The organism is Modestobacter sp. VKM Ac-2985, assembly GCF_026967925.1.
GTDB lineage: Bacteria > Actinomycetota > Actinomycetes > Mycobacteriales > Geodermatophilaceae > Modestobacter.
This window is the reverse complement of record NZ_JAPVBI010000002.1, coordinates 513,928-568,721: the sequence shown is the minus strand read 5'-3', so window position 1 is coordinate 568,721 and position 54,794 is coordinate 513,928. Positions and strand designations below refer to the sequence as shown.

Genomic DNA, 54,794 nt, shown 5'->3' with positions numbered 1-54,794 from the left:
CGACGCCGAGGCCACCGTCAAGCGCGCGATGGCCCGCGCCGGGCAGCGGGTCGTGGTGCTCGGCGACAGCAGCAAGCTCGGCCGCGAGCACCTGGTGCGCTTCGCGGCCATCGAGGACGTCGACGTCCTGGTCACCGATGACGAGGCCGACCCGGCCGTCGTCGCCGAGCTCGAGTCACAGGGGATCGAGGTGCTCGTCGCATGAGGACGGACTCCGCACCGGCTGGGCGGGTGGTCACGCTGACCGCCAACCCGAGCCTGGACCGGACGCTGGACCTGCCCGGCCCGCTCGACCGCGGGGCGGTGACCCGGCTGGGCGCCAGCCACACCGAACCGGGCGGCAAGGGGGTCAACGTCTCCCGGGCGGTGGCGGCAGCGGGGGTCGAGGTCGTCTCGGTGCTCCCGGCCGCGGACGACGACCTGATCGTGCGGTCTCTGCGGGAGCTCGGCCTGTCGCTGGCGAGCGTGCCCATCGACAGCCCGGTGCGGACGAACTACACCCTCACCGAGCCCGACGGGACGACCACCAAGCTCAACGAGCCCGGCGCCCGGCTGGACGAGCCGACGCTCGAGGCGCTGCAGCGCGCCCTGCTCGACCACGCCGGCACCGCCAGCTGGGTCGTGCTCTCGGGCTCGCTGCCCCCGGGGGCACCCCGCGACTGGTACGCCACCCTGGTCCGCGCGCTCCGCAGCACGGGCGCCCGCATCGCCGTCGACACCTCCGAGGAACCGCTCCTGGCGCTGCTGGCCGCCGGGCCGGATTCGGTCCCCGACCTGCTCAAGCCCAACACCGAGGAGCTGGCCCAGCTGGCCGGCCTGCCCGAGGAGGCGGTGACCAGCGACCCCGAGGCCGCGCTGGCCGCGGTCACCGCCCTGCACCGGCGGGGCGTGGCCGAGGTGTTGCTGACCCTCGGCGCCGACGGGGCACTGCTCTCCACCGCCGACGGGGAGCTCTGGTCGGCCCGACCGCCGCGGGTCACCGTCCGCAGCACGGTCGGCGCCGGCGACTGCAGTCTCGCCGGGTACGTCCTGGCCCATCTCGCCGGTGCCGGACCGGCCGACCGGCTGCGGTCGGCCGTGGCCTACGGCGCCGCCAGCGCCGCACTGCCCGGCTCCGCCGTGCCGACGCCCGCACAGGTGGACCCCGCCGGGGTCACCGTCACCGCCGGACTGCCCGGCACCCCGACTCCCGCCGAGGCCGCCCCGGCCGCCGGCGCCCGCTGAGAACACCCGGGAGACGCACCATGTCCGCACTCATCACGACCGAGCTGGTGGCGCTCGACGCCGACCTCGGTCACGACAAGGGATCGGTCGTCCGGCAGCTGGCCGGCCTGGTCGCGGCCAGTGGCCGGGCCACCGGCGCCGACGACCTGCACGCCGATGCGATGGCCCGGGAGGCGAAGGCCGCCACCGGGCTGCCCGGTGGCATCGCGATCCCGCACTGCCGCTCCGCCGCAGTGACCCAGGCGTCGCTGGCCTTCGCCCGGCTGGACCCGAAGGTCGACTTCGGCGCGCCCGACGGCCCGGCCGACCTCGCCTTCCTCATCGCGGCACCCGAGCACGGCGACGCCGACCACCTGACGCTGCTCACCGCGCTGGCCCGGGCTCTCGTCCGCCCGGAGTTCGTGGCCTCGCTGCGCGCGGCCGGCAGCGCCGAGGAGGTCGTCGGCCTGGTGCAGGACGTCGTCTCCCCGCCGGAGGCGCCGGCCCCGCAGACCACCGGTGGCGCCACCACGGCCGCCGCGTCAGCACCCGCCCCGGCTGCAGGGCCCGCGCCGGCCGCGGAAGCCGCCCCGGCGGGCACCCGCAGCATCGTCGCGGTCAGCGCCTGCCCCACCGGCATCGCGCACACCTACATGGCCGCCGACAAGCTCACCGCCGCGGCGAAGGAGATGGGCGTCGAGCTGCACGTGGAGACCCAGGGCTCCTCGGGCTCGACCCCGCTGGACCCGTCGGTGATCAGCCAGGCCGCCGCCGTCATCTTCGCCGTCGACGTCGGGGTCAAGGACCGGGAGCGCTTCGCCGGCAAGCCGCTGGTGCAGTCCGGGACGAAGCGGGCGATGAACGAGCCCGAGGTGATGATCCGCGAGGCGCTGGCCGCCGCCGACGACCCGAACGGCCGCCGCGTGCCCGGCACCGCCGGGTCCGGAGCGGCGCCCGCGGCGAGCGGTGACCGGCCCAGCACCGGGTCGGAGATCCGCCGCTGGCTGCTCACCGGTGTGAGCTACATGATCCCGTTCGTCGCCGCAGGTGGCCTGCTGATCGCGCTGGGCTTCCTCTTCGGCGGCTACCAGATCGTCAACGTCGACCCGGCCGGCGACGGCGTGCAGAGCTACGCGCTGAACTGGGCGCTGAACAACAACTTCCTCAACCTGCCGACCGCAGAACCACTCGAGGGCCTCAACGACGGGTTCTGGGGCTACCTCGGTGCGCTGTGCACCGTGCTCGGCCAGGCCGCCTTCGGGTTCCTGGTCCCCGCCCTGGCCGGGTACATCGCCTACGCGATCGCCGACCGGCCCGGCATCGTGCCCGGCTTCGTCGTGGGCGCGGTCTCGCTCACCGTCGGCGCCGGCTTCCTCGGCGGCCTGGTGGGCGGCATCATCGCCGGCTTCGCCGCACTGTGGATCAGCCGCTGGAAGCTGCCGGCCTTCGCCCGCGGCCTGCAGCCGGTCGTGATCATCCCGCTGCTGGCCACGTTCATCTCCAGCGGGCTGATGGTGGTCGTGCTGGGGCAGCCGCTGGCCGCCGCCCTCGAGGGGCTCGGGAACTTCCTCAACGGGCTGACCGGCGCCGCGAGCATCGTGCTCGGGATCATCCTCGGCCTGATGATGTGCTTCGACCTGGGTGGACCGGTCAACAAGGCCGCCTACGTCTTCGCCACCACCGGGCTGACCGCGGCCATCGCCGGTGAGGGCGGCCAGCAGCAGCTGGTCATCATGGCCACCGTCATGGCGGCCGGCATGGTGCCCCCGCTGGCGATGGCGCTGTCCAGCACCGTCCTCCGGCCGAAGCTGTACACCCCGGCCGAGCGGGACAACGGCAAGGCGGCCTGGCTGCTCGGCGCCTCGTTCATCTCCGAGGGCGCCATCCCGTTCGCCGCGGTCGACCCGCTGCGGGTCATCCCGTCGATGATGCTCGGTGGCGCGACCACCGGTGCGATCGTCGCCGGCCTCGGCCTGGAGCTGCAGGCTCCGCACGGCGGGTTCTTCGTCTGGTTCGCGATGAGCAACTGGGCGTTGTTCTTCCTCGCCGTGCTCGTCGGCGCGGTCGTCGGCGGCCTCGCCGTCACCCTCGCCAAGAGCGTCGGCGGGACCAAGCGGGGCGAGCCGCTGGCCAGCGACCTCACCAACGACCTGGACGGGGACTCCGGCGCGGGCACCTCCCCGGCGCGCCCGGCCGTCTCCCGACCGGCACACTGACCACCAGCACGCCGACCTCAGAAAGCAGGCACCGATGCCCTCCAAGACCGTGACCGTCGGCTCCGCCGTCGGACTGCACGCCCGTCCGGCGGCCCTGATCGCCGAGGCCGTCTCCAAGTCGGGGGTGCCGGTCACGCTGGCGACCCCCGGTGGGAACCCGGTCGATGCCGGCTCGCCGCTGATGATCATGACGCTCGGCGCCAAGCAGGGCACCGAGGTCGTCGTCGACAGCGACGACGAGGCGGTGCTCGGCCGCATCGCCGACATGGTGGCCAGCGACCTCGACGCGGAGTAGCCGCCGGCCCCGCACGGGGTCCAGCACGACGACAGCGCCCGTCCCCGGCTGGGGACGGGCGCTGTCGTCGTCTCTGGTGCAGCCGGCTCAGGAGGCAGGCGGGAAGGGCGAGTCCTTCAGCAGCCGGGCCAGGTGCGCGGCGTTGCGGGCCACGGTGGCCGTCGTCGTCCCGGTCGCCTCCGGGGTCTCGTCCAGGTCCTGGTAGTCGGTGCCGTGCATCGCCTCGCCGTTCCAGTACGTGGCGCCCTGCGCCGGGACGGTGAAGCCGACGTCGTCCAGCGCCTGGAACAGGTCCGCGCTGATCTTGTGCGCGCCGTCCTCGTTGCCCACGACGGCGACGATGCCGACCTTCCCGAACACCAGCGGACGCCCCTGGTCGTCGGTCTCGGAGATCTCGGCGTCCAGCCGCTCGACCACGCGCTGGGCCACGCTGCTCATGTGCCCGACCCAGGTCGGGGTGGCCAGCAGCAGGACGTCGGCGGCCAGGATCTTCTCCCGGATCGCCGGCCAGGCGTCCCCGTCGCCCATGTCGACCTCGACGCCGGGCTTGACGTCGTGGTCGACCACACGGAGCAGCTCCCCCTCGACGCCGTGCCCGGCCAGGGCGTCGAGCACCTGGCGGGCCATCAGGTCGGTGCTGGAGGGGGCGGGCGAGGGCTTGAGGCTGCAGGTCAGCGCAAGTGCGCGCAGCGGGGTCGTCGTGGTCATGACCCGACCCATGCCCCATCCGGTCGTGCACTGCACATCGGATCCGGCCGCACACGCGACGACGCCCGCCTCCTCGAGGTGAGGAGGCGGGCGCCGTCGGCGGCCCCGTTCAGAGGCTCGGCCCGAGCCTGCGAGGGATGCGGGGAACGGGGTGTTCCGTCAGCCCTCGCGGGGGACGTCACCGCGCCAGGCACCGGTCTCGGTGCCACGGCTCTCGATGAACTCCTTGAACTTCTTCACGTCGGCGCTGATCTGCCGGTCGTCGACGCCGACGGCGGCGCCCACCTTCTCCACCACGCCCTGCGGCTCCCAGTCCAGCTGGACCATGACCCGCGTCGTGTTGTCACTGATCTTGTGGAAGGTGACGACGCCGGCGTGCTTGGTCTCGCCGTCGGTGCTCTTCCAGGCCACCCGCTCGTCGGGGTGCTGCTCGGTGATCTCGGCGTCGAACTCGCGCTCGACCCCACCGATCTTGGTGACCCAGTGGGTGTGCCGGTCGTCGAGCTGGGTGATGCGCTCGACGCCGTTCATGAACTTCGGGAACGACTCGAACTGCGTCCACTGGTCATAGACCTGCCGGATCGGCACGTCCACGTCGATCGACTTCTCCACGTTCGCCATGGGGAGCCTCCTCTGCTCAGGGATCTCGTCCGTCCAGCAGCCCCTACCCGGTTGCGCGCAGCAGATACACCCGGAGTGACCCGACACTCCCTGACGCCGGTGATCAGCACGGGCTGAGGGCTGCCTCCCGCCCGTCCAGGCAGCCCTCCGCCCGATCTCGACGCCGGGCGACGGGTCAGCGCGAGGCCAGGACGGCGGCGGCCACGCTGCCGCGCACCGGCCGCCCGGGCAGCAGCAGCATCTGCGCCAGGTGGTACGCATCCGGTTTGCCCGCCCAGGTGCCGCTGGCCACCGCGCCCTCGGGGGTCAGCTCGTGGTGCCAGCTGCCCACCGCCGGGTCCAGGAACAGCCGGTCGCCCAGCTCCTCCCACCGGTGCCGCAGCGACGACGTGCGCGGATCGCCGTGCACGGCGTGGCGCACGGCCGCGGCGGCGACCGCCTCGCTGAGCACCCAGTGCATCCGGGCGCCGACCACCGGCCGGTCGTCCCAGTCGAGCGTGTACGGGAAGCCCTCGTGGCCGTCGGCCGCCCAGCCCCGCTCGGCGGCGGCCAGGAACAGCCCATCGGCGTCGGCGTGCAGCCAGCCGGGGGCCTGCTCGCCCAGCGCCGCGGCCAGGTGCAGGCTCAGCCGGGCCCACTCGAACTGGTGCCCGACGGTGACCCCGTACGGGCGGAAGGGATCGGCCGGGCGGTCCCGGTTGAACTCCGGCAGCGGCTCCCAGGACGCGGTGAAGTGCTCGGGCAGCCGCCAGTCCCGCGCCCGGGCCCACCCGTGCACGATCCGCTCGGTCGCCCGCAGGGCGTGGGTGCGCAGCCGGGCCGCCGTGCCGGGGTCGGTGGGCGCCAGGGCGTCGGCCGCCGCGAGGGTGGCCTCGACCCCGTGCATGTTGGCGTTCGCGCCGCGGTAGGGCTCGCTGGTGGCCCAGGTGCGGTCGAACGACTCGGCGGCCAGGCCCTCGTCCTCGTCCCAGAAGCGCTGCTCCCAGACCCCCAGCGCCTCCTCCAGCAGGTCCCGGCCGCCGGCGATGCCGGCCACGGTGGCGGTCGACCCGGCCAGCATCACGAAGGCGTGCACGTAGGCGGCCTTCCCGTCGTCGTCGGCGCCGGCGCCCACCGCGGAGCGCCAGCCGCCGTGCTCGGCGTCGCGCAACGGGCCCTCTTGTAGTGCGGCCACGCCATGGGCGGCGAGCCCCTCGGCGCCCGGCTCACCGAGGAGCGCGCCGAGGCCGAAGACGTGCGTCATCCGGGCGCTGATCCAGGTCTCCACCGGCTTGTCGGCGCGCACCTCCCCGTCGTCCCCCAGGTAGCCGAAGCCCGCGGGGACCCGGGAGCCGGCCGCGAAGGACAGCAGGGGCCCGAGCTGGGTGCGCACGGTCAGAACGCGAGCGCGGTGCCGGGATCGTGCAGCAGCGCCCCCACGTCGGCCAGGAAGCGGGAGCCCAGCTCGCCGTCGACGATGCGGTGGTCGAACGACAGCGCCAGCGTGGTGACCTGCCGCGGCACCACCTTGCCCTTGTGCACCCAGGGCATCGCCCGGACGGCGCCGAAGGCCAGGATCGCCGACTCGCCGGGGTTGAGGATCGGCGTGCCGGTGTCGACGCCGAAGACGCCGACGTTGGTGATCGTGATCGTGCCGCCGGTCATGTCCTGCGGCTGGGTCTTCCCCGCCCGCGCGGTCTCGGTGAGCTCGGTGAGCGCGCCGGCCAGCTCCGCCAGCGACAGCCGGCCGGCGTCCTTGACGTTCGGCACGATCAGGCCCCGCGGGGTGGCGGCCGCGATCCCCAGGTTCACCGCGCCGTGGACGACGATCTCCTGGGCGGCCTCGTCCCAGGAGCTGTTGACCATCGGGTGCCGCTCCGCCGCCAGCAGCAGCGCCTTGGCCACGAACAGCAGCGGGCTGACCTTCACCCCGGCCAGCTCCGGCCGGGTGGCCAGTCGTTCGCGCAGCTTCATCGTGCGGGTGACGTCGACGGTGAGGAACTCGGTGACGTGCGGCGCGGTGAACGCGCTGGCCACCATCGCCGCGGCGGTGTGCTTGCGCACCCCCTTGATCGGGATCCGGGTGTCCCCGGCTGCGGCGCCCTGGGGCTCGGCCGGCGGGGCCAGCGCGGCGTCGACGTCGGCGCGGGTGATCACCCCGCCCTCCCCGGTGCCCCGGACCGTGGTCAGGTCGATGCCGAGCTCCTTGGCGTACTTGCGCACCGGCGGCTTGGCCAGCGGGCGCAGGGCACCGCGTCCGGCGGTCGCGGACGACGCCGACGCCGCGGGGTCGGCGGGCCGGCGAGCCGCCGCCGCCTCGGCCGCCCGGGCGGCCTCCAGCCCACCGTGCCGGACCGGCTTGACCCTCGCGTCCGGGGCGGTGGCCAGCAACGGCGTGTGCGCCGGGGAGTGGTCGGCCTCGGGGAGGACCTGTGGTGCGGTCACCTGCGCGGCCGCGACCGGCTGCCCCCGGCGGGGACGGCGCTTCGCCTCCGTGCTGCGCGGGCCGTAGCCGACCAGCACCGCCGTCCGGCCGTTGGCGTTGGTCTCCCCGATCAGGCCTGAGCCGGTCGGTGCGTCCTCCGCCGGGGCGGCGTCGGACCCGCCGCCGACGTCGATCGTGATGATCGGTGCGCCCACGTCGACCGTCGTCCCGGCGTCGAACAGCAGTTCGGTCACCGTGCCGGCGAACGGGCTGGGCAGCTCGACGGCGGCCTTCGCCGTCTCGACCTCGCACAGCGGCTGGTTGACGGTGACCGAGTCGCCCACGGCGACCAGCCAGGACAGGATCTCGCCCTCGGTCAGCCCCTCCCCGACGTCGGGGAGCTTGAACTGGCGCAGCTCGGCCATCAGAAGCCCATCGATCGGTCGACGGCGTCCAGCACGCGGTCGAGGTCGGGGAGGTAGTCCTCTTCCATCTTCGACGGCGGGTACGGGGTGTCGTACCCGCCCACGCGCAGCACCGGCGCCTCCAGCGAGTGGAAGCAGTGCTCGGTCACCCGGGCGGCGATCTCCGCGCCCAGGCCGAGGGTCACCGGCGCCTCGTGCACGACCACGCAGCGGCCGGTGCGGCGGACCGACTCGTAGACCGGGTCCAGGTCCAGCGGGGAGAGGGTGCGCAGGTCGACGACCTCCAGCGAGCGGCCCTCCTCGGCGGCGGCGTCGGCGGCCTGCAGCGCCGTCTTCACCATCGGCCCGTAGGCGAGCACCGTGACGTCGTCCCCCCCGCGGACCACCCGGGAGCCGAACAGCGGGTCCGGGGTGCCGTCGGTGTCGACCTCGCCCTTCTCCCAGTACCGCCGCTTGGGCTCGAGGAAGACGACCGGGTCGGGGGCGGCGATCGCCTGCTGGATGCCCCAGTACGCGTCGGCCGGGGTGCTCACCGCGACGACCTTCAGGCCGGCGGTGTGCGCGAAGTAGGCCTCGGGGCTCTCGCTGTGGTGCTCGACCGCGCCGATGCCGCCGCCGAAGGGGATCCGGATGACGATCGGCATCGGCAGCTTGCCCCGGGAGCGGGCGTGGATCTTGGCGACCTGGGTGACGATCTGGTTGTAGGCGGGGAAGACGAACCCGTCGAACTGGATCTCGCACACCGGCCGGTAGCCGCGCATCGCCAGGCCGACCGCGGTGCCGAGGATGCCGGCCTCGGCCAGCGGGGTGTCGACGACGCGGGCCTCGCCGAAGTCCTTCTGCAGGCCGTCGGTGATCCGGAAGACCCCGCCCAGCTTGCCGATGTCCTCGCCCATGAGCACGACCTTGCCGTCGTCCTCCATGGCCTTGCGCAGGCCGCGGTTGAGCGCCTTGCCGATGGTCAGCGTCTCGGTCACTGCTCCCCCTCGAAGGAGGCGTGGTAGGCCACGAACTCCTCGCGCTGCTGCGCCAGCTCCGGGGTCTGCTCGGCGAAGACGTGGTCGAACATCTCCGTGCCCGCCGGGTCGGGCATCTCCACGGTGCCCTTCCGGATCCGGGCGGCGAGCTCGTCGCCCTCGGCGTCGACCGCGGTGAAGAACTCGGGACCGGCGATGCCGGTGCGGGACAGGTGCGCCTTGAGCCGGGCGATCGGGTCGCGCAGCTTCCACTCCTCCAGCTCGCCGGCCAGGCGGTAGCGGGTCGGGTCGTCGGAGGTGGTGTGCGCGCCCATCCGGTAGGTGAACGCCTCGATGAAGGTGGGGCCGGAGCCCTCCCGGGCCGCGGCCAGCGCCGCCCGGGTCACGGCGAGCACGGCCAGGACGTCGTTGCCGTCGACCCGCACGCCGGGGAAGCCGAACCCGGCGGCCCGCTGGTAGAGCGGCACTCGGGACTGCCGCTCGATCGGCACGCTGATCGCGTACTGGTTGTTCTGACAGAAGAAGACGACAGGTGCGGCGAAGGTCGAGGCCCAGATCATCGCCTCGTTGACCTCGCCCTGGCTGGTCGCGCCGTCGCCGAGGAAGGCCAGCGCGGCGTTCTCCGCGCCGTCGCGCTGCAGGCCCATCGCATAGCCGGTGGCGTGCAGGGTCTGCGCGCCGATGACCACGGTGTAGAGGTTGAAGCTGCGGGCGACCGGGTCCCAGCCGCCCTGGTCGACCCCGCGGAACAGGCTCATCACGTGCAGCGGGTCGACGCCCCGGGTCCAGGCGACGCCGTGCTCCCGGTAGGTGGGGAAGGCCATGTCGCCGTCGACGAGGGCCCGACCGGCGCCCACCTGGGCCGCCTCCTGGCCGAGCAGCGAGGCCCAGATGCCGAGCTCACCCTGGCGCTGCAGGGCGGTCGCCTCGGCGTCCCACCGGCGGACGAGGGCGAGGTCGCGGTACAGGCCGCGCAGCTCGTCGTCCGAGATGTCCAGGCGGTAGTCGGGGTGCTCGACCCGCTCGCCCTCGGGGGTGAGCAGCTGGACCAGGTCCGGCTGATCGGGCAGGTGTGGCGCGCCGGCGCCCGGTACGGGGTCGACCACCTCGGTGGTCCCCTGCTGCAACGCAGTCACGCCACTCTCCTCGCCGTCTGGCGGAGCCCGGGGTCACCGGAGCGCCCGTCGCTGGACGTCCACGCGGCGCCGGGGGTGTGGCGCCACTCACACATGGTGGCACGCCGGGCCGCGTGTGGAGAAGATCACTCACCGACCGATCTGCGCAACCACCTCCGACGCCGTTGCGCAGAAAGGCCACCGCTCGCCGGTGCTCGCCTGTCAGACTGAGCAACGTGCCAGCCCTGGACGCCACCGACGCACGGCTCCTGCTCGCCCTGTCCGAGGACCCGCGGGCCACCGTCCTCGCGCTCTCCCAGCAGCTCGGGCTGGCCCGCAACACCGTGCAGGCGCGGCTGGGCCGGCTGGAGTCCAGCGGCGCCCTGGACCCCTTCGAACGGCGGGTGCGGCCCGAGGCGCTGGGCTACCGGCTCGGCGCCTACGTCACCGTGCAGGTCGTGCAGCGCAGCCTCGCCGACGTCGGCGAGGCGCTGGCCTCGATCCCGGAGGTGCTGGAGGTCATCGGGCTCTCCGGGGTCGCCGACCTGCTGGTCCAGGTGGTCGCGGTCGACGCCGACGACCTGTGGCGGATCACCGAGCAGGTCTTGGCCATCCCCGGCGTCCAGCGCACGGACACCAACCTGGCGCTGCGCCGGTTCGTCGACCACCGGATGACCCCGCTGCTGGAACGCGCCGCCGGGTCCCTGCCGGTCGCCGACCTGGACTGAGCACGCGGTGAGCCGGGAGGTCGTCGACCTGTTCGTCCGCGCGCTGGCGGGCGAGGGCACCGGCGTCTCCCGGGGACCGGGGCGGGACGAGGTGGTCGTCGAGGTCGCCGGCCGGAACCACCGGCTCTGGATCGACCCGGCGGGGGTGGTCGTCTCCACCGCGGACGCCGAGGTGCTCTGGGGCCCCGGTGTCAGCGCGGTGGAGTCCGCCGCCCGGCTGATGCTGGTGCACTGGGACGAGTCCCTGGCCACCCGGGAGCCGCACCCCACCGGCTGGTGGACCCACCGGGGCGGCGGCTTCGACCCCGAGCCGCCCTGGGAGGCCCACCGCGCCGACCACCAGGGCTGATCCGGCGCGGACCCCCTGGAGCCCGACCTGGACACGCCCGGACAGCGGTCTCAGCGGGGCCGGCGGACCCGCACCGGCCCGCGCGCGGTGCCGACGTCGACCACCTCACCGGACTGGGTGACCTCGACCGCGCCCGCTCCGGCCAGCCGTCCGGCCGCTGCGCGGGCGGCGGGCATCAGGTCCCGCCAGCCCTCCGGGTCGACGGCCCGGGCCGCCTCCGACGGGCAGATCGAGGCCTCGGGACGGCGCTGGTCCAGCAGCGCGCCGATGGTCTGCTCGAGCACCCGGTCGACGTCGTCCACCCGGTCAGGATGCCCCGGCCGCCGTCCGGGTGCTGGGATGGGCCCGTGCCCCACGACTCCCCCTCCCAGCTGGGTCTCGGCCTGGCCGCCGTCGGCCGGCCCGCGTACCTCACCCTCGGGCGGGACGCCGACCTGCCCGCCGACCGCGCCCCCGCCGTCCTCGAGGCGCGCACCCACGAGCTGCTCACCGCCGCGACCGCCCTGGGCGTGGAGTACGTGGACACCGCCCGGTCCTACGGCCGCGCCGAGGAGTTCCTCGCCTCGTGGCTGCGCACCGCCGAGGCCGTCCCGTTCGTGGCGAGCAAGTGGGGCTACCGCTACACCGCCGACTGGCGGCCGGACGCCACCGTGCACGAGGTGAAGGAGCACACGACCGCCGCCTTCGAGCGCCAGCTGGCCGAGACGACGGCGCTGCTCGGCCCGTGGCTGCGGCTCTACCAGGTGCACTCGCTGACCGCCGACAGCCCGCTGTGGACCGACCGGCCGCTGCAGCACCGGCTGGCCCGGCTGCGCGCCGACGGCGTCGAGCTCGGCTTCTCCACCTCCGGGGCCGCCCAGGCCGACGCCGTCCGGCGCGGGCTGGAGCTGACCGTCGACGGCGCGCCGCTGTTCACCACCGTGCAGTCGACCTGGAACCTGCTGGAGCCCTCGGCCGGGCCGGCGCTGGCCGAGGCGTCGGCCACCGGGGCCCGGGTCGTCGTCAAGGAGGGCGTGGCCAACGGCCGGCTGACCGACCGGGGCACCGCGCCGGACTCCCCGCTGGCCGCCGCGGCCCGCGAGCGCGGGGTCGGGGTGGACGCCCTCGCGCTGGCGGCGGCGCTTGCCCAGCCGTGGTGCGACGTCGTGCTGTCCGGCGCGGTGACCGTGGCGCAGCTGGCGAGCAACGCGGCGGCCCGTTCCCTGGACCCGGTGGCGGACCAGGCGGGCGACTGGGTGCAGCCCGAGGACCCGGCGGAGTACTGGTCGACGCGGAGCCGGCTCAGCTGGCGCTGACGGTCGTTTCGCCCGCCAGGCGACCCGGGTACGGCGGTCGGCATGGCGAAGCAGACCCCGTTCGGGACGATCGGCAAGGGCAGGCGCGGGATCAGCACGCTGGGCTGGGTGCTGCGCGGGGCGGCCGCCGGCGCGGCGGGGACGACCGCGCTCAACGCCGTCACCTACCTCGACATGGTGGCGCGCGGGCGGGGCAGCAGCTCGACGCCGGAGCAGACCGTGGAGAAGCTGGCCGACAAGGCGCACGTGCAGATCCCGGGCGACGAGGAGACCCGGCAGAACCGGGTCTCCGGGCTCGGCCCCCTGACCGGGCTCGCCGCCGGTGTGGGGACCGGCATCGTGGTCGGCCTGGCCCGTGCGGCGGGCTTCCGGTCCCAGCCGGCCGTCGGCACCGCGCTGATCAGCGCCGGGGTGCTGGTGGCCGCCAACGGGCCGATGACCGTCCTCGGCATCACCGATCCGCGCACGTGGTCGGCGAGCTCCTGGCTCAGCGACCTCGTGCCGCACGTCGCCTACGCCGTGGTCGTGAAGACGACGATGGACGCCTTCGACCGTCCCTGAGCGCGCGCTACGGCACCGTCCAGCCGCGCTCGTCGACCCCACCGGGCACCGGGGCCTCGGGGTCGTAGGGCGTCCGGGTGAGCACGAACGTCGCCACGTCCAGGTGGTCGGGGGCGATCCGCAGCGTCTCGCCGGCGTAGTAGCCGTCCAGCCCCACCCAGGTGCCGTCCTCGCGCGCGGCGAACCGGCTCGCCCGGCCGGGCCGGCCGGGCAGCGGTCCCAGGTGCAGCAGGCCACCAGCCTGCGCGCGCAGCACCAGCGGGGCCGGGCCCCAGAACCAGACGCCGAGCTGGTCCAGCGGCAGCGGTGGCGGGGACGGCGCCCAGGCGTCGACGACCCGGGGCTCGGCGGCCCGCAGGTCGGCCAGCAGCCCGGGCAGCAGCGGGTCCAGCCCGCTGGTCGTGTTGGCCAGCATCACCGCACCGGCCTGCTCCGTCCGGTCGACGAAGGCCCCGGCCAGGAAGCCGGGCATCGAGCCGCCGTGACCGACCAGGGTGTGCCCGTCGACCCGCAGCACCTGCACCCCCAGCCCGTAGGCCGACCACCCGGACGCCGACGGGTCGACCCCGGCCGGCACGGTCATCTCCTCCAGCGTCGCCGGGGACAGCACCTCGCCGGTGTCACCGAGCAGGAACGCGGCGAAGCTCCCGAGGTCGGCCAGCGTCGCCCACAGCTGCCCGGCCGCAGCCATGACCCCGGCGTCGTGCTCGGGCTCGGGAAGGACGACGTCGGCCCAGGGGTGCACCGCCGAGCCGCGCGCCGCCCGGCCGGTGGGCCGCGGGGTGGTGCGGTCCATGCCCAGGGGCAGCAGCACCTCGTCCCGCACCACCTCGGCCCAGGGCCGCTCGCGGTGCCGGGCGACCAGCTCGCCGAGCAGCCCGAAACCCAGGTTCGAGTAGTGGAAGCGCCGTGCGGTGCCCAGGACGACGTCGTCCTCGGTGAGCCGGAGCTCGGCCAGCGACCCGCCGGGGACGCGCTCCCACCAGCCGCCGGGGCTCTCCGAGCTGGCGCCGGCGAGGTGGGAGAGCAGCTGACCGACGGTGCGCTCCCCGAACGGCGTGCCGGGGACGTGCTCCTCGAGCGGGTCGTCCAGCCCCAGCCGGCCCTCGTCCCGCAGCCGCAGCACGACCAGGGCCGTCACCGTCTTGCTGATCGAGCCGAGCCGGTACTGCACGTCGGCGTGTGGCTCGGCGACGTCGCCGCGACCGGCCGACCAGGCCAGCCCGCCGTCCCGGACGACGCCCGCGACCAGGCTGGGGGCCCGGCCGTCGCGCTGGACCCGAGCGGTGCGGGCCAGCAGCGTGCGAGCGGTGGCGGGCAGGACGGGCAGGGTCATCGCGCGCTCCGCCGGGTCATCGGGCGGTCAGCCGGCCGGGACGGACGTGGCGGCGTCGACCGGCAGCCGGCCGGTGCGCCGGGCCCAGCGCTCGAACCAGATCGTCACCAGCGGCGGCACCGAGGCGGCCAACGCCAGCAGCCCGGTGACGGGGGTCCAGCGGAGCACCCGCCAGGCCACGAGGGTCACGACGACGTAGAGCACGAACACCGCACCGTGGACCGGGCCGAAGACCTGCACGCCCAGCTCGGAGGCGTCCAGCACCCGCTTGACGAACATGCCGGCCAGCAACAGCACCCAGGAGACGGCCTCGGCGATGGCGACGGCGCGGAAGACGCGGGCGACCCTCTGCGGGTCGGTCAGTGCGGCGGGCACGGCGCTCCTCGGGGTGGGACGCGGGTGGGCTGCGCCCCATCGTGCCCGGCGGGACGGGGCGCCGGTGGGCGTGTCCGCGTGATCGTCGCCACCGGGCCCCGACGCACCGGTGCCCCGGCCGCCGTCAGGCGACCGGGGCACCGGTGGGTGTCACGGGGTGGTGCAGGTGTCAGCCGGCGACCCGGCGCATGGCGGTGATGGGCCCCATGGCGTCGATGCTGGCGACCTTGACCACGTCGCCGGACGTCGGCGCGTGGACCATCTGGCCGCCGCCGATGTAGATGCCGATGTGGCTGACGGGCGAGTAGAAGGCGATCAGGTCGCCCGGCTGCAGCTCGCCGCGGGAGACCGCCCGGCCCGACGCCGCCTGCGCCCGGCTGCTGCGGGGCAGGTCGACCCCGGCCGAGGCGTAGGAGTACTTCACCAGACCCGAGCAGTCGTAGGCATTCGGACCGGTCGCGGCCCACACGTAGGGCTTGCCACGCTGGGCCATGGCGGTGTTCACCGCGGTGGCAGCAGCGCCGCTGCTGGCCACGACCGGCGCGGAGGGCGCCGGGGCAGCAGCCACCGCGCTGGGCGCGGACGAGCGGGCGGGGGCAGGAGCGGGGGCAGCGGTCCGCTCGTCGCGCGAGGCGGCCTGACTGCTGCGCTCGGCTGCGGCGGCCGCCTGGGCCTCCCGCTCGGCTGCGGCCGCAGCCGCTTCTGCGGCCGCGTGCTGCTCGGCCAGGATGCGGGCGCGCTCGCGCTCCTCGGCAGAGAGCCGGTCGTACTCGGCCTGGTACTCGGCGATCTGCTCGTTCAGGTCGGCCTGCTGGGCGGCGACCTCGGCGACCTGGGCCTCCGCGTCGGCGGCGGCCTTCGCGGCCACGGCCTTCGCCTCGTCGGCAGCGACGCTCGCCTGCTGGGCGGCACCGAGGACCTCGTTGTTGTGCCCGGCGATGCTGTCCAGCGTGCCCATCCGGTCGAGCATCTCGTCGGCGGAGGAGCTGGTGAGCATGGCCTGCAGCGAGGAGAGCTGCTCACCGGTGAAGGCGCTGCGGGCGACCTGACGCACGTGGTCGCGAGCCTCGACGACGGATGCCTCAGCGGCGACGAGCTGGGCAGCCGCGGCGTCCGACTCGGCCTTCATGCTGGTCAGCACGTCGGTCGCCTCGTGCATCTTCTCGGTGACGACCTCGAGGTCGTGACCGCGGGCGGCGATGAGCTCGGCCGCCTCCTGCGAGGTGGTGGGGGTTTCAGGAGCCGCCAGGGCGGGCACTGGGGCAAGGGCTACGCCACCCGCGATGAACAGGGTGAGCAGGGCCCGTCGGCCGTTGCGGCCATGACGGACGGAGGTGTGCGAACTCGCCATGTTCGGCGGGTGTGTCCTTTCTTCCACCTGCCGCCTACCGAGTTAGCTGACGGGTTCGGGCGGGAAGTCGCCCGGCTCCTCGGGCCCGCGAACGGGCCGTGCGGAGCTTCACCCCAGTGCTGCGGTGGGTCCCCGGTCCACGAGCCCGCGAGTGTTGCGGCGAGCCGTGTGGTTCGGCGGCGGCCCTGTCGGTCGTCACCCGGGTGGGCGACTGCGCTGCCCGTCAGGACCGCTGGTGACCGTACGTGCGTTATGAGCTCGTGACAAACGGCCGGGGCACATTTGTGCAGAAACTCCGGCCGGGTGGTTCAACACGCTCACCGAGGGTGACAGGCTCGCCGGGTGCAGGGGTTGAGCCGCCGCGAGTTCTGTCTCGTGCTGCTCCGTCGGATGGCCGACACGCGACCCGACCTGGTCGCCGAGGCGTTGCCCCGACTGGGTGCCGACCGGGCCGAGGCCCGTCTCGCGCACCGTCGGTGGCGAGCTCTTCATCACGCAGAGCGAGCGCCGCGCGGGGTCGCACTGCGGGCGGCCGTGTTGGGCCCCGCCGACCAGGTGGAGGGCCGCCGGTTCGGTGACGTGGACCTCGTCGTCCGGCGCTGGCCGCTCCCGCTGTGGCCGTTCCTGCGGTGGGAGGTGCTGTCCGGCCCCGACGGCTCGGTGCTGCACGAGCAACTCGTGCGCGCCCCCGACTCACCGGTCCCGGCCGCCGCACCGGACACGCTGCGCGTCTGGGAGCACGTGGTGGACGACGTCGTCGGCCTGCCCGGTGCGGCCGCTGTCGATCCGGGCGTCCCGAGCCGCTTCGAGGTGCACCTCCCCGGTGCGGTGCGGGCCCAGTTCGTCCGGGGGCTGCTGCAGCGGGTGGACGACGGCGCGCCAGGATGACCCGGTGCCGACCCTCTCCACCGCCTCCTGGGACGACCCGGACGTCGCCGCGCTGACCGCCGCCCAGCAGCTCGAGCTGCGGGCCCGCTACGACGGCGCGGGCGAGCCGGGGGTGCCACCGTCCGCCGCCGACGTGGCCGTCGTGCTGCTCGCCCGGGACGACGACGGCACGCCGGTCGGCTGCGGCGCGCTGCGGCCGCTCGGGGACACCGAGGCCGAGGTCAAGCGCATGTACGTCGCCCCGCCGGCACGCGGTCGCGGCATCTCCCGGCTGCTGCTCGCCGGCCTGGAGGCCGAGGCGCTGCGCCGCGGGTGGACGACGGTGCGCCTGGAGACCGGGGTCCGGCAGCCGGAGGCGGTCGCGCTGTACACGTCGGCGGGCTACCGGCCGATCGAGGCGTTCGGGCACTACATCGGCGCCGACGACCCGTACGCCGTCTTCTTCGCCCGGGAGCTGGCATGAGCACCGCTGACACGAGCACCGCCGCCCGGTACGACGCGATCGTGGTGGGCGGCGGCCACAACGGGCTGGTCGCCGCCGCCTACCTGGCCCGCGCGGGCTGGTCGGTGCTGGTGCTGGAGCGGCGGTCCGTGCTCGGCGGCGCCGCGGTCAGCGAGCAGGTCTTCCCGGGCGTCGACGTCCGGCTCTCGGCGTACTCCTACCTGGTCAGCCTGCTGCCCGACCGGATCGTCGCCGACCTGGCGCTGCCGATCACCCTGGTCGACCGCGCCGTCGCCTCGTACACCCCCGTGCGCCGCGGGGGGGCAGCGACCGGGCTGCTGGTCGAGCGGGACGAGGGGCCGGAGACGGCGGCCTCCTTCCGGGACCTCACCGGCTCGGACGCCGAGTTCGCCGGCTGGCAGCGGTTCTACGGCCGGCTGACCACCCTCGCCGAGGACCTGGCCCCCACCCTGACCGGGCCGCTGCCCAGCGAGGCCGAGCTCACCGCGCGGCTGCGCGACCCGGGCATGTGGCACGACCTGCGGGAGCGGCCGCTGGCCGACGTGGTCGCCGACCACCTCACCGACGACGACGTCCGGGGCATCGCGCTCACCGACGGGCTGATCGGCACCTTCGCCGACGTGCACGCCGCGGACGGCTTGGCCGGCCGGTGCTTCCTCTACCACCTGATCGGCAACGGCACGGGTCGCTGGCGGGTGCCGGTCGGTGGCATGGGCGCGGTCAGCGGTGCGCTCGCCGACGCGGCGCGGGCCGGGGGCGCCGCACTGCACACCCGCACCGAGGTCACCGCGGTCGAGACCCGGGGCGACGGGGTCACCGTGCACTGGACCGACGCCGACGGGACGGCGCACGCGGCCGACGCCGGGCACCTGGTCGGCGGCGCGGCCCCCGCCGTGCTCGACGAGCTGCTGGGCACCGCCCCGGCACCGCGGCCGTCGGGGTCGCAGCTGAAGGTGAACATGGTGCTGGGCCGGCTGCCCGGGCTGCGGTCGGGCGCCGACCCCCGCCGCGTCTTCAGCGGGACCGTGCACGTCGACGAGGCCGCCGGTCAGATCGACGCCGCGTACGCGCAGGCCGCGGCCGGGCGACTGCCGGAGGTGATCCCGTTCGAGGTGTACTGCCACTCCCTCACCGACCCCTCGATCGTCGGCAGCACCGGGCTGCACACCCTCACGCTGTTCGGGCTGCACACGCCGGCCGAGCTCTACGCGGCCGACCCGGCGGGCACCCGGGCCGAGGCGGTGCGCCGGGTGGTCGCCCAGCTGGACGCGCACCTGACCGAGCCGCTGGCCGACTGCCTGGCCACCGACGGCGAGGGGCGACCGTGCCTGCAGGCGTCCTCGCCGCTGGACGTCGAGGCGTCGCTGGCGATGCCGGGCGGGCACATCTTCCACGGCGACCTGTCGTGGCCGGTCGCCCCCGACCCGGCCGCCGTCGGCACCTGGGGCGTGGCGACGGCGCACCCGCGGGTGGTCGCCGCCTCCTCGGGCGGCACGGTGCGCGGCGGCGCGGTCAGCGGCCTGGGCGGCTTCGCCGCGGCGCAGCACCTGCTCGGCGGTCGCTGACCGGAGTGGGCCGCCCCGGCAGGCGTGAGCGTCGACGGAAGTGGGCAGGCACCGGGCACCGCCGCCTGCTCGTCCGAGCAGGCGATGCCCCGGGGCCGGCGGAGCCGGCCACCGCGTCCCGCGGGCCCGAGACGACGTCCGGGAGGACCGATGAGCGAGCGACCCGACGACAGCCACGACCGGACCGGGCAGGGCAAGCTGCCGAAGAACCGGGCACGCCTGCTGATCGTCGGCACCTTCGTGCTGATCCTGGTGGTGGCGTTCTCCTACATGCTGCTGGTGGCCAACACCGCCTGACGGGCTCCTCCAGCGCTGGGCGCGCCACCGAGCGCGCCCGGCCCGGACCTGATCACATGACCTGATGCAGGTGGCAACGGAGGCGCGCGGCCTGCTCCGGGCGATCCGGGAGCGGATGCGCCAGCGGGACACCGCGCTCATCGCCGCCGGGCTCACCTTCTACGCCGGGGTCGCCGTCGTCCCGGCGCTGGTGCTCTCCCTCGGGCTGACCAGCTGGCTGGCCGGTGCCGACACGGTGCGTGAGCTCACCGGCCGGCTGACCCAGGTGCTGCCCGACGCGCTGGGAGCCCCGCGCGCGGTGGAGCGACTGGCCGAGGCGGGCACCGGCCTGAGCGCCGTCGGCGCCCTGCTGACCCTGCTGCCCATCTCCCTCTACGGCGAGGGGCTGCGCCGGTCGCTGCTGCGGTTCAGCCCGGCGCACGACCGGTTCACCGCCTGGCGGGGCCGGGCGCTGGCGCTGCCGCTGCTGGTGGTGGCGCCGCTGCTGCTGTACCCGCTGCTGCTGGTCGCGGGGGTGCTGGCGCACCTGGCCGAGACCCCAGGGTTCGCCGCGGCAGTCGGCGGGTTGGCCGCCGGCTACTACTCCGTGCTGTTCGCCCTCACCCTGCCGCTGGCCTGGATCTTCCGGGTGGTCGCGGTGAGCCGGCTGGGCTGGCGGGCCGTGGTCGCCGGGGCGCTGTTCACCGCCGCCTGCCTGTCCGGGTTCCTCCAGGGGTTCGTGCTGTTCCTGGCCCTGCCGCTGGACCTGGGCGCCCCGTTCGGCGGCCTCACCGTGGTCGGCGGGGTGATCGCCATCGGGTTCTGGCTGTTCCTGCTGCAGTTCGTGCTGATCGGCGGCTGGCTGTTCACCCAGGCCCTGGACGAGCGACTGACCCGCGGGACCCCGCTCACCAGCTGATCGGGTGCTCCTCGATCAGCCGGTCGCGCTGCTCGTCGACGTCCCAGGCAGGCTCCGGCAGCCGGGGCTGCAGCTCGGTCAGCGTCTCGAGCAGGAGCCGGCCGACCGCCCAGTTCCGGTACCACTTCCGGTCGGCCGGGACGACGTACCAGGGGGTCGTGTCGGTGTCGGTGCGCTCCAGGGCGGTGGCGTACGCCTGCTGGTACTGCGGCCACAGCGCCCGCTCGTCGACGTCCGCGGGGTCGAACTTCCAGCGCTTGCTGGAGTCGTCGAGCCGGGCGAGCAGGCGCTGCTTCTGCTCCCACGGCGACAGGTGCAGGAGCACCTTGACCACGGTGACGTCGTCGGCGACGAGCTGGCGCTCGAACCGCACGATCTCCCGGTAGCGGCGCTCGATCACCTCCGGGGTCGCCAGCTCCCGCACCCGGCCGATCAGCACGTCCTCGTAGTGCGAGCGGTCGAAGACGCCGACCTTGCCCGGGCCGGGCAGGGCGCGGCGAACCCGCCACAGGAAGGAGTGCCGCAGCTCCTCCGGCGTCGGCCGTCCGAAGCTCGTCACCGCCACCCCGTGCGGCTCCATCGCGCCGATGACGTGCTTCACCACGCCGCCCTTGCCGCTGGTGTCCATGCCCTGCAGCACCAGCAGCACCCGCCGTCGGCTGCCACCGCTGGCCTCGGCGTACAGCCGCTGCTGCAGCTCGGCCAGGTGGCCGGCGTCCAGCCGCGTCGCCTCCCGGGTGCGCTCCTTGTCGCCGGGGGCCAGCGGGGTCGCCCGCGGGTCGATCCCGCTCAGCTCGATCGGGGCGGCGGGGGCGCGCAGGGCGAGGCGCAGGGATTCGGGCACCCCCGGAGCCTAGGGACGCCGCCCCACCGACCCCGGGCCTGCCACAGGCAAAGGAAGCTCTCCACCCGGTCTCGGCGGCCAGACCGGGTGGAGAGCTTCCTATGCCTCGGCCAGCAGGGCGGGGAGGGCCGCGTGGTGGAGGACGACGAGGCTGCTCACCGCCCGGGTGAGGACGACGTAGAGCCGGTGCAGCCCGCGGGGCTCCGCGGCGACGATCGCGGCCGGCTCGACCACCACGACGTGGTCGAACTCCAGCCCCTTCACCAGCCCGGCCGGGACGACGGACACCCGGGCGGGCGCGGCGCCGTCGTCGGCCAGCGCAGCCACGTCCAGCCCCGCCGCGGTGAGCATCGCGACCACCTCGTCGACCGACGCATCGGCGCAGACCACCCCGGTCGAGCCGGCGGTGGCCGCCAGCTCACCGACCACCTCGGCCAGCGGCGCGGCCAGCGTGCCGACCGGTCGCAGCTGCAGGGCGCCCGGCTCCCGGCGGACCGCGGTGGCCGCGGCCAGCCCGGGGGCGATCGCGGGCAGCAGCCGGTTGGCGAAGTCGAGGACCTCCCCCGGCACCCGGTAGCCCCGGGTGAGCGGCCGCACGGTCGTCGCCGGCCGGCCGAGCGCCGCCAGCGTCTGCGCCCAGTCCGCGGCCGACCAGGGGCTGGTGGCCTGGGCCAGGTCACCGAGCACGGTCAGCGAGCCCGCGCCCAGCCGGCGGGCGACGGCGCGGCACTCCATCGGGGAGAGGTCCTGCGCCTCGTCCACCACCACGTGCCCGTAGCCCGGGGTCCGGTCCAGCATCCCGGCCACCTCGTCGACCAGCACCGCGTCCGCGGCCGTCCACCGGGCGGCGCGCACCGACCGCGGTGCGCGGGGCCAGTGCAGCAGCGCCTGTTCCTCCTCGGTCAGCACGCCGCGGGCCGCCCGGGCCAGCCGCTCGGGGTCGGTGAACAGGTCGTGCACCAGCCCGGCGGCGTCCACCGCCGGCCAGACGGCGTCGCAGAAGGCCCGCACCTCGGCGCTGCGGGCGGTCCGGCGCGTCTCCGCGTCGGTCGGGCTCCCGCCACCGGCCTCCTTCAGCCGCCGGGCGTGCTCGGCGAGGGACATCGCCAGCCGCTCCCGGCCGGCGGCGTAGTGCACCAGCTGCTGCTCGTCGACGCCGCTCGTGCCGGCCCGGCGCAGGTCGTCGACGAAGCGCCTGAGCCGGTCCTCACCGATCCGGTACTTCCGGCCGGCCAGCGTCACCTGTACCGAGTCCACCGGTTTGCGGATGCCGCCCCACAGTGCCCGGCGCAGCACCTCGGCCATCCGCGGGTCGCCCTTGAGGACGGCGACCGCCGGCTCGTCCTTCGCGCGGGCCGTCACCCGGGCGGTGAGGCTCGCGACCGTCGCCTGGTCGACCTCCACCTCGCCGAGCGCGGGCAGCACCTGCTCGATGTACCGCAGGAAGGCCCGGTTCGGCCCGACGACCAGCACGCCCGTGCGGGCCAGCTGCTCGCCGTGCGTGTAGAGCAGGTAGGCCGCCCGGTGCAGCCCGACCGCCGTCTTGCCGGTGCCCGGGGCGCCCTGCACGCAGATCGACTCGGCCAACGGGGCCCGCACGATGTCGTCCTGGTCGGGCTGGATGGTGGCCACGATGTCGCGCATCGGGCCGCTGCGCGGGCGCTCGATCTCCTGCCGCAGGATCTCGCCCGCGCCGCCGTCGTCCTCGCCGTCGGCGAGCCGCTCGTCCTCGTAGCTGGTCAGCTCCCCGCCGGCGAACCCGAAGCGGCGGCGGCGCAGCAGCCCCTGCGGATCGGTGGCGCTGGCCTGGTAGAACGGCCGGCTCATCGGCGCACGCCAGTCGATCACGACGGGGTCGCCCAGCGCGTCACGCACGTGGCGTCGGCCGACGTGGAAGGTCTCCGGCCCGGCGTCGCCGACGCCGTCGGTGCGGCCGAAGAACGCCGGGACGCCGGGGTCAGCGGCGAGGGCGAGCAGCCGTTCGGCACGCGCGGCGCCGAGCCGCTCGGAGGCCCAGGCGTCGACGCCGGCGTCGGTGACCGAGACGGCGGCGGCACGCATGAAGGTCAGACATTCCGCCGCATGGTGGAGGTGGTCGCGCTCAGCGGCGAGGGTGGGGTCTGTCTGGTCGGCTGCGGGGGGAGGGGCCGGGGCGGACGGCACGGACACGATCGCAGGACGGTACGCGTGCTCTGTACCCGGCTCAACCGACTTCCGGCACGACCCGCCGGGCGATGTGTAGACCGGTGCCTCCTGGATCACCCACCTGACATGGCCAGTGACCCGACCCCGCCCTCCGTCATCGGGGCGATCGCCCACGACCGCGACGGGAAGCCGCTGGGCACGATCACCGCGGTGTACCTCGACGACGCGACCCAGCAGCCCACGTGGGTGGGCCTCACCCCGGGGACGCACGCAGCACCGGACACCGACGACGTGCCGACGATCGCCCCGGTCGCCGGGTCCGAGTTCGCCGACGGCCGGCTGCAGCTGGCCGTCGACTCCGCCGCCGTCGACTCCGCTCCCCGGCCCAGCCGGGGGGACCACCTGAGCCCGGACGAGGAGTCGGCGCTGCTCGAGCACTACCGCGAGCCGGCCACGCCCCGGATCCCGACTGCGGCCCCAGCCCCGGCCGCGGCCCCGACCACGGCCCCGACCCGGTCGGGTGACGGCGTCGGCGCGATGACCCGCGCCGAGGAGCAGCTGGACGTCACCACCGTGGTGGAGCCCTGGACCCGAGCCGTCCTCCGCATCGAGGAGGTCAGCGAGGAGGTGCTGGTGCCGGTGACGATCACCCGGCAGCGCGCCCGGATCGAGCACCTCCCGCTGGCCCACGGCGACCGTGAGGCCGGCCCGGCCTCCGCGCCGGGTGAGCGGCAGCCCTCTCGGAGCACCGGGTGGGTCACCCTCTACGCCGAGGAGCCCCGGGTCTCCCTGGAGCGGGTGCCGGCCGAGCGGGTGCGGCTGACCACCTCGTGGGAGACCGAGCAGTCCACGGTCACCGAGCAGCTGCGCCACGAAGAGGTCGAGCTCACCACCGACGACACGCCCCGCCGCTGAGGCAGGCGCCCCGGTCAGCCGGCCGGGGCGCCGAACCACCAGTCCAGCCCTGCGGCGACCAGCTCCGGGGTGATCACGTGCCCGCCGGCGAACTCCTCGTAGGTCACGTCGTAGCCGTCGGCGAGCAGTTCGGCGGAGACCCGCCGCCCGCACCGGTCCACCGGCAGGACCGGGTCCGCGACGCCGTGGCTGAGCCAGAACCGGGGCCGGCCGTACCGGCCGGGCGAGGAGACGAAGCCCGGGGAGAAGGCCAGCACGGCCTCGGCCAGGTCGCCGTTGGCCACGCCCAGCGACAGCGCGTACGAGCCGCCGTCGGAGAACCCGGCCACGGCCACCCGGCTCACCGGGCAGGTGGCGAAGACGTGGCCGAGCGCCGCGTCCAGCGCGGCGACGTCCCGGCCCAGCCCGCCGGCGATCAGGTCCCAGGTGGTGGCCGCCGACGTCGGGGCGAGCACGAGCGCCCCTCGGTCGGTGGCCGCTGCGCCGACCGCGGCCAGCGACTGCTCCGCCGTCCCGCCGGCGCCGTGGAAGAACACCAGCAGCGGGCGCGGCTGCGGCTCGCCGGCCGGGACGGCGAGCAACGCCTCCGCCCCTGGCCCCAGGTCGAGCCGGGAGACCCCCGGGACGGGCGCCGGGCCGCTCGGCTGCTGGCCGGGGCGGCTGTCCAGGCGGCCGTCCGCCGCGCGTGAGGAAGGAGGCACCGCGCTCCCCTACCCCGGGACGACGGACCTGCACGGCCGGGGGCAGGGTGAGGTCATGGCCGAGACGATCCCTGACTCCATGCTCGCCGGGCGGCTGAACGTCCGGACCCGCGACTTCGCCGTCACCGAGGTTCCCGTGCCGACCCCGGGCCCCGGCGAGGTGCTCGTCCGGGTGCGCGCCGCCGGCGTGTGCCTGTCCGACGTCCACCTCATCGAAGGCGAGCTGACCCCGCTGTTCCTGCCCGGGGACACGGTGACCCTGGGCCACGAGGTGGCCGGCACCGTGGCGGCACTGGGCGCGGGCGTTGCCGGCTGGGCCACCGACCAGCGCGTGCTGCTCCAGGCCGGTGAGGAGCGGCGCGGCGTCGTGCACACCCGCGGCGTCGACTACGACGGCGGCTGGGCCCAGTACGCGGTGGCGCGGGCGGACACGCTGGTCGCCGTCCCCGACGACCTGCCGCTGGAGCAGGCCTGCATCGTGCCCGACGCGGTCTCCACCCCGTGGGGTGCGATCACCGCCACCGCTGGGGTCCGGCCGGCCCAGCCGGTGGGCGTCTGGGGCATCGGCGGGCTGGGTGCGCACGGCGTTCAGCTGCTCCGGCTGGCCGGGGCCGCGCCGATCATCGCCGTCGACCCGGTGCCGGCCGCCCGGGAACGGGCGCTGCAGTTCGGCGCGGACGTGGCCCTCGACCCCGCCGCCGACGACCTGGTCGACCAGGTGCGGGCAGCGACCGGTGGCGCCGGGCTGGCGTTCGCCTTCGACTTCGCCGGGGTCGCCGCGGTGCGCGAGCAGGCGGTGCGCGCGCTCGGCGTCGGGGGCGCGCTGGTGCTGGTCGGGCTGACCAGGCAGCCGCTGACGATCGCGGACGGGACGGCGTTCAGCTACTTCGGGCAGAAGGTGCTGGGCCACTACGGGTCGATGCCCGAGCACGTGCTCGAACTGGTGCAGCTGGTGCGGCACCACCGGATCGACTTCGCCCGCTCGGTCAGCGACACGCTGCCGCTCAGCCAGGCGGCAACGGCGGTCGATCGGCTGTCCCGCAAGGAGGGCGACCCGATCCGGCTGGTCCTCCAGCCCTGACCTCCGGAGGGGCCGAGATCGCGACTTCGGCCCCTGCCTGCGTCACCGAGTGTGGCCTTGGTCACACAGACGGTGGCGGCGCTCGACGGGGACGGGGCGACTCCTCCGCAGCTCTCTCACCAGGTGGCGGCAGGGTGGTCAGCTGCTCCCGGACGCCGGTCACGGCGGCCACTCCTCCGAGGACGCAGGAGATGCGCGTGACCCAGACGCTGGACCCGACCGACACCCCGACCACCGGAACGGACGACCCGGGCAGCCGGGTGGCCGCCTGGCTGGAGGCCTTCCAGTCCGCGCTGACCGCCCGGGACGTCGACCGGGTGGTCGAGCTGTTCGCCCCCACCTGCTTCTGGCGCGACCTGGTCGCCTTCAGCTGGAACATCACCACGGTCGAGGGGCCCGACGGCGTCCGCGGCCTGCTCGAGGCCACGCTCGACCGCACCGACCCGCAGGGCTTCCAGGCGGCTGAGCCGCCCACCGGCGCGGACGGCGTCAACGAGGCGTGGATCACCTTCGAGACCGCCGTCGGCCGCGGGCGGGGGCACCTGCGCCTGCAGGACGGGCGGGCCTGGACCCTGCTGACCACGCTGTACGAGCTGACCGGCCACGAGGAGCCGACCCGGGACCGCCGGCCAAAGGGCGCCGAGCACGGCATCCACCGGGACCGAGAGACCTGGCTGGACCGGCGCGAGCGGGAGGCCCGGGAGCTGGGGTACCAGACGCAGCCGTACGTGCTCGTCGTCGGCGGCGGGCAGGGCGGGATCGCGCTCGGGGCGCGGCTGCGGCAGCTCGACGTCCCCACCATCGTGATCGACAAGCACCCCCGGCCCGGGGACCAGTGGCGCAGCCGCTACAAGTCGCTGTGCCTGCACGACCCGGTCTGGTACGACCACCTGCCCTACATCAAGTTCCCGGACAACTGGCCGGTGTTCGCCCCCAAGGACAAGATCGCCGACTGGCTGGAGTCCTACACCCGGGTGATGGAGCTGAACTACTGGTCCAACACCCGGGCGGTCAGCGCCTCCTGGGACGAGGCGACCCAGGAGTGGCGGGTCACCGTCGAGCGGGACGGCAACTCGGTGGAGCTGCGCCCGAAGCAGCTGGTGCTGGCCACCGGGATGTCGGGCAAGCCGAACGTCCCGGTGCTGCCCGGCCAGGACGTCTTCCGCGGCGACCAGCACCACTCCTCGGCCCACCCCGGCCCGGACGCCTACCGCGGCAAGAAGTGCGTGGTCGTCGGCTCCAACAACTCGGCCTTCGACATCTGCGGGGCGCTGTGGGAGAACGGCGCCGACGTCACGATGGTCCAGCGCTCCTCGACCCACATCGTCCGGTCGGAGTCGCTGATGGAGATCGGGCTGGGTGCGCTGTACTCCGAGGAGGCCGTCGCCGGCGGCATGACGACGGAGAAGGCCGATCTCACCTTCGCCTCGCTGCCCTACCGGATCATGCACGAGTTCCAGATCCCGCTGTACGACCAGATGCGGGAGCGGGACGCCGACTTCTACCAGCGGCTCGAGGCGGCCGGGTTCGACCACGACTGGGGCGAGGACGGGTCGGGCCTGTTCATGAAGTACCTGCGCCGCGGCTCGGGCTACTACATCGACGTGGGCGCCGCCGACCTCGTCGCGAACGGCGACGTCCGGCTGGTCAACGGGCAGGTCGACCACCTGACCGAGGACTCGGTCGTGCTGGCCGACGGCACCGAGCTCCCGGCCGACCTGGTGGTCTACGCGACCGGGTACGGCTCGATGAACGGCTGGGCCGCCGACCTGATCAGCCAGGAGGTCGCCGACCGGGTGGGCAAGGTCTGGGGGCTGGGTTCGGACACCACCAAGGACCCGGGGCCGTGGGAGGGCGAGCAGCGCAACATGTGGAAGCCCACCCAGCAGGAGGCGCTGTGGTTCCACGGCGGGAACCTGCACCAGTCCCGGCACTACTCGCTCTACCTGGCGCTGCAGCTCAAGGCCCGCCAGGTGGAGATCCCGACCCCGGTGTACCGGCTCCAGCAGGTCCACCACACCAGCTGACCCGGCCGTCCGACACCCCAGGACGCCCTCCGGGTGGGACAGCCGCCGGCCAGACCGTCACCCTCGAACGGAGTCCACGATGCGAGCCGCCCGTTTCCACGGTCGTGGCGACATCCGGATCGACGAGATCCCGGAACCGCAGCTCCGCCCCGGCACGGTCGCCATCGACGTCGCCTGGTGCGGCATCTGCGGCACCGATCTGCACGAGTACCTGGAAGGCCCGATCTTCATCCCCCCAACCGGCTCACCCCAGCCGGTGTCCGGCGAGGCCGCGCCGATCGTCATGGGGCACGAGTTCTCCGGCACCGTCCGCGCCCTCGGGGACGGGGTCGACGACCTGTCCGTGGGCGACGCCGTGGTGGTCGAGCCGTACATCATCCGGGACGAGGTCGACGCCAGCCCTGGCCAGCCGTACCAGCTGTCGCCGGACATGAACTTCATCGGCCTGGGTGGCCGCGGCGGCGGGCTGAGCGAGCAGATCGTGGTGCAGCGCCGCTGGGTGCACCCGGTCGGCGACGTGCCCCTGGACCAGGCCGCACTGATCGAGCCCCTGGCGGTCGGGCACCACGCCTACGTCCGCAGCGGGGCCGGCGCCGGGGACGTCGCCCTGGTGGGCGGGGCCGGCCCGATCGGTCTGCTCCTGGCCGCGCTGCTCACGGCCGAGGGGCTCACGGTGGTGGTCACCGAGGTCAGTGCGGCCCGCAAGGCGAAGGCGGTCGAGACCGGCGTCGCCGCCCACGTGCTCGACCCCACCGAGGGCGACGTGGCCACCCGGGTGCGCGAGCTGACCGGCGGCCGGGGCGCGGACGTGGCCTTCGAGTGCACCAGCGTCGACGCCGTCCTGGACACGCTGCTCGACGCGGTGCGACCGGGGGGCGTCGTCGTCAACGTCTCCATCTGGGGGCACCCCGCCTCGGTGGACATGCAGAAGCTGGTGCTCAAGGAGATCGACCTGCGCGGCACCATCGCCTACGCCGGCGACCACCCGGCCACGATCGAGCTGGTGCGCAGCGGCAAGGTCGACCTCGCGCCGTTCATCACCGCCCGGATCGCACTGGAGGACCTGGTGGCCGAGGGGCTCGACGCGCTCGTCCACCGGAAGGACACCCAGGTCAAGATCCTCGTCCACCCGTGAGCCGGCCTCACCGGTCACCCGGTTCCACGATGTGCACCCGGACGGCGCGGAACTGGGCCGGCGTCGCCAGCAGCACCACCTTGGTCGGCTCGCCGACGTCCAGCGCGGGCAGTCGCGGCAGGTCGGCCAGCGGGCGGAGCCGCGGGTCGGTGAGCACCTCCGCGGCCAGGCCCTTGTCCCCGCCCGGCGCGAGTGCCACGAGCGTGCCGGCGTGCGGCAGCAGCACCCGGGCGGCGGTGTCCGCGGCATGGCTGACGACGGCGTCGGTCTGGTGCCCGCGCCGCCGGGCGAAGCGCTGCTGAGACCAGCCGCCGGCTGCCGTGCGGCCCTGCACCTGGCGGGTGTCGACCTTGGAGACGACGAGGTCCGCGCCGTCGAACACCCCGACCGCCCAGCGCCCGCGCCGGACCAGCAGGACGGCGGTGCGTCGCGGCGCCTTGGCGGCGGCGCTGAAGGCGGTCAGCGGCGCCGGGCCCGGCGTCCAGCCGTAGGGCGCGGTCAGCCGCACCGTGGTGGTGTCCTGGCAGGTCACCGTGAGCAGGCCCGCGTCGTCGACCTGCACGTCGGCGAACGCGCCGTGCCGCTGCGCCACACCGTCCAGCCAGCGGTCCAGCCGCTCGGGGGCGACCCCGAGCAGGCGCCCGCCTCCGGCGGCGGGGCGAGGGGAGGTCATCCGCGGAGCATCGCAGCAGCAGCCTCTGCCGGCTCCCGCCCGGGTCCCACCGCATGCGCGCGAGGGGGCTCCGTCAGTGGGCCAGCGCCGGGGAGGCGGCGTGCTCGGCCGGCACGTGCAGCGTCCGCTGCCCCAGGCCGACCACCACCGCGGCCAGCCCCGCGGCGACCGTGGCGACCAGGAAACTGGCGTTGGCCCCGACCACGTCCACGATCTTCCCGGCGACCGACGCCCCGATCGCCACGCCCAGGGCGAGCGCGGTGCCGATCCAGGTGAACGCCTCGGTGACCGCCGAGCGGGGCACGAGCACCTCGGCCAGCGTGAAGGCGCTGATCAGCGAGGGAGAGACCGCGATGCCGGCGACCACGACGAGCGGCAGCATCAGCCAGTAGTCGGTCACCAGCACCAGCGGCAGGGTCAGCACGGTCAGGACGACGAGGGCGGCGACCAGCCGGTGCCGCAGCCGCACCTTCCAGTGCACGACGCCCCAGCCGATGCCGGCGAACATCGAACCGGCGGCCAGGGCCGCGATGAGCAGCCCGGACAGCGACCGCTGGCCGACCTCGTCGGCGAACGCGACCAGCCCGATCTCCAGCGCCCCGAGGATGGCGCCGACCGCGGCCCCGACGACGAACAGCACCCGCAGCCCGCGCACCCGGATCGCCGAGGCACCCCGCCGGTGCCCGTGCGCGGCCGGCGGCGGCTCGGTGTGGCCCTGGACGGCGAACAGCAGCCCGCCGACCGCGGCCAGTGTGAACGCGGTGACCAGCCCCGAGGTGGTGTGCCCGGTGGTGGACAGGAAGGTGACCAGCACCGGCCCGACGATGAAGACGAACTCGTCGACCACCGACTCCATCGCCAGCGCGGTGGGCAGCCGCGGGGTGCCGCGGAGCAGGTGGGTCCAGCGGACCCGGATCATCGAGGAGACCGGCGGGATGCTGGCCCCGGCCGCGGCGGCGGAGAGGAAGACCGTCCACAGCGGCCAGCCGCCGCGCACCGACCAGAGGAAGGTCACCCCCGAGACGATGAAGACCGCCAGCACGCTCAGCAGCACCCGGCGCTGGGCGTGGGTGTCGGCCAGCCGACCGATCACCGGCCCGGCGATCGCGGTGGCGATCGCACCCACGGCGGCGACCGCACCGCCCAGTCCGTAGGAACCCGTCTCGGACTGGACGAGCAGCACACTGCCCAGGCCGATCATCGACAGCGGGAGCCGGCCGATGAACGCGGCCAGCACCATCGGCAGCGCATGCGGGGTCCGCAGGACGTGCAGGTACGGGTTGGGCACGAGCGGACTGGCCTCCGTCACGGGGATGGGCACGCCGTCGCCACGCTAACCCGACCGCGCCACCACCGGCGGCACGACGGCGGAGCGTCGCCGAACGCGACGAGGTCCCGCCCCCGACGACGCTGTCGATGAGCGGGACCTCGTCCCGTGGGTCGGCCTCCGCGGCGGCCGACCCGGTCCGTGCGCCTGCGGCTCAGGCCAGGCGGCTCTTCAGGATCTCCAGCTCGTCCCACATGGTGCTGGGGAGCTTCTCGCCGAACTTCTCGAACCACTCGGTGATCTGCGGGACCTCGGCCTGCCACTCGTCCCGGTCCACCCGCAGCGCCTGCTCGACCTGCTCGCGGGTCATGCCCAGCCCCGAGACGTCGAGGGAGTCCGGCGTCGGCACGTGCCCGACCGGGGTCTCCTCGGCGGCCGCGGTGCCCTCGAGGCGCTCGACGACCCACTTGAGCACCCGGCTGTTCTCCCCGAAGCCCGGCCACAGGAAGCCGCCGTCGTCGTCCCGGCGGAACCAGTTCACGTAGAAGACCCGCGGCAGCTTGCTGGCGTCGTGCTGCTTGCCGGTGTCGACCCAGTGCTGGAAGTAGTCACCGGCGTTGTAGCCGATGAACGGCAGCATGGCGAACGGGTCGCGGCGGACGACGCCGACGGCACCGGTGGCCGCAGCGGTCGTCTCCGAGGAGAGCGTGGCGCCCATGAACACGCCGTGGTTCCAGTCCCGGGCCTCGCTGACCAGCGGGATCGTCGTCTTGCGGCGGCCGCCGAAGAGGATCGCCGAGATCGGCACGCCCTTCGGGTCGGTGTACTCCGGCGCGAGGATCGGGCACTGGGTGATCGGCGTGCAGAAGCGGCTGTTCGGGTGACTGGAGGGCTCGTCGCTCTCCGGCGTCCAGTCCCGGCCCTTCCAGTCGGTCAGGTGGGCGGGGGCGTCGTCGGTCATGCCCTCCCACCAGACGTCGCCGTCGTCGGTCAGCGCGACGTTGGTGAAGACCGAGTTGCCGTGGTCGATCGTGCGCATGGCGTTGGGGTTGGTGTCCCAGCCGGTGCCCGGGGCGACCCCGAACAGCCCGAACTCGGGGTTGACGGCGTAGAGCCGGCCGTCTTCGCCGAAGCGCATCCAGGCGATGTCGTCGCCGACCGTCTCGACCTTCCAGCCCGGGATGGTCGGCTCCAGCATCGCCAGGTTCGTCTTGCCGCAGGCCGACGGGAAGGCACCGGCGACGTAGTAGACCTTCTGCTGCGGGCTGGTGAGCTTGAGGATCAGCATGTGCTCGGCGAGCCAGCCCTCGTCGCGGGCCATGACCGAGGCGATGCGCAGCGAGTAGCACTTCTTGCCCAGCAGGGCGTTGCCGCCGTATCCGGAGCCGTAGGACCAGATGGCCCGCTCCTCCGGGAAGTGCACGATGTACTTGGTGTCGCTGCACGGCCACGGGACGTCGGCCTGACCGGACTCCAGCGGGGCGCCGAGGGAGTGCATCGCCGGCACGAACGGCCGGTCCTCCGCCATCGCCTCGAGCACCCGGCTGCCGATGCGGGCCATGACCCGCATCGAGACGACGACGTACTCCGAGTCGGTGAGCTCGACGCCGAACATCGGGTTCTCGGCCTCGACCGGCCCCATGCAGAACGGGATGACGTACATCGTCCGGCCGCGCATGCACCCCCGGTACAGCTCGGTCATGACGGCCTTCATCTCGGCCGGTTCCATCCAGTTGTTGGTCGGACCGGCGTCGGCCTCGTCGACCGAGCAGATGAAGGTGCGGTCCTCGACCCGGGCGACGTCACTGGGGTCGGAGGCGCACCAGAACGAGTTCGGCTTCGCGTCCAGCCGGCGGAAGGTGCCGGCCTCGACGAGCCTGCCGGTCAGCCGCTCCCACTCCTCGTCGGAGCCGTCGACCCAGACCACCTGGTCCGGCGTGGTCAGCTCGGCCATCTCCTGCACCCAGGCGAGGAGTCGGGCATGCGTGGTGGGGGCGTTCTCGAGACCTGGGGTGGCCACGGCAGTCACGGCGTCTCCTCCTTCGGGTGCCGCCGGTGTGGGTGTCGCACCGGCGTTGTGTCGACCCCCCGGCCGCAACGCTGGGGCCGGGGGATCGGGCCAGGCTACCGGTCAGAAGGCGTACGTCTAGAACGTCTACCCAGAGTGTGACGCAGCTCCCCCTGGAATGCCTCCCGGCCGCCCTGCGGTTGACGGCGGTCGTGAGCACACCTCAGCTCCTGCAGCCCCTGACCCTGCGCGGGGTCACCCTCCCCAACCGCCTCGCGGTCGCGCCGATGTGCCAGTACTGCGTCTCCGACGGGGTGGTCGGCGACTACCACCTGGCCCACCTGGGCCGGTTCGCCCTCGGCGGCTTCGGCCTGGTGATGGTCGAGGCCACCGGCGTGACCGCCGAGGGCCGGATCACCCCCGGCGACGTCGGCCTGTGGAACGACGAGCAGGTGCCCGGCCTGGCCCGCGTCGCCGCCTTCCTGCGCCAGCACGGCAGCGTGCCGGCGATCCAGCTGGCCCACGCCGGCGGCAAGGGCAGCACGCTGCGCCCCTGGGACGGCGACGGCCCGGTCACCGCGGAGAACGCCCGGCCCGGCGACGTCCCGTGGACGCCGGTCTCCCCCAGCGGCGTCCCGATGGGCGACGGCTGGCCGGCCCCCCGCGCCCTGGCGGTCGAGGAGCTCCCCGCGGTGCGCGACGCGTTCGTCGCCGCCGCCCGCCGGGCGCTGACCGCCGGGTTCCAGCTGGCCGAGGTGCACACCGCGCACGGCTACCTGCTCAACGAGTTCCTGTCGCCGCTGACCAACACCCGCACGGACGCCTACGGGGGGTCGTTGGAGAACCGGATGCGGTTCCCGCTCGAGGTGGTCGAAGCGGTGCGCGCCGTCTGGCCGGCCGACCTGCCGCTGATGGTGCGGGTCTCCGCCGTCGACGCCACCCGCGAGGGGACGACGCTGGCCGACACGATCGCCTTCTGCCGGGAGCTGAAGGCCCTCGGGGTCGATGCGATCGACGTCTCCGGCGGGGGCATCGGCAGCGGCTGGGAGCACCCGATCGGCTACGGGTACCAGGTGCCCTTCGCCGCCGCGATCAAGGAGCAGGTCGGCATCCCGACCATGGCCGTGGGCCTGCTCGTCGACCCGCAGCAGGCCGACGCCGTCGTGGCCACCGGGCAGGCCGACCTGGTCGCCGTCGCCCGGGAGGCGCAGGACGACCCGAACTTCGCCCTGCACGCCGCCCGCGCGCTGACCAGCTCCTACGACGCCTACCCGGTCCAGGCCGGCCCGCGGCTGGCCTCCCGCGACCGGCTGCTGCACCGGCTGGGCCCGTGGACCGGGCCGGACCCGGTCCACGTCGAGCAGGCCCGGGCCGCCCAGGCCTGAGCCGGGGCCGGGCCAGGTCATGGCCCCGAACTGGCCGACCCCGGGCGGAGCCGCATCGCCGCCCCGGGTTGAGCCGCCCGGCCAGACGTTGAGCCATGTCGTGGCGCGGCTGGACGTCAGGTCGGGCGGCTCAACCCCTGCTCAGGCCTGAGGCGCGCGCCCGTAGGCCGGGCCGGTGGCGGCGAGGAAGCCGTCCCAGTCACCGGGCGCCGGGCGGTCGCCCACCTCGGCGTCGAACTTGTCCAGGTACCAGTGCCAGCCCAGCACGTAGTCGGTGATCTCGGTGCCCGGCGGGAAGAGCTGGGTGAACAGCAGGACCGTCTGGCCGTCCTGGGCGGTCAGGTCGAGCTCCACCCGCCAGCCCTCCTCGGTGTCCCAGTCGACCACCAGCCGGCGCGGCGCCTCGCACTCCACGATCCGCATCGGCTCACCGATCGGCGAGTCCTCGTGGGTCATCGTGAACGTGCCCGACCCGCCGACCCGGCGCTCACCCTCGTACGTGCCGATCCAGCGGACCATCCGGTCGGGCTCGGTGAGCGCCGCCCAGACGTCGTCGATCGGGTCCGGCCAGCTGCGGCGGAACCGCAGCCGTACGCCCTCCGGCAGTTCGGTGACCTGCCCCAGTCGCTCGTCCGGTGTCGTCATCGACCGTCCTCCTGCGTCCGTGCCCGCCGTCCGCGGGCGATCTCGGTGTCCAGCGCGTCCAGCCGCTGCGCCCACAGCCGCCGGTAGGGGGCCAGCCAGGCGTCCAGCTCCGACAGCGGCGCCGGGTCCAGCGCGTAGACCCGGCGCTGCCCCTCCACCCGGACCCGCACCAGCCCGGCCTCGCGGAGCACCCGCAGGTGCCGGCTGATCGCCGGACGGCTGACCGGGAACTGCCCGGCCAGCTCGCCTGCGCCCCGCTCACCGACGGCGAGCAGGGCGACGATCTGCCGCCGGGTCGGGTCGGCCAGGGCCGCGAGAGCCTCCACGCGCAGATGTGTAACAGAGGACTTAATTAACTGTCCAGTTACGCACGTTCGGACGGCGCACCACCGGGGCACGGTCGGGTCATGACCGTCACCGATCCCGACGTCCCCGACCCCCTGAACGACCCGCGCACGCTGCAGGCCGACCCCGGCGCCCTCGGCGAGGGCGAGGACCTCGCCTCCACCGAGGACGACCAGACCTCGACCGGCGAGGACGAGCTCGCCACCTCCCGTACCGAGGCCGACGAGGCCGGCGGCGGTGACGTGACCGGCGGCTTCGCCGGCGCGGTGGGCGAGGCCCCGACCAACGACCAGACCTGAGACGGACCGGTCCGGCCCGGACGCGTGTCGCCCTCGCGGCGGGCGGGTAGCGCGGGGACGCACGTGTCGAGCAACGGCCCCGTACGCACTCCCCGAGGAGGACCCATGGCCACCGGTGAGACCGGCTTCGCCGACGTCACGTTCGACCTGATCTCCGTCCAGTACCACTCCCTCAAGGCCGGGCACGACTACGGCCAGTACGTCCGGGACGCCGAGAACGCCGGCTTGGACGACGTCGCCGCGTTCTTCCGCGAGGTGATGGAGCAGGACTCGAAGCGCGCCGCACGCGCCCACGACCTGCTCCGCACGCTCTCCGGCACCGAGCACGGCGGCCCCGCCACCAGCTGACCCCGTTCCCACCAAAATGGCCATTGTGGTGGGACCGGGCGGGTGGGAAATCCGGGTGCGTCGGGGCGGGCGCGGTACGTAGCGTCTGCGGCCGTCCCGTCCCGACGCTCCTGGAGGTCCTGCGTGCACGCCCTGACCGAGGCGGCGATCCGTCGCTCGATGGTCAACTGCTCCCGCAGCGAGGCCGCGTCCCTCACACCGCCCCGCGACCTGGCCGAGCGGGACTGGGCGTCGCTCGACGTCCTCGGCTGGCGGGACGCCAAGGCCGAGCTCCGCGGCTACCTGGTGCACGAGCAGGACGGCGACCCCATCGGCATCGCGCTGCGGGCCGCCGACACGAAGATGTCCAGCCGCCGCTCCGCGATGTGCCTGCTGTGCCACTCGGTGCAGTCGGCCGCCGACGTCTCGCTGTTCGCCGCGCGGCGGGTCGGCGAGGCCGGCCGCAACGGCAACACCGTGGGCACCTACATCTGCGCCGACCTGGGCTGCGCGAGCCGGGTGACCGCCGTGCCGCCGTCGGCGCAGCACCTGGACGAGGAGCTGCAGGCGCTCGCGATCGAGGAGCAGGCCATCGGCCTGCGCAAGCGGCTGCAGGCGTTCACCGCCGACGTCACCCGCCGCTGAACACGGCGAAGGCGCGGCGTCGTCGACGACGACGTGCAGGAGACCTGGGTGGGGTGAACGTCGGCGACGTGCAGGGCCCATGGTGACCACGTCCGTCATCGCGGAGGACCGGGTCACGCCCGTCCACGCCCTGCGCAACTCGCAGGAGCTGGGCAGGGTGGGCACCGTGGCCGAGCTGCGGCGGTGACCGAGGGTCCGCGGCGTGAGGAGCGGGAGCGGACGTGGAGCACACCGAGGTACTCATCGTGGGCGGCGGCAACGCCGGGATCTCCCTCGCGGCGCGGCTGCTCCGGGACGGGATGGAGGACGTCGCCGTCGTCGCGCCGTCCCCGGTGCACCGGTACAAACCGCTGTTGAACTACGTCGCCGCGGGCGAGGCGACGATGGCCGACCTCGAGCGCCCGATGGCCGACGTCGTGCCCGACGGGTGCACCTGGATCCGCGACGCCGTCGACGCCGTCGACCCCGCGGCCATGACGGTGCGGACCCGCGGGGGTCGGAGCCTGCACTGCTCGACCCTCGTGCTCTGCCCGGGCCTCGTGGAGGACTGGGACGAGACGCCTGGGCTCCGGTCGGCGTACGCCGAGGGCTGGGCCGCGTCCTCCTACGTGCCGGGCAGCGCCCCGCTGGTGTGGCCGAGCGTGACGTCGCTGCGGTCGGGCTCGGTCGTCTTCACCGTGCCGCCGGAGCCGGCGTCGTGCGGGCCGACCGCGCTCAAGCCGCTCCTGATGGCGTGCGACCACTGGCGGCGCGCCGGGGTGCTCGACGACCTGCAGGTCCGCCTCGTGCTGCCGACGGCCACCGGGACGGGCATCCCGGAGGCAGACCGGTACCTCGAGGAGGCGTTCGCGGGCTACGGCGTGGAGGTGCTGCGCGAGTCGCGCGTGGAGCAGGTGGACGGCGACCTGCACTCGGTCACGGTCACCTCCCCCGGCGGCCGGCGGGTGCTGGAGGACGTCGCCTTCGCGCACGCCGTCCCGCACTACCGGGCACCGCGCTGGATCGCCGACGCCGGCCTCGCCGCCGATGCGTCCCCCGGCCTGGTGGACGTCGACCCCGGGACGATGCGGCACCGCCGCCACGGGTCGATCTGGGGTCTCGGTGACGCCGCCGACCTCGCGACCCGCCCGTCCGGGGGTGCGCTGCGCAAGCAGGTGCACGTGCTGAGCACGAACCTCTCAGCCGCCGCGACGGGCAGGCCCATGCAGCAGTACAGCGGCTACACGGTCATGCCGATCACCGTGCACCGCCGGAAGCTGATGCTCAACGAGGTCGACCGCGACAACCGGTCGCAGCCGTCGGTGCCCTTCCTCGACCCGTTCGTGCCGCGCCGCTGGCAGTGGCTCTTCGACCGGTACGGGCTGCCGCAGGTCTACTGGCACCGCATCCTCCGCGGCCGGGTCTGACGCCGTCGACCACCGGCCGCTGACCGCCGCTGCGACCCGTGGAGCGAGGGACGACGATGGTCGGGTGATCAAGACCCCGCTGACCCGCTGGTTCGACCTCGACGTGCCGGTCTTCGGTGCCCCGATGGCCGGGGTGGCCGGCGGGGAGCTGGCCCGCGCCGTCTCCCTCGGCGGCGGGCTGGGCATGATCGGCGTCGGGTCCGACACCCCGGTGGAGTGGCTGGCCGAGCAGGCCCGGCTGCCCACGGAGGCGGACGTCTCCTTCGGGGTCGGCCTGATGGCCTGGGCACTGGAGCGGCGCCCGGAGCTGCTGGCCGCGGCGATCGCCACCGAGCCGGCCCTGGTGTCGGTCTCCTTCGGCGACCCGGAGCCGTTCGTGGGGCCGCTGCACGACGCCGGCATCGCGGTGGCCACCGCGGTGAACTCGCTGGCCGACCTGGACCGCGCCCTGGCGGCCGGGGCCGACGTCATCGTGGCGCAGGGCACCGAGGCCGGCGGGCACACCGGGCAGCGGGCCACCCTGCCGCTGCTGCAGGAGGTGCTGGCCGCGACCGACCGGCCGGTGCTCGCCGCGGGCGGGGTGGCCACCGGTGCCGGGCTGGCCGCCGTCCTGGTCGCCGGCGCCGCGGGGGCCTGGATCGGCACCCCGTTCCTGTCCTGCACGGAGGCGGCCAACTCCCCGGCCGCCCGGGAGCGGATCCGGGCCGCCGGCGGTGACGACACGGTGCTGACCAGCGCCTTCGACATCGCCCAGGAGCTGCCCTGGCCGGCGCGCTGGCCCGGACGGGCGCTGGTCAACGAGTTCACCCAGCTCTGGCACGGCCGGGAGACCGAGCTGCGCGGCGACACCGCCGCAGCCGACCTCGTCCGCCGCGCCCGGGCGGAGGGCGACCTCGAGAACACCCCGGTCTACGCCGGGGAGTCGGTCGGGCTGGTCACCCGCGAGGAGTCGGCGAGCGACGTCGTCCGCCGGCTGGCCACCGACGCCCGCAGGGCCCTGGAGAAGGCACCCCGCCTCCTGGGCTGACCCGGGCGCGGAGGCCGCGGCCCCAGAGGCGGCATTGCACGGGTTGTGTACGCATCGCACGTGGTGCAGCGCGTGCGATGCGGCCGGAACGCGTGCAGAGCGGCCGCGCAGGCGCGCCTCAGACGGCGCAGCTGCCGTCCGCGCACCCCTCGGCGGCGGGGACGGTGGTGAGCGGGTGGGCGTCGGCCCAGGCGCGCTCGAGCAGCTGCAGCAACTGCTCGGCCGGCTGCGCCCCGGCAGCGCCGTACGTGCGGTCGACGACGAAGAAGGGGACGCCGGTCGCGCCGAGCGCCCGCGCGGTCTCGATGTCGGCGCGGACGGCGGGCAGGTACCGGCGATCGGCCAGCGCGGCCCGGACCTCGTCCTCGGCCAGGCCGACCTCGACGGCGAGCGGCACGAGCCCGTCGACGTCGAACACCGAACGGTGCTCGGTGAAGTGCGCGCGCAGCAGGCGCTCCTTCATCGCATCGCCCAGGCCCCGCTCGGCGGCGAGGTGGAGGAGCTGGTGGGCGAGGAGGGTGTTGCCGCTGACGCCCTGGACGAGGTCGTACTGCAGACCCTCGGCGGCGGCGACCTCCTCGACCCGGCGCATCTGGCCGGCCATCTCCTCGACGCTGCGCCCGTACTTGGCGGCCAGCGCCGGCAGGGTGGGCTCGGTGTGGCCCTCGGGGACGCTCGGGTCGAGCTGGAACGACCGCCACACCACCTCGACCTGGTCGGCGTGCGGGAAGCGGGAGAGCGCCGTCTCCAGCTTGCGCTTGCCGATGTAGCACCACGGGCACACGACGTCGGACCACACCTCGACCTGCATGCCCGGCCCAACCCACTGGTCGAGCCGGGCATTCCGGTGGCCACCCGGCCGGAGGAGATGCCCGGGGGGCGCCAGCGGTCCGTCGGTCAGCTGAGGCGCTCCTCCAGGTGGACCAGCACCGGGGCCCCGGCCTCGCTCTTGCCGATCCCCGCGCACAGCGCCTTCCGCAGCGGGAGCCAGTGCGGCCCCTGTCCCGAGGGCATGAGCGTCGCGGCGAAGGGGTGCCCGTCCAGGGTGCCGGCGACCTTCACCGCCCGCCGGGTGCCCAGCACCTCGGCCGAGCCCGACAGCTCCAGGTACGTGGGGAAGGCGCCGTCCTTCTCGATGACGCAGCGGAAGACGACGTCGAGCGGCTGGGCGGGGTGCGCGGCGGTGGTCATGCCGGGAAGACCCCGGGACGGCCGGAACTCATCGCCGAGGGGACGCGGTCACCGACCGGGCCCCGGGCACGTGCTCCTCGCCGATGCGGATGATCTCGTCCAGGCGCTCACGGGCCTGGGTCAGCTCGGCGACCTGCCGGTCGATGCCGTCCCGCTGCTCGACCAGCCGGGCCAGCATCTCCGGCGTCGCGACGCCGGTGTGCACACACGGCAGCACCTCCAGGACGTCCGCGCTGCCCAGCCCGGCGGCGTACATCTGCTGGATGAACCGGACCCGGCCCACGGCGCCCTCCGGGTACCGGCGCTGACCGCTCGGGGTGCGCTCGGCCTCCAGCAGCCCCTGCTCCTCGTAGTAGCGCAGCGCCCGCACGCTCACGCCGGCGCGGGCGGCGACCTCTCCGATGCGCAGCACCGGGCCTCCTCAGTGATGGACCTCACTGTTGACTCTGACGTCAACGTGAGGTCTTAGCGTCCTCGACAACCCACCCGAACGCAAGGAGAACCACCATGGACATCACCGGATCCGTCGCCCTGGTCACCGGCGCCAACCGCGGCCTCGGCCGCCACTTCGCCCAGCAGCTGCTCGAGCGCGGCGCCGCCAAGGTCTACGCCACCTCCCGCCGCCCCGAGCTCGTCGACGTCCCGGGCGTGGAGGTGCTGCGGCTGGACGTCACCGACCCGGAGTCGATCGCCACCGCCGCCGCAGCCGCCAGCGACGTCACGCTGCTGGTCAACAACGCCGGCCTGACGACCCGGGCCGACCTCGTCACCGGCGACCTGGCCGACGTCCGGCTGGAGATGGAGACGCACTTCTTCGGCACGCTGGGCGTCATCCGGGCGTTCGCGCCGGTGCTCGCCCGCAACGGCGGGGGTGCGATCGCCAACGTGCTCTCGGCGCTCTCCTGGTTCTCCACCGCTGGCGCCAACGCCTACAGCGCGGCCAAGGCCGCGGAGTGGAGCCTGACCAACGGCGTCCGGATCGAGCTCACCGAGCAGGGCACGTCGGTCACCGGCGTCGTGCTGGGAGCCGCCGACACCGACATGATGGCCGGCTACACCGGCCCGATGAGCGACCCGGCCGACGTCGTCCGGGCTGCACTGGACGGTGTGCAGGCCGGCGCGTGGGAGGTGCTGGTCGACGACTGGAGCCGAGGCGTCAAGGCCGCCCTGTCCGCCGACCCCCGCGACTTCTACCGCCAGCTCGCGATCTGACCATGTGCGCTGAGTGTCAGGTCCGGTGCCCGGACCTGACACTCAGCGCACCATGTCGAGCTTCAGCGGACGCCGACGAGGTCCACCACGAAGACCAGGGTGGCGCCGGGCTTGATGACGCCCCCGGCGCCGCGCTCGCCGTAGGCCTTGTGCGGCGGGATGGTCAGCCGGCGACGGCCGCCGACCTTCATGCCGACGATGCCCTCGTCCCAGCCCTGGATGACCATGCCCACGCCGATCCGGAACTCCAGCGGGTCGCCGCGGTCCCAGGAGGCGTCGAACTGCTCGCCGCCGTCGTGGGTGACGCCCACGTAGTGCGCGCTCACCAGGCTGCCGGCGGTGGCCTCGGCGCCCTCACCGACCACCAGGTCCTCGATCACCAGGTCGGACGGGGCAGGCCCGGTGGGGGGTTCGACGTCGGGGCGGGTCAGCTCTGCCACGGGGGTCTCCTCGGGGTCGGCGCCAGGGCTCTCCCGGCGGTTCTGCCCCCATCCAACCCGCCCGACCGTCCGGGGGCACAGCTGGCCTCAGCGCGGGGGCCGCGTGCCGGAGGTAGGTTGCACGCTGCGGGTGGGTCGCTGGTGACCGCTCCCGGGCACAGCGCTGCCCGGGCTCGCAGGCGTGCTGGTGTCCCTGGTGGAGGTGTGCGTGGCCCCCGATCCGACCTCTGCTGCGCCGGGTGCGCCCACCCCCGCCGACCTCTTCGCCGGTGGCGGCGAGACCGGCCGGCTGATGGCCGGGCTCGACTGGTCCGCGACGCCGGTGGGCCCGGTCGAGGAGTGGCCGGCCAGCCTCCGGTACGCCGTCCGCACGATCCTGGCCTCGCGCTTCCCCATGATCCTCACCTGGGGCCCCGGGTACACCCAGCTGTACAACGACGGCTACGCCACCCTGATCGGCGCCAAGCACCCCGGGGCCCTCGGGCGCGACCTGCGGGTCACCCAGGCCGAGGGGTGGGGCGTCCTCCGGGGACCGGTCCAACATGCGATGACCACCCGCGAGGCGTCCTGGCTGCCCCGGCTGCCCCTGCTGCTGGAGCGCGCCGGCTACCGCGAAGAGACCTACTTCACCGTCTCCCACGCGCCGGCCTTCGGCGACGACGGGCTCGTCGCCGGGATGCACGCCGTCTGCACCGAGGTGACCAACGAGGTGCTCGGCGAACGGCGGCAGCGACTCCTGCACGACCTGTCCTGCACCGAGGCGGAGCGAGGGGACGAGGAGGCCGTGCTCGCCGGCCTGTGCAGCACCCTGGGCAGCGATCCGCTCGACGTGCCGTTCGCCGCCGTCTACCTCGACGCGGGTGATGGTCTCCGGCGGGCCGGCACGGTGGGCTGCCCGGCCGAGCTGCTGCCCGGGTCCGTCCCCGACCCCGCCGCGCTGCCCGGACCGGTCGCCGGGCTCGGGCTGGTCGGCGGGTTCTGGCAGGACCCGGTCCGCGATGCCGTCGTGCTGCCGCTGGGCGGCGCAGCGGGTGAGGAGCGGATCGGCGTCCTCGTCGCCGGGGTGAGCCCGAACCGCGCGCTGGACCCCGAGTACCGCACCTTCCTGGACCTGGTCGCCGGGCAGTTCACCAGCGCACTGGGCACCGCCCGCGCGTTCGAGACCGAACGGCGGCGAGCCGAGTCGCTGGCCGAGCTCGACCGGGCGAAGACGGCGTTCTTCTCCGATGTGAGCCACGAGCTGCGCACCCCGCTCACCCTGCTGCTCGGGCCGATCAGCGACGTCCTGGCCGACACCTCCGACCCACTGCCCCAGGCAGCCCGGGACCAGTTGGCCCTGGCCCTGCGCAACGGCCAACGGCTCCAGCGCCTGGTCAACGACCTGATGGACGTCGCCAGCATCGAGGCCGGCCGAGCGGAGGCCGTGCGGGTGGAGACCGACGTCGCCGCCTTCACCGCCGAGCTGGCCGGGGTGCTGCGGGCCGCCGCCGAGCGGGCCGGCCTGCAGCTGTCGGTCGACTGCCCCCCGGTGGACCGGCCGGTGCACGTCGACCCGCGGATGTGGGAGAAGGTGGTCCTGAACCTGCTCACCAACGCGGTCAAGTACACCTTCGTCGGCGGGATCCGGCTGACCCTGCGGGGCGAGGCCGACCAGGTGCTCCTCACCGTCGCCGACACCGGGATCGGCATCCCCGCCGCCGAGCTGCCGCTGGTGTTCGACCGCTTCCACCGGGTGCAGGGCTCCCTGGCACGCAACCGGGAGGGCACCGGCATCGGGCTGGCCCTGGTCCGCGAGCTGGTCGGGCTGCACGGCGGCACCGTCTCGGTGGAGAGCGAGCCGGGCGCCGGGAGCACCTTCACCGTCGTCGTCCCCTACGGCAGCCCCGACATGCCCGCCGACACGGGCCCGTCGGCCACCCCCTCGGAGGTCGCGCACGGCACGGCCGCCTCCTGGATCGCCGACGTGACCCCCGACGAGCTGCCGGACGCACCCGCCGGCGCGGCGGCGACGGTCCTGGTCGTCGACGACAACGCCGACATGCGCACCTACCTGACGAGACTGCTCGCGCCGATCTGGCGGGTGCACACCTGCACCAACGGTGAGGAGGCGCTGGCGGCCGTGGCCGTGCACCGGCCCGACGTCGTCCTCACCGACGTGATGATGCCGCGCGTGGACGGCTTCGAGCTGCTGCGCCGGTTGCGCGCCGACCCCGCCACCCGCGCCATCCCGGTGATCATGCTGACCGCCCGGGCCGGGCAGGAGGCCGCGGTGGAGGGGTTCGCCGCCGGGGTCGACGACTACCTCGCCAAGCCGTTCCAGGCCGCCGAGCTGATCGCCCGGGTGCGCGTCGCGGTCGAGCGCGGCTCGGGTGCCCGCGACGGAGCCGCCGCCGGCCCCGCCGCTGCTCCGCCGGTGCCGATGCCGACCGTCCCCGCCGGACGGGCCGGACCGGCGGAGGTGCGCGCGCTGGTGCCCGCCTCCCGGCCGTCGGCCACGGCCCCGCCACCGACGACCGCACCGGTGCTCCGGGAGCACTGGCGCTTCCCCGCCACAGCCCGGGCGATCCCCGGGCTGCGCCGGGCGCTGCGCCGGGTCCTGACCGCCGCCGGGCTGGACGAGGACCAGGTCTACGACCTGCTGCTGGCCGCCTGCGAGGCCGCCACCAACGCGGTGGAGCACGCCCAGCACCCGACCCGACCGGTCGTCGAGGTGACCATCGAGGCCTCCGTGGACGGCGTGGAGATCACCGTGCGCGACCACGGGCAGTGGCGGGAACGGGTGCCGAGCATGGACCGCGGGCGGGGGGCGACGCTGATGAGCGCGTTCGCCGACGTCACCGTCGTCCCCGGCCCGGAGGGCACCACCGTGACGATCAGGAGCCCTCGGACGCCTCCGCGGCCCGGTCCCGGCGGCTAGGTCCCCCGTCGCCTCCGCCCGCCCGCCCGCCGGTGGCCGGCACGTCGGCCCGGGAGGCACCGCCGGTCCGGAGCCGGAGGCCCCGCGGCCTCGGTTCCGCTTCCTCGCCGCCCTTGCGGTCGGCCAGGGCGACCGCGATCGCGTACACCGCAGCGGTCAGCGGTACGGCGATCACCGCGCCGCCGATCCCCCACAGCAGGCCGCCGACGGTGAGGGCGTAGACGATCCCCAGCGGGTGGAGGAAGACGGTCCGCCGCATGATCAACGGCTGCAGGAGGTTGCCCTCGATCTGCTGGACCACGACCACCGCACCGAGCACGAGCAGGGCGTCGGTCAGCCCGCCCGATGCGAACGCCACCACGACGGCGGCCAGCCCTGCCACGAAGGCGCCGACGACCGGGATGTAGGCGCCCAGGAAGGTGAGCACCGCCAGCGCGAAGGGCAACGGCACGCCGATGACCACCAGCGCCACGCCGATGCCGACGGCGTCGACGAGCGCGACGGCCGTGGTGCCCCGCAGGTAACCCCCCACGGTGTGCCAGGCGGCGCTCCCCGCGGCGTCGGCGGCTGCTCGCCGATCGGCGGGCACGATCCGCAGGCACAGCCGCCACATCCTGGCCCCGTCGTAGGCCAACCAGAAGGCGGTGAAGAGGGCGAGGACCAGTGACGCCAGGACGGTGGCCCCGGTCGTGGCACCGGTGACCAGCATGCCTGCCCCTCCTGCCCCGCCCCCGGACCCGTTGGGGGACACCTGGCCGATCAGCTCGTCGATGATCGAGTTGACCCGGTCGGAGGAGAGGCCGAACGTCTCGACCAGGCCGTTGCGCAGCCGGTCCAGCCCACTGGCCAGGGTGGGGCGCAGGTCGGCCCACTGCCGGGCGACCTGTTGTTGCAGGAAGTAGACGACCCCGCCGAACAGGACGAGGAACAGCACCGTCGCCAGCCAGGTCGCGGCCAGTCGGGGCAACCCGATCCGGTCGAGCCAGTCGACCACCGGCCGCAGGAGCGCGGTGAGCAGCAGACCGGCCAGGAAGGTGAGCACCACGGTGCCGAGCAGGACGGCCACCTGCACCGCGAAGTAGACGACGGCGCCGATCACCAGCGTCCAGAGGCACCACATCCCCGCGGTCCGGACGCCGGCGGGCACACCCGGGTCGCTGGCCGTGCCCGCCGGCTCGCCGGTGGACGCCTGCCCGCCGGTGGACGCCTGCCCGCCGGTGGACGCCTGCCCGCCGGTGGACGCCTGCCCGCCGGTGGACGCATCGGACGGCGGGCCTGCCGACGGGGGCTGGTCGTGCTGCGAGGACACGCGCATCTCCTTCCCGGGGCGAGCCGGGGTGGGGGGCTGGACCTCCCGGTGCTGAGGAGGCGGGCGTGCGCCGGGCGACCGCCCGTGGCACGCCGGGCGGCGCAGCCCTCTCCTGCCCAGCGACCCCACCGCCGACACCGATCGGCGGCTGGTCAGCCCAGCGGGCTGCGCGGGAGCATCGTGTTGCTGATGATCCGCTTCTGGATCTCGCTGGTGCCCTCGAAGATCGTGGTCAGCCGCGCGTCCCGCCAGTGCCGCTCCACCTGGCGCTCGGTGGTGTACCCGTTGCCGCCGTGCAGCTGCATGGCCTGGTTGGTGACCCGCACCGCCATCTCGGTGGCCTGCAGCTTCACCATCGCCGCCTCCCGCTCGCACGGCACACCCTCGTCGAGCAGGTGGGCCACCTGGCGGTAGAACGCCCGCGCCTGCTCCACCTGGGCGGCCATCTCGGCCAGCGTGAACCGCAGCGCCTGGAAGTCGCCGATCGGGTGGCCGAACTGGGCGCGCTCCTGCAGGTAGAGCACGCAGTCCTCGACCGCGGCCCGGGCCAGGCCGACGGCGCGGGCCGCGGTGTGCACCCGGGCGGTGTTCAGGAAGGCCTGCGCCTCCCGGAACCCGGCGCCGGAGTCCGCGCCGTCCGAGCCACCCTCGCCGGGAGCGACGATCAGGTCCGCGGCCGGGATGCGGACGCCGTCGAAGGTGAGGTCCCAGGTCAGGAAGCCGTGGTAGCCGACCTTGTCGATGGCGTGGCCGGACAGCCCCGACGGGAACTCCCCGCGCTCCTTGACCAGCAGCAGGTTCCGCAGCCCGCGGGAACGGGACTCCCCCGGCGCCGGGTCGGCCACCCGGACCAGCACCTGGATGAAGTCGGCGGCCTTGGCGTTGCCGCACCAGCGCTTGTGCCCGGTGACCACCCACTCGTCGCCGTCGCGCACGGCGCGGGTCTGCACGTTGGCCAGGTCCGAGCCAGCCTCGGGCTCCGAGAGCGCCACCGCGCCGATCCACGAGCCGCCGGCGCTGCGCCGCAGCAGCTCGCGGCGGCGGTCCGGGTCGGCGACCGCCGTCCCCATGCCCTGCGACCGGGCCAGGATGCTGGCCACGCTCATCCACGCCCGGGCCAGTTCCTCGCTGACCATGCAGTACTCGAAGACGCCGAGGCCCAGCCCGCCGTCGGCCGCGGGGACGGTGATCCCGAACCACCCCAGCTCGCCGAGCCGCTCCAGGAGGCGCTGCGGGATCTCGCCCTTCTGCGGGTCGAGCTCGTTCGCGACCGGCAGCACCTCGTCCATCGCGAACCGGCGGGCCTGCTCCATCAGCGCGGCCCGCTCGGGCGTGTGCCACGGGGAGTGCAGGACGGGGGGCTCGGGCAGCCAGGTCTCGGCGGTCTCGGCGGGGCGGCTGGCGGTCGACGTCATCGTCGGTGCCTCCTGGTTCGGGAGAGTCCGGATCGACCTACTGTCGGGTAACCAGGGCCCCGATGCACGCCTACGTGACCGAGACAACACTTCCCTCCAGCGTGCCGGACCGGTCCGTGCCGACCGCGACATGCCGGGCGACGCCCCCCGGTCCGTCACGGCGCGCCGCGAGGCGACGTGCACCACGCCGTCCCGGGCTCCGCCGCGCCTTGACCACCTCCTCGCGGCGGGACGAGCGTGCGCCTGGTCCGGAGGGCCGAGTGCCCCTCCGCCGGTCACCCGGAGGTCCGACATCGCCGTCTACCTGTACCGCTGCACCCACCACGGCACGACCGAGGCCCGCTGCGCGATGGGCGCTGCTCCTCCCACGGTCCCGTGCCCGGCCTGCGGCTCGACCTCCGCACGGGTGTTCACCGCCCCCCGCCTCTCGTTCGGGTCCCCGGTGCGCCGCGCCCTGATCGAGCACACGGAGCGCACCAGCGACCAGCCCGACGTCGTCTCCGCACCGCCGCCGGGGCCGCGGACCGGTCGCCGGGCCGACGTGCTGCGCAACCCGGCCCTGAGCCGGCTGCCGAGGCCCTGAGGCTGAGCCGACGGCGGACCCCGACCCACCCGGCGGCGTGCGACCCCGCACCGAACCGTCGGCCAGACGCCCCGCAGCCCGACCCGAGCCCAGGAGCCAGCCATGCCCGAGCGCCTGTTCCCCCTCGACTCCAGCAAGCCGTTCACCGAGCAGCAGCACATCGGCCACAACCGCTGGCACCCCGACATCCCGGCCCAGGTGACCGTCCGCCCCGGGGACACCTTCCGGGTCGACTGCCGCGAGTGGTTCGACGGGGCGATCCACAACGACGACTCCGCCGACGACATCCGGGACGCGCCACTGTCCACGGTGCACGTGCTCAGCGGTCCGTTCGCCGTGGAGGGCGCCGAGCCCGGTGACCTGCTGATCGTCGACATCCTCGACGTCGGGCCGATCCCGCAGGAGGACTCCGGCCCGCTGGCCGGGCAGGGCTGGGGGTACACGGGCATCTTCGCCAGGCAGAACGGCGGCGGGTTCCTGACCGACCAGTTCCCGGACGCCTACAAGGTGATCTGGGACTTCGCCGGGCAGACGGCGACCTCCCGGCACGTCCCGCACGTGTCGTTCACCGGCATCGTGCACCCGGGCCTGATGGGCACCGCGCCGTCGGCGGAGCTGCTGGCCCGCTGGAACCGGCGCGAGGGTGCGCTGATCGCCACCGATCCCGACCGGGTCCCGCCGCTGGCCCTGCCCCCGCTGCCGCAGGACGCCATCCTCTCCGGCCTGACCGGCGCGGAGTACGACCGCGTCGCCGGCGAGGCCGCGCGCACCGCACCGCCCCGGGAGAACGGCGGCAACCAGGACATCAAGAACCTGACCAAGGGCAGCCGGGTCTTCTACCCCGTGTACGTGCCCGGGGCGAAGCTGTCGCTGGGCGACCTGCACTTCTCCCAGGGCGACGGCGAGATCACCTTCTGCGGGGCCATCGAGATGGGCGGCTTCATCGACCTGCACGTCGACCTGATCAAGGGCGGCATGGAGACCTACGGGGTCGGCGAGAACGCCATCTTCATGCCGGGCAACGTCGACCCCCGGTACGAGAGGTGGCTGGCGTTCTCCGGGACGTCGGTGACGCTGGACGACGAGCAGCGCTACCTGGACTCGCACCTGTCCTACCAGCGGGCCTGCCTGCACGCCATCGACTACCTGACCAAGTTCGGCTGGTCCCCGGAACAGGCGTACATGATCCTCGGCGCCGCGCCGATCGAGGGCCGGCTGTCCGGGGTCGTCGACATCCCCAACTCCTGCGCCACCGTCTACCTCCCCACCGGCATCTTCGACGTCGACGTCACCCCCTCGGCGTCCGGGCCGACGCGGATCGACCCGGGCATGGGCGTCCCCCGATCGAGCTTCTGACCGCCCGGCCCGAGCCCTGAGGAGCAGCGATGCCACGGCCCACCGACCACGAGCTCTTCGACCTGGGGGACGTCGTCCTGCAGGGCGGCGCGACGCTGCGCGGGGCGCAGCTCGCCTACCGGACGTACGGCACGCTGAACGCCGAGAAGTCCAACGTGATCGTGCACCCGACCTGGTACAGCGCCTGGCACGACGCCAACGAGTGGTCGGTCGGGCCGGGCATGGCCTGCGACCCCGAGAAGCACTTCATCGTGATGCCCAACCAGCTGAACAACGGCCTGTCGACGTCGCCGAGCAACACCCCGCCGCCCTACGACGGGCCGAACTTCCCGCCGGTCACCTTCTACGACCAGGTCGAGGTGCAGCACCGGCTGCTCACGCAGCAGTGGGGCATCGAGTCCGTGGAGCTGGTGCTCGGGTCCTCGATGGGCGCCGGCCAGACCTACCAGTGGGCGGTCAGCCACCCGGAGATGGTGAAGCGGGCGGCGCCGATCGTCGGGTCGGCGGTCACCAGCGAGCACAACCAGGTCTTCCTGAAGAGCCTGCGCGCCGCGCTCACCCTCGACCCGGCGTTCGCGGGTGGCCGCTACCGGCCGGACGCGCTGCCCACCGCCGGGTTGCGGGCCTTCGCCCGGATCTACGCCGGCTGGGGCCTGTCGCAGGCCTTCTACTGGCAGCGGGAGTACCGCACCCTGGGCTTCTCCTCACTGGAGGACTTCCTCGTCGGGTTCTGGGAGGGCTTCTGGCTCGACGACCGGGACCCCAACGACCTGCTGGGGATGCTGTGGACCTGGGAGCACGGCGACGTCGGCAAGACCCCGGGCTTCGACGGCGACACCGAGGCGGCGCTGCGCTCCATCCGCTGCCCGGTGCTGGCCATGCCGGCGGAGACCGACCTGTACTTCCCGCCGGAGGACGAGGAGTGGGCGTCGCAGTTCATCCCGAACGGTGAGGTCCGGGTCATCCCGACCGTCTACGGGCACTTCGCCGGCCTGGGTCAGAACCCGGCGGACAACGCCTTCATCGACCAGGCGCTGACGGAGCTGCTGGCCCGCCCGGCCTGACCGGGATCAGAGCTCTTCGGCGGGGTGCGGGTCGTTCACCGAGGACTCGTCGGCGAACAACGGGGGCAGGTACCGCAGCATCAGCACCGACCAGGTGGCGTGGGTGAGGATCGGTGCCTGGATGCCGCCGGTGACCCGCCGCTGCAGCGCGAACAACAAGCCCATCGGCACCGAGGCGATCATCAGCGCCGGGTTGCGGGTGGCGACCGTGGCCAGCGTGTAGACGACGGAGGACTTCAGCACCGGGTGGTGCACGCCGACCGCCGCGTAGAGCGCCCCGCGGAAGAAGACCTCCTCGGCGATGCCGTTGGCCAGCGTGGTGGTGAGCACGAGCGGCGGTGACCCCTGCTGGGCGTACCGCAGGACCCGGGTGATGGCGGCGTCCAACGGCGGGATGCGCTTGGCCACGAGCGCCGCGCCGTAGAAGCCCGCGGCGGCCGAAGCCCCGGCCGCGACCGGGGTCAGCAGCGGGCGGCGCAGCGTGAGCTTCGGCGTCTGCACCCAGCCCAGGTGCAGCGGCCCGGAGGCGAGGCCACCGGCCACCCAGGTACCGGCCACGCCCAGGGTCAGGGCGTAGAACGCCGTCGAGCCCGGCTTCGTCGACAGCGAGACCCCGAGCAGCCCGGCCCCGGCCAGGGAGACGCCGGCGGTCACCCGCCGACGGCGCCGGAAGGCCTCGTCGGTCTCCCGGTGGTCCCGCGGCACCTTGTCCACCAGCCAGGACGGCGCCTTGGCCAGCAGCCGGGCCAGCCGGGCCTCGGACAGCACCGCCTGTCCCGGCCGCCGCTCGGTGGCGGTCATCCGGCCAGCCCCGCCCGCTTCGGCCCACGCGCGTCCCGGCGGGATCGGGCGCGTTCGCCCAGCGCGGTCAGCACCGCCTCGTCGTAGGGCATCGGCTCGAAGGGGACCACCCGACGGATCGAGTCGTCCTTCACCACCACCTCGTTGGTCATCGAGTCGATCAGCGACCGGCCGGTCTGCACGTCGACGTCGGTGACCAGCGACAGCCAGTAGGAGGAGAGCTTCGGGCTCAGCAGCGGCACCGGGACGATCAGCAGCCGGCGTCCCTGGATCTCCGCGACCCGGGTGAGCATCTCCAGGTACTCCAGCACCTCGGGGCCGCCCACGTCGAACGGCCGGCCCTCGGCCTCCGGGGCCTCCAGCACCCCGACCAGGTACCGGACGACGTCGGCGATCGCGATCGGCTGGGTCCGGGTGTGCACCCAGCGCGGGGTGATCATCGCCGGCAGGTGCGCGACGAGCTGGCGGGTCATCTCCCAGGAGACCCCGCCGTGGCCGACCACGATCCCGGCCCGCAGCGCGGTGACCGGCACGCCCGTCTCCCCCAACAGCTCCTCGACCTGGCGGCGGCTGCGCAGGTGCGCGGAGAGGTCGTCGGAGTCGCTGCCGAGCCCGCCCAGGTACACGATCCGGCCGATCCCGGCATCGGCTGCGGCCCGGGCGAAGGACCGGGCGGCCGCGGCGTCCTTCTCCTGGAAGTCCGCCGAGTCCAGCGAGTGGACCAGGTAGTAGGCGGCCTCGCAGTCGGCGAGCGCGGCACGCAGCGACGCCTCGTCACCGACGTCCCCCTGCACCGCCGTGCCGGCCCCGGAGTAGGTGTCCGGGTGCCGGGTCATCGCCCGGACCTCGTGCCCGGCCTCCTCCAGGGCAGGCGCCAACCTGCTGCCGACGAACCCCGACGCCCCAGTGACCAGTACTCGCACGACCCCAGCCTCCCGGTCAGGCCGGTCGGGCGCGACTCAGGGGCACGCCATCCACCCAGCAGGCGGGCTCCGGCGGCGCGATGATCACCCCATGACCGACCCCGGCGAGGACTGCAACGTGCTCGGTGGCCCACTCCAGCCGTGCGGCACCGACCCGATGACCGGCTTCACCCGGGACGGGTCGTGCCGCACCGGACCGGCCGACCTGGGCAGCCACACGGTCTGTGCGGTGGTCTCCGCCGAGTTCCTGCAGATGCAGCGCGAGCTGGGCAACGACCTGGCCACCCCGCGCCCCGAGTACTCCTTCCCCGGGCTGCGCCCCGGCGACCGCTGGTGCGTGGTCGCCGTCCGCTGGTTGCAGGCCCTCGAGGCGGGTGCACCGGCCGGGGTGGTGCTGGCCGCGACCAACGCCCGCGCCTTGGAGGTCGTGCCGCTGGACGTGCTGCGGTCCCAGGCGGTCGACGTCCCGGACGACCTCTCCTCGCTCTGACCCTCCGCCCGGGCCAGGATGGGCAGGTGACCGACCGCCCTCCGCTGCCCCCGTTCACCGCCGAGACCGCCACCGCGAAGGTGCAGGCAGCCGAGGACGCCTGGAACAGCCGGGACCCCGAGCGCGTCTCCCTCGCCTACACCGAGGACTCGGTGTGGCGGAACCGGGACACCTTCCTCACCGGGCGCGCCGAGATCGTCGCCTTCCTCACCGCCAAGTGGGCGCGCGAGGAGGACTACGTGCTGCGCAAGTCGCTGTGGGCGTTCACCGACGACCGGATCGCCGTCCGGTTCCAGTACGAGTGGCACGACGCCGCCGGCCAGTGGTGGCGCAGCTACGGCAACGAGAACTGGGAGTTCGACGCGCACGGGCTGATGCGGCGGCGGGAGGCCAGCATCAACGACGTCCCGATCACCGAGGCCGAGCGGCGGCTGACCGGCCCGCGCACCCCCGGCGAGCCGGAGATCCCGCTGCACTGAGCCCGCGGCTCAGCCGCGGGCCGTGGCGGCGAGGACCAGGTCGACGGTCTCGCCCGGCACGTCCCACATCGGGAAGTGGCCGGAGCCGTCGAACCAGTGCAGCTCGGCGTCGGGGAAGGCCTCGACCGCCCGCGCCGCCTGCCGGGCCAGGGTGACCCGGTCCCGCCGTCCCCAGCCGATGGTCAGCCGGCCGGGCAGCGACCCGGCCGGGGCGCCCTGCTGTCGTGGCCCGCGGGCGAGGTCGGTGAGGACGGCGTCGAAGGACGGCGACTGCGCGTACCCGGTGAGCTCACGGGTGACCACCTCGCCGTCCAGCGCCCACGGGCGGGCGGAGAACTGGGCCAGCAGCGCCGTCCGCCCGGCCGGGTTGCCCAGCAGCGCGGGGAGCACCGGCCGGACCCGGCGGACCAACGCGATCGAGGCGCGCAGGCTGGCGAGGAAGACCGCGGCCTCCCGGTCGGTCCAGAACCCGCCCGGGTCCAGCGCCACGGCGTCCCCACCCAGCCCCCGCCGGGACAGCTCCAGCACCATCCGGGCGCCCAGCGAGCTGCCGACCAGCGGGGCGTCGGCCAGCCCCTCGGCCCGCAGCCAGCCCGCCACGGCGTCGGTCATCGACCCGAACGTGGGGTCCGCCAGCGGCGGGGTGTCGCCGGCGAAGCCGGGCAGGTCCACGGCGACCACCTCGCGGGCCGCGGCCAGGCCGGGGAGCACCGGGTCCCAGGAGCGCCAGGAGCCACCCAGGCCGTGCACGAGGACGAGGGGGTCGCCGGAGCCGGTCCGGTGCGCTGCGAGGTCCATCCCCGGCCCCTACCCCGATCGCGATCCGGCACCCGCGTGCGGCGGCCGCCGCCTGCGGTGCGGATCCGGGGATGATGCGAGGGGTCGGGTGCACCGCGGGACCCCGGGTCCGACAGCATGTGCGGTCCGGGGACACGGTGGACGCCCAGGTGAGGAGCGCGGACGGTGAGCACGTCGAGGAGCAACCGGGTCAAGGCGGCGATCGGCACGGTCAGCCTGACCGGGGCGGCGATGGGCTTCATGTCCGGCTGCGCCGTGGGGGGCGAGGAGCAGGAGGCCGAGCGGGTCTACTGCGTGGACGACCAGGACCAGGTGGTCGACGAGGAACAGTGCGAGGAGGCCGAGCGCAACGGCGGCTTCATCGGCGGCGTGCCCTTCTTCTTCCTGCTCGGTGGGTTCGGTGGCAACCGGTACTCGGTCGGGCAGACCATCCCGCAGCAGTACACCGGCGCAGCGACCCGGGTGAACCCCGCCGACACCACGGCGCGGTCCCGGGCCGGGCTGCCCGGCAGCGGCCGGGTCACCTCCGGCACCCGGATCTCCGGCGGGATCGGCTCGGGCCGGGTCGGGAGCGGGAGCGTCGGCTCATGAGACGGCTCTACGGCACGGCCCGGCGCGGCTGGGAGGCCGAGATCGAGAGCCAGGGGCTGGTCTACAACAAGACGACCGTCCCCGGCGGGGAGACCCGCTCGTACTGGCGTGAGGACGTCTTCTACGACTTCACCTCCGCCCAGATCGACCACCTGGCCGACGTCACCGACCAGCTCTTCGCCGCCTGCGTGGAGGCCGGCGACGTGGCGCTCGCCGACGAGCAGCTGCTGGACCGGATGCGGATCCCGCGCGACGCCCGCGAGGTCATCAAGGCCACCTG

At 74.4% G+C, this 54,794-nt stretch carries 59 protein-coding genes and 1 riboswitch (2 of these 60 only partly in view); of the genes, 32 read left to right on the top strand and 27 right to left on the bottom strand.

Annotation, left to right across the window (positions count from 1 at the left end):
- The 4 genes in view from O2V61_RS11920 to O2V61_RS11905 are tightly spaced (at most 34 nt apart) and all read left to right on the top strand, a layout consistent with a single transcriptional unit that may run on beyond the window.
- A protein-coding gene (locus O2V61_RS11920; RefSeq protein WP_269183528.1) for a DeoR/GlpR family DNA-binding transcription regulator crosses the window boundary here: on the top strand, positions 1-205 show its final stretch. The gene continues 569 nt to the left of window position 1, outside the view; 205 of the gene's 774 nt are visible here — the last part of the coding sequence; its start codon lies beyond the left edge, outside the window; it ends in the stop codon at positions 203-205.
- Positions 202-1,224, top strand: a complete 1,023-nt coding sequence (locus O2V61_RS11915; RefSeq protein ID WP_269183527.1) for a 1-phosphofructokinase family hexose kinase — start codon at positions 202-204, stop codon at positions 1,222-1,224. Before O2V61_RS11920 ends, O2V61_RS11915 begins: the two co-directional genes overlap by 4 nt.
- 20 nt (positions 1,225-1,244) lie before the next feature.
- Positions 1,245-3,419 (top strand): PTS fructose transporter subunit IIABC, encoded by a 2,175-nt coding sequence (locus O2V61_RS11910; RefSeq protein ID WP_269183526.1) that lies wholly within the window; start codon positions 1,245-1,247, stop codon positions 3,417-3,419.
- Positions 3,420-3,453: 34 nt separating this feature from the next.
- Positions 3,454-3,714 carry an HPr family phosphocarrier protein gene (locus tag O2V61_RS11905; protein WP_269183525.1) on the top strand — a complete coding sequence of 87 codons (261 nt, stop codon included), beginning with the start codon at positions 3,454-3,456 and terminating at the stop codon, positions 3,712-3,714.
- A gap of 87 nt (positions 3,715-3,801) precedes the next feature.
- Here O2V61_RS11905 and O2V61_RS11900 read toward each other — a convergent pair whose 3' ends face one another.
- The 6 genes from O2V61_RS11900 to pdhA all read right to left on the bottom strand — a co-directional run bounded on the left by O2V61_RS11900 (position 3,802) and on the right by pdhA (position 9,985).
- Entirely contained in the window at positions 3,802-4,422 is a 621-nt protein-coding gene (locus O2V61_RS11900) for a flavodoxin family protein (protein ID WP_269183524.1), read from the bottom strand.
- A gap of 159 nt (positions 4,423-4,581) precedes the next feature.
- Positions 4,582-5,043 carry an SRPBCC family protein gene (locus O2V61_RS11895; protein WP_269183523.1) on the bottom strand — a complete coding sequence of 154 codons (462 nt, stop codon included), beginning with the start codon at positions 5,041-5,043 and terminating at the stop codon, positions 4,582-4,584.
- Between the two features lie 175 nt (positions 5,044-5,218).
- The gene (locus O2V61_RS11890) at positions 5,219-6,415 is read right to left on the bottom strand and encodes an AGE family epimerase/isomerase (protein ID WP_269183522.1); all 1,197 of its coding nucleotides are present in this window, start codon (positions 6,413-6,415) and stop codon (positions 5,219-5,221) included.
- Positions 6,416-6,417: 2 nt separating this feature from the next.
- Positions 6,418-7,872 (bottom strand): dihydrolipoamide acetyltransferase family protein, encoded by a 1,455-nt coding sequence (locus O2V61_RS11885; RefSeq protein ID WP_269183521.1) that lies wholly within the window; start codon positions 7,870-7,872, stop codon positions 6,418-6,420.
- Positions 7,872-8,849, bottom strand: a complete 978-nt coding sequence (locus O2V61_RS11880; protein ID WP_269183520.1) for an alpha-ketoacid dehydrogenase subunit beta — start codon at positions 8,847-8,849, stop codon at positions 7,872-7,874. The genes O2V61_RS11885 and O2V61_RS11880 overlap by 1 nt, the downstream gene beginning before the upstream one ends.
- On the bottom strand, positions 8,846-9,985 hold the full coding sequence (gene pdhA, locus O2V61_RS11875) for a pyruvate dehydrogenase (acetyl-transferring) E1 component subunit alpha (protein WP_269183519.1): 1,140 nt from the start codon (positions 9,983-9,985) through the stop codon (positions 8,846-8,848). The genes O2V61_RS11880 and pdhA overlap by 4 nt, the downstream gene beginning before the upstream one ends.
- A gap of 215 nt (positions 9,986-10,200) precedes the next feature.
- On the opposite strand from pdhA, the gene O2V61_RS11870 reads away from it, so the two are divergent.
- On the top strand, positions 10,201-10,692 hold the full coding sequence (locus tag O2V61_RS11870) for an Lrp/AsnC family transcriptional regulator (protein ID WP_269183518.1): 492 nt from the start codon (positions 10,201-10,203) through the stop codon (positions 10,690-10,692).
- A 7-nt stretch (positions 10,693-10,699) separates the two neighbouring features.
- A complete protein-coding gene (locus O2V61_RS11865) occupies positions 10,700-11,041 on the top strand; it encodes a hypothetical protein (RefSeq protein WP_269183517.1) in 342 nt (113 codons plus the stop codon).
- 50 nt (positions 11,042-11,091) lie between these two features.
- Here O2V61_RS11865 and O2V61_RS11860 read toward each other — a convergent pair whose 3' ends face one another.
- Complete coding sequence (locus O2V61_RS11860) at positions 11,092-11,343, bottom strand: DUF3253 domain-containing protein (protein WP_269183516.1); 252 nt, start codon at positions 11,341-11,343, stop codon at positions 11,092-11,094.
- A 45-nt stretch (positions 11,344-11,388) separates the two neighbouring features.
- Here O2V61_RS11860 and O2V61_RS11855 point away from each other — a divergent pair, with 45 nt between their 5' ends.
- A complete protein-coding gene (locus tag O2V61_RS11855; RefSeq protein ID WP_269183515.1) occupies positions 11,389-12,336 on the top strand; it encodes an aldo/keto reductase in 948 nt (315 codons plus the stop codon).
- Positions 12,337-12,378: 42 nt separating this feature from the next.
- The gene (locus tag O2V61_RS11850; RefSeq protein ID WP_269183514.1) at positions 12,379-12,897 is read left to right on the top strand and encodes a hypothetical protein; all 519 of its coding nucleotides are present in this window, start codon (positions 12,379-12,381) and stop codon (positions 12,895-12,897) included.
- 7 nt (positions 12,898-12,904) lie between these two features.
- Here O2V61_RS11850 and O2V61_RS11845 read toward each other — a convergent pair whose 3' ends face one another.
- The 3 genes from O2V61_RS11845 to O2V61_RS11835 form a co-directional block, all read right to left on the bottom strand.
- On the bottom strand, positions 12,905-14,233 hold the full coding sequence (locus tag O2V61_RS11845; RefSeq protein ID WP_269183513.1) for a serine hydrolase domain-containing protein: 1,329 nt from the start codon (positions 14,231-14,233) through the stop codon (positions 12,905-12,907).
- Positions 14,234-14,260: 27 nt separating this feature from the next.
- Positions 14,261-14,608, bottom strand: a complete 348-nt coding sequence (locus O2V61_RS11840; protein ID WP_269183512.1) for a DUF3817 domain-containing protein — start codon at positions 14,606-14,608, stop codon at positions 14,261-14,263.
- 169 nt (positions 14,609-14,777) lie between these two features.
- Positions 14,778-15,959, bottom strand: a complete 1,182-nt coding sequence (locus tag O2V61_RS11835; RefSeq protein WP_269183511.1) for a C40 family peptidase — start codon at positions 15,957-15,959, stop codon at positions 14,778-14,780.
- 16 nt (positions 15,960-15,975) lie between these two features.
- Positions 15,976-16,131: riboswitch (cyclic di-AMP (ydaO/yuaA leader) on the bottom strand.
- A 362-nt stretch (positions 16,132-16,493) separates the two neighbouring features.
- Between O2V61_RS11835 and O2V61_RS11830 the strand changes: the two genes are divergently transcribed.
- From O2V61_RS11830 to O2V61_RS11810, 5 genes are all read left to right on the top strand, one after another.
- Entirely contained in the window at positions 16,494-16,847 is a 354-nt protein-coding gene (locus O2V61_RS11830; RefSeq protein WP_269183510.1) for a hypothetical protein, read from the top strand.
- 4 nt (positions 16,848-16,851) lie between these two features.
- Entirely contained in the window at positions 16,852-17,310 is a 459-nt protein-coding gene (locus O2V61_RS11825; RefSeq protein WP_269183509.1) for a GNAT family N-acetyltransferase, read from the top strand.
- The gene (locus tag O2V61_RS11820) at positions 17,307-18,875 is read left to right on the top strand and encodes a phytoene desaturase family protein (RefSeq protein ID WP_269183508.1); all 1,569 of its coding nucleotides are present in this window, start codon (positions 17,307-17,309) and stop codon (positions 18,873-18,875) included. Before O2V61_RS11825 ends, O2V61_RS11820 begins: the two co-directional genes overlap by 4 nt.
- A gap of 150 nt (positions 18,876-19,025) precedes the next feature.
- The gene (locus tag O2V61_RS11815; RefSeq protein WP_269183507.1) at positions 19,026-19,172 is read left to right on the top strand and encodes a hypothetical protein; all 147 of its coding nucleotides are present in this window, start codon (positions 19,026-19,028) and stop codon (positions 19,170-19,172) included.
- A gap of 64 nt (positions 19,173-19,236) precedes the next feature.
- A complete protein-coding gene (locus O2V61_RS11810) occupies positions 19,237-20,070 on the top strand; it encodes a YihY/virulence factor BrkB family protein (protein WP_269183506.1) in 834 nt (277 codons plus the stop codon).
- Here O2V61_RS11810 and O2V61_RS11805 read toward each other — a convergent pair.
- Positions 20,060-20,914, bottom strand: a complete 855-nt coding sequence (locus tag O2V61_RS11805) for a PPK2 family polyphosphate kinase (RefSeq protein ID WP_269183505.1) — start codon at positions 20,912-20,914, stop codon at positions 20,060-20,062. The genes O2V61_RS11810 and O2V61_RS11805 overlap by 11 nt on opposite strands.
- A 99-nt stretch (positions 20,915-21,013) precedes the next feature.
- Positions 21,014-22,975 (bottom strand): HelD family protein, encoded by a 1,962-nt coding sequence (locus O2V61_RS11800; protein ID WP_269183504.1) that lies wholly within the window; start codon positions 22,973-22,975, stop codon positions 21,014-21,016.
- Positions 22,976-23,185: 210 nt separating this feature from the next.
- Between O2V61_RS11800 and O2V61_RS11795 the strand changes: the two genes are divergently transcribed.
- Positions 23,186-23,974: a YsnF/AvaK domain-containing protein gene (locus O2V61_RS11795; RefSeq protein WP_269183503.1), complete on the top strand. Its 789-nt coding sequence runs from the start codon at positions 23,186-23,188 to the stop codon at positions 23,972-23,974.
- Positions 23,975-23,988: 14 nt separating this feature from the next.
- Here the strand turns inward: O2V61_RS11795 and O2V61_RS11790 are convergent, their stop codons facing one another.
- Positions 23,989-24,675, bottom strand: a complete 687-nt coding sequence (locus tag O2V61_RS11790) for an alpha/beta hydrolase (protein ID WP_269183502.1) — start codon at positions 24,673-24,675, stop codon at positions 23,989-23,991.
- A gap of 55 nt (positions 24,676-24,730) precedes the next feature.
- Between O2V61_RS11790 and O2V61_RS11785 the strand changes: the two genes are divergently transcribed.
- The 3 genes from O2V61_RS11785 to O2V61_RS11775 all read left to right on the top strand — a co-directional run bounded on the left by O2V61_RS11785 (position 24,731) and on the right by O2V61_RS11775 (position 28,918).
- Complete coding sequence (locus O2V61_RS11785) at positions 24,731-25,756, top strand: zinc-binding dehydrogenase (protein WP_269183501.1); 1,026 nt, start codon at positions 24,731-24,733, stop codon at positions 25,754-25,756.
- 197 nt (positions 25,757-25,953) lie between these two features.
- A complete protein-coding gene (locus O2V61_RS11780; RefSeq protein WP_269183500.1) occupies positions 25,954-27,783 on the top strand; it encodes an NAD(P)/FAD-dependent oxidoreductase in 1,830 nt (609 codons plus the stop codon).
- Between the two features lie 79 nt (positions 27,784-27,862).
- Positions 27,863-28,918 (top strand): 2,3-butanediol dehydrogenase, encoded by a 1,056-nt coding sequence (locus tag O2V61_RS11775; RefSeq protein ID WP_269183499.1) that lies wholly within the window; start codon positions 27,863-27,865, stop codon positions 28,916-28,918.
- A 7-nt stretch (positions 28,919-28,925) separates the two neighbouring features.
- On the opposite strand, the gene O2V61_RS11770 is transcribed toward O2V61_RS11775, so the two are convergent.
- The 3 genes from O2V61_RS11770 to O2V61_RS11760 form a co-directional block, all read right to left on the bottom strand.
- Complete coding sequence (locus tag O2V61_RS11770) at positions 28,926-29,591, bottom strand: acVLRF1 family peptidyl-tRNA hydrolase (RefSeq protein ID WP_269183498.1); 666 nt, start codon at positions 29,589-29,591, stop codon at positions 28,926-28,928.
- A gap of 73 nt (positions 29,592-29,664) precedes the next feature.
- Complete coding sequence (locus O2V61_RS11765; RefSeq protein WP_269183497.1) at positions 29,665-30,912, bottom strand: MFS transporter; 1,248 nt, start codon at positions 30,910-30,912, stop codon at positions 29,665-29,667.
- A 160-nt stretch (positions 30,913-31,072) separates the two neighbouring features.
- On the bottom strand, positions 31,073-32,887 hold the full coding sequence (locus O2V61_RS11760) for a phosphoenolpyruvate carboxykinase (GTP) (protein WP_269183496.1): 1,815 nt from the start codon (positions 32,885-32,887) through the stop codon (positions 31,073-31,075).
- A gap of 191 nt (positions 32,888-33,078) precedes the next feature.
- Between O2V61_RS11760 and O2V61_RS11755 the strand changes: the two genes are divergently transcribed.
- Complete coding sequence (locus O2V61_RS11755) at positions 33,079-34,251, top strand: NADH:flavin oxidoreductase/NADH oxidase (RefSeq protein WP_269183495.1); 1,173 nt, start codon at positions 33,079-33,081, stop codon at positions 34,249-34,251.
- Positions 34,252-34,392: 141 nt separating this feature from the next.
- On the opposite strand, the gene O2V61_RS11750 is transcribed toward O2V61_RS11755, so the two are convergent.
- Both O2V61_RS11750 and O2V61_RS11745 read right to left on the bottom strand, forming a co-directional pair.
- The gene (locus O2V61_RS11750; protein WP_269183494.1) at positions 34,393-34,896 is read right to left on the bottom strand and encodes an SRPBCC family protein; all 504 of its coding nucleotides are present in this window, start codon (positions 34,894-34,896) and stop codon (positions 34,393-34,395) included.
- Entirely contained in the window at positions 34,893-35,222 is a 330-nt protein-coding gene (locus tag O2V61_RS11745; RefSeq protein ID WP_269183493.1) for an ArsR/SmtB family transcription factor, read from the bottom strand. Before O2V61_RS11745 ends, O2V61_RS11750 begins: the two co-directional genes overlap by 4 nt.
- Before the next feature lie 81 nt (positions 35,223-35,303).
- Here O2V61_RS11745 and O2V61_RS11740 point away from each other — a divergent pair, with 81 nt between their 5' ends.
- From O2V61_RS11740 to O2V61_RS11720, 5 genes are all read left to right on the top strand, one after another.
- Positions 35,304-35,540, top strand: coding sequence for a hypothetical protein (locus tag O2V61_RS11740; protein ID WP_269183492.1), 237 nt, complete (start codon positions 35,304-35,306; stop codon positions 35,538-35,540).
- Between the two features lie 105 nt (positions 35,541-35,645).
- Positions 35,646-35,888: an acyl carrier protein gene (locus tag O2V61_RS11735; protein ID WP_269183491.1), complete on the top strand. Its 243-nt coding sequence runs from the start codon at positions 35,646-35,648 to the stop codon at positions 35,886-35,888.
- Positions 35,889-36,011: 123 nt separating this feature from the next.
- Positions 36,012-36,512: an FBP domain-containing protein gene (locus O2V61_RS11730; RefSeq protein ID WP_269183490.1), complete on the top strand. Its 501-nt coding sequence runs from the start codon at positions 36,012-36,014 to the stop codon at positions 36,510-36,512.
- Positions 36,513-36,733: 221 nt separating this feature from the next.
- Positions 36,734-37,918 (top strand): FAD/NAD(P)-binding oxidoreductase, encoded by a 1,185-nt coding sequence (locus O2V61_RS11725; protein ID WP_269183489.1) that lies wholly within the window; start codon positions 36,734-36,736, stop codon positions 37,916-37,918.
- 64 nt (positions 37,919-37,982) lie between these two features.
- The gene (locus tag O2V61_RS11720) at positions 37,983-38,945 is read left to right on the top strand and encodes an NAD(P)H-dependent flavin oxidoreductase (RefSeq protein ID WP_269183488.1); all 963 of its coding nucleotides are present in this window, start codon (positions 37,983-37,985) and stop codon (positions 38,943-38,945) included.
- Between the two features lie 118 nt (positions 38,946-39,063).
- On the opposite strand, the gene O2V61_RS11715 is transcribed toward O2V61_RS11720, so the two are convergent.
- The 3 genes from O2V61_RS11715 to O2V61_RS11705 form a co-directional block, all read right to left on the bottom strand.
- On the bottom strand, positions 39,064-39,756 hold the full coding sequence (locus tag O2V61_RS11715; protein ID WP_269183487.1) for a DsbA family oxidoreductase: 693 nt from the start codon (positions 39,754-39,756) through the stop codon (positions 39,064-39,066).
- An 86-nt stretch (positions 39,757-39,842) separates the two neighbouring features.
- Entirely contained in the window at positions 39,843-40,136 is a 294-nt protein-coding gene (locus O2V61_RS11710) for a DUF1905 domain-containing protein (RefSeq protein ID WP_269183486.1), read from the bottom strand.
- A 28-nt stretch (positions 40,137-40,164) separates the two neighbouring features.
- Entirely contained in the window at positions 40,165-40,548 is a 384-nt protein-coding gene (locus O2V61_RS11705; RefSeq protein WP_269183485.1) for a MerR family transcriptional regulator, read from the bottom strand.
- Between the two features lie 95 nt (positions 40,549-40,643).
- Between O2V61_RS11705 and O2V61_RS11700 the strand changes: the two genes are divergently transcribed.
- Positions 40,644-41,348: an SDR family oxidoreductase gene (locus O2V61_RS11700; RefSeq protein ID WP_269183484.1), complete on the top strand. Its 705-nt coding sequence runs from the start codon at positions 40,644-40,646 to the stop codon at positions 41,346-41,348.
- A gap of 62 nt (positions 41,349-41,410) precedes the next feature.
- Here O2V61_RS11700 and O2V61_RS11695 read toward each other — a convergent pair whose 3' ends face one another.
- A complete protein-coding gene (locus O2V61_RS11695) occupies positions 41,411-41,788 on the bottom strand; it encodes an FKBP-type peptidyl-prolyl cis-trans isomerase (protein WP_269157952.1) in 378 nt (125 codons plus the stop codon).
- Positions 41,789-41,996: 208 nt separating this feature from the next.
- Between O2V61_RS11695 and O2V61_RS11690 the strand changes: the two genes are divergently transcribed.
- Entirely contained in the window at positions 41,997-44,705 is a 2,709-nt protein-coding gene (locus tag O2V61_RS11690; RefSeq protein WP_269183483.1) for an ATP-binding protein, read from the top strand.
- On the opposite strand, the gene O2V61_RS11685 is transcribed toward O2V61_RS11690, so the two are convergent.
- Complete coding sequence (locus tag O2V61_RS11685; RefSeq protein ID WP_269183482.1) at positions 44,662-46,014, bottom strand: AI-2E family transporter; 1,353 nt, start codon at positions 46,012-46,014, stop codon at positions 44,662-44,664. The two genes, O2V61_RS11690 and O2V61_RS11685, sit on opposite strands and share 44 nt — an antisense overlap.
- Positions 46,015-46,166: 152 nt before the next feature.
- Positions 46,167-47,429 (bottom strand): acyl-CoA dehydrogenase family protein, encoded by a 1,263-nt coding sequence (locus O2V61_RS11680; RefSeq protein ID WP_269183481.1) that lies wholly within the window; start codon positions 47,427-47,429, stop codon positions 46,167-46,169.
- Between the two features lie 442 nt (positions 47,430-47,871).
- On the opposite strand from O2V61_RS11680, the gene O2V61_RS11675 reads away from it, so the two are divergent.
- The 3 genes from O2V61_RS11675 to O2V61_RS11665 all read left to right on the top strand — a co-directional run bounded on the left by O2V61_RS11675 (position 47,872) and on the right by O2V61_RS11665 (position 50,432).
- On the top strand, positions 47,872-48,012 hold the full coding sequence (locus tag O2V61_RS11675) for a hypothetical protein (protein WP_269183480.1): 141 nt from the start codon (positions 47,872-47,874) through the stop codon (positions 48,010-48,012).
- A 102-nt stretch (positions 48,013-48,114) separates the two neighbouring features.
- Entirely contained in the window at positions 48,115-49,368 is a 1,254-nt protein-coding gene (gene fmdA, locus O2V61_RS11670) for a formamidase (RefSeq protein ID WP_269183479.1), read from the top strand.
- 29 nt (positions 49,369-49,397) lie between these two features.
- Positions 49,398-50,432 (top strand): alpha/beta fold hydrolase, encoded by a 1,035-nt coding sequence (locus O2V61_RS11665; protein WP_269183478.1) that lies wholly within the window; start codon positions 49,398-49,400, stop codon positions 50,430-50,432.
- Between the two features lie 6 nt (positions 50,433-50,438).
- Here the strand turns inward: O2V61_RS11665 and O2V61_RS11660 are convergent, their stop codons facing one another.
- Entirely contained in the window at positions 50,439-51,233 is a 795-nt protein-coding gene (locus tag O2V61_RS11660) for a CPBP family intramembrane glutamic endopeptidase (RefSeq protein WP_269183477.1), read from the bottom strand.
- On the bottom strand, positions 51,230-52,156 hold the full coding sequence (locus tag O2V61_RS11655) for an NAD(P)H-binding protein (RefSeq protein ID WP_269183476.1): 927 nt from the start codon (positions 52,154-52,156) through the stop codon (positions 51,230-51,232). The genes O2V61_RS11660 and O2V61_RS11655 overlap by 4 nt, the downstream gene beginning before the upstream one ends.
- Before the next feature lie 91 nt (positions 52,157-52,247).
- On the opposite strand from O2V61_RS11655, the gene O2V61_RS11650 reads away from it, so the two are divergent.
- Together O2V61_RS11650 and O2V61_RS11645 are read left to right on the top strand one after the other, a co-directional pair.
- Positions 52,248-52,646, top strand: coding sequence for a DUF2237 family protein (locus tag O2V61_RS11650; RefSeq protein ID WP_269183475.1), 399 nt, complete (start codon positions 52,248-52,250; stop codon positions 52,644-52,646).
- Between the two features lie 26 nt (positions 52,647-52,672).
- On the top strand, positions 52,673-53,125 hold the full coding sequence (locus O2V61_RS11645; RefSeq protein WP_269183474.1) for a nuclear transport factor 2 family protein: 453 nt from the start codon (positions 52,673-52,675) through the stop codon (positions 53,123-53,125).
- 9 nt (positions 53,126-53,134) lie between these two features.
- Here O2V61_RS11645 and O2V61_RS11640 read toward each other — a convergent pair whose 3' ends face one another.
- The gene (locus O2V61_RS11640; RefSeq protein WP_269183473.1) at positions 53,135-53,923 is read right to left on the bottom strand and encodes an alpha/beta fold hydrolase; all 789 of its coding nucleotides are present in this window, start codon (positions 53,921-53,923) and stop codon (positions 53,135-53,137) included.
- A 165-nt stretch (positions 53,924-54,088) separates the two neighbouring features.
- Here O2V61_RS11640 and O2V61_RS11635 point away from each other — a divergent pair, with 165 nt between their 5' ends.
- Together O2V61_RS11635 and O2V61_RS11630 are read left to right on the top strand one after the other, a co-directional pair.
- Positions 54,089-54,514 carry a hypothetical protein gene (locus O2V61_RS11635; protein WP_269183472.1) on the top strand — a complete coding sequence of 142 codons (426 nt, stop codon included), beginning with the start codon at positions 54,089-54,091 and terminating at the stop codon, positions 54,512-54,514.
- A protein-coding gene (locus tag O2V61_RS11630; protein ID WP_269183471.1) for a glutathionylspermidine synthase family protein crosses the window boundary here: on the top strand, positions 54,511-54,794 show its 5' end (the start). The gene runs 979 nt beyond the window's last position; the window shows 284 of its 1,263 coding nt (coding positions 1-284); its start codon is at positions 54,511-54,513; its stop codon lies off the right edge, out of view. Before O2V61_RS11635 ends, O2V61_RS11630 begins: the two co-directional genes overlap by 4 nt.

Excerpts from the sequence above, each read along its gene's own strand:
- O2V61_RS11895 (WP_269183523.1), bottom strand. The coding sequence starts at position 5,043 with ATGGCGAACGTGGAGAAGTCGATCGACGTGGACGTGCCGATCCGGCAG.
- O2V61_RS11815 (WP_269183507.1), top strand. The coding sequence starts at position 19,026 with ATGAGCGAGCGACCCGACGACAGCCACGACCGGACCGGGCAGGGCAAG.
- O2V61_RS11710 (WP_269183486.1), bottom strand. The coding sequence starts at position 40,136 with ATGACCACCGCCGCGCACCCCGCCCAGCCGCTCGACGTCGTCTTCCGC.
- O2V61_RS11700 (WP_269183484.1), top strand. The coding sequence starts at position 40,644 with ATGGACATCACCGGATCCGTCGCCCTGGTCACCGGCGCCAACCGCGGC.
- O2V61_RS11640 (WP_269183473.1), bottom strand. The coding sequence starts at position 53,923 with ATGGACCTCGCAGCGCACCGGACCGGCTCCGGCGACCCCCTCGTCCTC.
- O2V61_RS11795 (WP_269183503.1), top strand. The coding sequence starts at position 23,186 with ATGGCCAGTGACCCGACCCCGCCCTCCGTCATCGGGGCGATCGCCCAC.
- O2V61_RS11665 (WP_269183478.1), top strand. The coding sequence starts at position 49,398 with ATGCCACGGCCCACCGACCACGAGCTCTTCGACCTGGGGGACGTCGTC.
- O2V61_RS11850 (WP_269183514.1), top strand. The coding sequence starts at position 12,379 with ATGGCGAAGCAGACCCCGTTCGGGACGATCGGCAAGGGCAGGCGCGGG.
- O2V61_RS11785 (WP_269183501.1), top strand. The coding sequence starts at position 24,731 with ATGGCCGAGACGATCCCTGACTCCATGCTCGCCGGGCGGCTGAACGTC.
- O2V61_RS11650 (WP_269183475.1), top strand. The coding sequence starts at position 52,248 with ATGACCGACCCCGGCGAGGACTGCAACGTGCTCGGTGGCCCACTCCAG.
- O2V61_RS11900 (WP_269183524.1), bottom strand. The coding sequence starts at position 4,422 with ATGACCACGACGACCCCGCTGCGCGCACTTGCGCTGACCTGCAGCCTC.
- O2V61_RS11845 (WP_269183513.1), bottom strand. The coding sequence starts at position 14,233 with ATGACCCTGCCCGTCCTGCCCGCCACCGCTCGCACGCTGCTGGCCCGC.
- fmdA (WP_269183479.1), top strand. The coding sequence starts at position 48,115 with ATGCCCGAGCGCCTGTTCCCCCTCGACTCCAGCAAGCCGTTCACCGAG.
- O2V61_RS11770 (WP_269183498.1), bottom strand. The coding sequence starts at position 29,591 with ATGACCTCCCCTCGCCCCGCCGCCGGAGGCGGGCGCCTGCTCGGGGTC.
- O2V61_RS11835 (WP_269183511.1), bottom strand. The coding sequence starts at position 15,959 with ATGGCGAGTTCGCACACCTCCGTCCGTCATGGCCGCAACGGCCGACGG.
- O2V61_RS11735 (WP_269183491.1), top strand. The coding sequence starts at position 35,646 with ATGGCCACCGGTGAGACCGGCTTCGCCGACGTCACGTTCGACCTGATC.
- O2V61_RS11740 (WP_269183492.1), top strand. The coding sequence starts at position 35,304 with ATGACCGTCACCGATCCCGACGTCCCCGACCCCCTGAACGACCCGCGC.
- O2V61_RS11910 (WP_269183526.1), top strand. The coding sequence starts at position 1,245 with ATGTCCGCACTCATCACGACCGAGCTGGTGGCGCTCGACGCCGACCTC.
- O2V61_RS11750 (WP_269183494.1), bottom strand. The coding sequence starts at position 34,896 with ATGACGACACCGGACGAGCGACTGGGGCAGGTCACCGAACTGCCGGAG.
- O2V61_RS11810 (WP_269183506.1), top strand. The coding sequence starts at position 19,237 with ATGCAGGTGGCAACGGAGGCGCGCGGCCTGCTCCGGGCGATCCGGGAG.
- O2V61_RS11800 (WP_269183504.1), bottom strand. The coding sequence starts at position 22,975 with ATGCGTGCCGCCGCCGTCTCGGTCACCGACGCCGGCGTCGACGCCTGG.
- O2V61_RS11775 (WP_269183499.1), top strand. The coding sequence starts at position 27,863 with ATGCGAGCCGCCCGTTTCCACGGTCGTGGCGACATCCGGATCGACGAG.
- O2V61_RS11905 (WP_269183525.1), top strand. The coding sequence starts at position 3,454 with ATGCCCTCCAAGACCGTGACCGTCGGCTCCGCCGTCGGACTGCACGCC.
- O2V61_RS11820 (WP_269183508.1), top strand. The coding sequence starts at position 17,307 with ATGAGCACCGCTGACACGAGCACCGCCGCCCGGTACGACGCGATCGTG.
- O2V61_RS11660 (WP_269183477.1), bottom strand. The coding sequence starts at position 51,233 with ATGACCGCCACCGAGCGGCGGCCGGGACAGGCGGTGCTGTCCGAGGCC.
- O2V61_RS11885 (WP_269183521.1), bottom strand. The coding sequence starts at position 7,872 with ATGGCCGAGCTGCGCCAGTTCAAGCTCCCCGACGTCGGGGAGGGGCTG.
- O2V61_RS11915 (WP_269183527.1), top strand. The coding sequence starts at position 202 with ATGAGGACGGACTCCGCACCGGCTGGGCGGGTGGTCACGCTGACCGCC.
- O2V61_RS11680 (WP_269183481.1), bottom strand. The coding sequence starts at position 47,429 with ATGACGTCGACCGCCAGCCGCCCCGCCGAGACCGCCGAGACCTGGCTG.
- O2V61_RS11715 (WP_269183487.1), bottom strand. The coding sequence starts at position 39,756 with ATGCAGGTCGAGGTGTGGTCCGACGTCGTGTGCCCGTGGTGCTACATC.